The 54,668-nt window shown below is 65.9% G+C and carries 58 protein-coding genes, 1 tRNA gene and 1 other RNA gene (1 of these 60 running past the window's edge); 24 read left to right on the forward strand and 36 right to left on the reverse strand.

The features are described from left to right. Nucleotides 1-842 precede the first annotated feature (842 nt). The 13 genes from RXV88_RS02975 (at nt 843) to RXV88_RS03035 (ending at nt 12,581) form a co-directional block, all read left to right on the forward strand. The gene (locus RXV88_RS02975) at nt 843-1,622 is read left to right on the forward strand and encodes a 23S rRNA (adenine(2030)-N(6))-methyltransferase RlmJ (RefSeq protein WP_316290610.1); all 780 of its coding nucleotides are present in this window, start codon (nt 843-845) and stop codon (nt 1,620-1,622) included. A 41-nt stretch (nt 1,623-1,663) separates the two neighbouring features. Continuing rightward, nucleotides 1,664-2,335 carry a hypothetical protein gene (locus RXV88_RS02980; RefSeq protein ID WP_316290612.1) on the forward strand — a complete coding sequence of 224 codons (672 nt, stop codon included), beginning with the start codon at nt 1,664-1,666 and terminating at the stop codon, nt 2,333-2,335. Between the two features lie 77 nt (nt 2,336-2,412). Next, the gene (locus RXV88_RS02985; RefSeq protein WP_316290615.1) at nt 2,413-2,856 is read left to right on the forward strand and encodes a TerB family tellurite resistance protein; all 444 of its coding nucleotides are present in this window, start codon (nt 2,413-2,415) and stop codon (nt 2,854-2,856) included. A gap of 42 nt (nt 2,857-2,898) precedes the next feature. After that, entirely contained in the window at nt 2,899-3,339 is a 441-nt protein-coding gene (locus RXV88_RS02990) for a TerB family tellurite resistance protein (protein ID WP_316290617.1), read from the forward strand. Further along, entirely contained in the window at nt 3,336-4,088 is a 753-nt protein-coding gene (locus RXV88_RS02995; RefSeq protein WP_316290619.1) for a PhnD/SsuA/transferrin family substrate-binding protein, read from the forward strand. The genes RXV88_RS02990 and RXV88_RS02995 overlap by 4 nt, the downstream gene beginning before the upstream one ends. 109 nt (nt 4,089-4,197) lie before the next feature. Next, nucleotides 4,198-4,974 (forward strand): ABC transporter ATP-binding protein, encoded by a 777-nt coding sequence (locus tag RXV88_RS03000; RefSeq protein ID WP_316290620.1) that lies wholly within the window; start codon nt 4,198-4,200, stop codon nt 4,972-4,974. 41 nt (nt 4,975-5,015) lie between these two features. Further along, entirely contained in the window at nt 5,016-5,741 is a 726-nt protein-coding gene (locus tag RXV88_RS03005; RefSeq protein ID WP_316290621.1) for a transporter substrate-binding domain-containing protein, read from the forward strand. A 77-nt stretch (nt 5,742-5,818) separates the two neighbouring features. Further along, on the forward strand, nt 5,819-6,700 hold the full coding sequence (locus RXV88_RS03010) for an ABC transporter permease (RefSeq protein ID WP_316290832.1): 882 nt from the start codon (nt 5,819-5,821) through the stop codon (nt 6,698-6,700). A 138-nt stretch (nt 6,701-6,838) separates the two neighbouring features. Further along, complete coding sequence (locus RXV88_RS03015; protein WP_316290622.1) at nt 6,839-7,645, forward strand: ABC transporter permease subunit; 807 nt, start codon at nt 6,839-6,841, stop codon at nt 7,643-7,645. 100 nt (nt 7,646-7,745) lie between these two features. Then, on the forward strand, nt 7,746-9,092 hold the full coding sequence (locus RXV88_RS03020; protein WP_316290623.1) for a glutamine synthetase family protein: 1,347 nt from the start codon (nt 7,746-7,748) through the stop codon (nt 9,090-9,092). A gap of 61 nt (nt 9,093-9,153) precedes the next feature. Next, on the forward strand, nt 9,154-9,837 hold the full coding sequence (locus tag RXV88_RS03025; RefSeq protein ID WP_316290624.1) for a type 1 glutamine amidotransferase: 684 nt from the start codon (nt 9,154-9,156) through the stop codon (nt 9,835-9,837). Next, nucleotides 9,834-11,198, forward strand: coding sequence for a glutamine synthetase family protein (locus RXV88_RS03030; RefSeq protein ID WP_316290625.1), 1,365 nt, complete (start codon nt 9,834-9,836; stop codon nt 11,196-11,198). The genes RXV88_RS03025 and RXV88_RS03030 overlap by 4 nt, the downstream gene beginning before the upstream one ends. A gap of 78 nt (nt 11,199-11,276) precedes the next feature. After that, on the forward strand, nt 11,277-12,581 hold the full coding sequence (locus RXV88_RS03035; RefSeq protein ID WP_316290833.1) for an FAD-binding oxidoreductase: 1,305 nt from the start codon (nt 11,277-11,279) through the stop codon (nt 12,579-12,581). 5 nt (nt 12,582-12,586) lie between these two features. Here the strand turns inward: RXV88_RS03035 and phaR are convergent, their stop codons facing one another. The 4 genes from phaR to RXV88_RS03055 all read right to left on the reverse strand — a co-directional run bounded on the left by phaR (nt 12,587) and on the right by RXV88_RS03055 (nt 16,835). Further along, nucleotides 12,587-13,132 carry a polyhydroxyalkanoate synthesis repressor PhaR gene (gene phaR / locus RXV88_RS03040; protein ID WP_316290626.1) on the reverse strand — a complete coding sequence of 182 codons (546 nt, stop codon included), beginning with the start codon at nt 13,130-13,132 and terminating at the stop codon, nt 12,587-12,589. A gap of 168 nt (nt 13,133-13,300) precedes the next feature. Beyond that, nucleotides 13,301-14,245, reverse strand: a complete 945-nt coding sequence (locus tag RXV88_RS03045) for a ketopantoate reductase family protein (protein ID WP_316290627.1) — start codon at nt 14,243-14,245, stop codon at nt 13,301-13,303. Nucleotides 14,246-14,454: 209 nt separating this feature from the next. Then, a complete protein-coding gene (locus RXV88_RS03050; protein WP_316290834.1) occupies nt 14,455-14,901 on the reverse strand; it encodes a phasin family protein in 447 nt (148 codons plus the stop codon). 131 nt (nt 14,902-15,032) lie between these two features. Then, nucleotides 15,033-16,835, reverse strand: coding sequence for a class I poly(R)-hydroxyalkanoic acid synthase (locus RXV88_RS03055; RefSeq protein WP_316290628.1), 1,803 nt, complete (start codon nt 16,833-16,835; stop codon nt 15,033-15,035). 104 nt (nt 16,836-16,939) lie between these two features. On the opposite strand from RXV88_RS03055, the gene phaZ reads away from it, so the two are divergent. Further along, nucleotides 16,940-18,223: a polyhydroxyalkanoate depolymerase gene (gene phaZ / locus RXV88_RS03060; RefSeq protein ID WP_316290629.1), complete on the forward strand. Its 1,284-nt coding sequence runs from the start codon at nt 16,940-16,942 to the stop codon at nt 18,221-18,223. A 35-nt stretch (nt 18,224-18,258) separates the two neighbouring features. On the opposite strand, the gene RXV88_RS03065 is transcribed toward phaZ, so the two are convergent. The 3 genes from RXV88_RS03065 to RXV88_RS03075 form a co-directional block, all read right to left on the reverse strand. Further along, a complete protein-coding gene (locus RXV88_RS03065; protein ID WP_316290630.1) occupies nt 18,259-19,227 on the reverse strand; it encodes a Gfo/Idh/MocA family oxidoreductase in 969 nt (322 codons plus the stop codon). Between the two features lie 122 nt (nt 19,228-19,349). Next, nucleotides 19,350-20,246, reverse strand: coding sequence for an RNA polymerase sigma factor RpoH (rpoH, locus tag RXV88_RS03070; protein WP_316290631.1), 897 nt, complete (start codon nt 20,244-20,246; stop codon nt 19,350-19,352). 182 nt (nt 20,247-20,428) lie between these two features. Then, nucleotides 20,429-21,457 carry an RluA family pseudouridine synthase gene (locus RXV88_RS03075; RefSeq protein WP_316290632.1) on the reverse strand — a complete coding sequence of 343 codons (1,029 nt, stop codon included), beginning with the start codon at nt 21,455-21,457 and terminating at the stop codon, nt 20,429-20,431. Here RXV88_RS03075 and RXV88_RS03080 point away from each other — a divergent pair. After that, nucleotides 21,456-21,755 carry a DUF6476 family protein gene (locus tag RXV88_RS03080; RefSeq protein ID WP_316290633.1) on the forward strand — a complete coding sequence of 100 codons (300 nt, stop codon included), beginning with the start codon at nt 21,456-21,458 and terminating at the stop codon, nt 21,753-21,755. The genes RXV88_RS03075 and RXV88_RS03080 overlap by 2 nt on opposite strands. 32 nt (nt 21,756-21,787) lie before the next feature. Here RXV88_RS03080 and RXV88_RS03085 read toward each other — a convergent pair. Together RXV88_RS03085 and RXV88_RS03090 are read right to left on the reverse strand one after the other, a co-directional pair. Then, nucleotides 21,788-21,864 (reverse strand) — tRNA-His (locus tag RXV88_RS03085). A gap of 56 nt (nt 21,865-21,920) precedes the next feature. Continuing rightward, entirely contained in the window at nt 21,921-22,400 is a 480-nt protein-coding gene (locus tag RXV88_RS03090) for a GNAT family N-acetyltransferase (RefSeq protein WP_316290634.1), read from the reverse strand. A gap of 114 nt (nt 22,401-22,514) precedes the next feature. Between RXV88_RS03090 and RXV88_RS03095 the strand changes: the two genes are divergently transcribed. Then, nucleotides 22,515-22,709 (forward strand): DUF6324 family protein, encoded by a 195-nt coding sequence (locus RXV88_RS03095; protein WP_316290635.1) that lies wholly within the window; start codon nt 22,515-22,517, stop codon nt 22,707-22,709. A gap of 234 nt (nt 22,710-22,943) precedes the next feature. Here RXV88_RS03095 and RXV88_RS03100 read toward each other — a convergent pair whose 3' ends face one another. From RXV88_RS03100 to mgtE, 7 genes are all read right to left on the reverse strand, one after another. After that, nucleotides 22,944-23,384 (reverse strand): MmcB family DNA repair protein, encoded by a 441-nt coding sequence (locus tag RXV88_RS03100; protein ID WP_316290636.1) that lies wholly within the window; start codon nt 23,382-23,384, stop codon nt 22,944-22,946. 269 nt (nt 23,385-23,653) lie between these two features. After that, nucleotides 23,654-23,887, reverse strand: a complete 234-nt coding sequence (locus RXV88_RS03105; RefSeq protein WP_316290637.1) for a hypothetical protein — start codon at nt 23,885-23,887, stop codon at nt 23,654-23,656. Nucleotides 23,888-24,022: 135 nt separating this feature from the next. Continuing rightward, nucleotides 24,023-25,801 (reverse strand): SLC13 family permease, encoded by a 1,779-nt coding sequence (locus RXV88_RS03110; RefSeq protein ID WP_316290638.1) that lies wholly within the window; start codon nt 25,799-25,801, stop codon nt 24,023-24,025. A 13-nt stretch (nt 25,802-25,814) separates the two neighbouring features. Then, nucleotides 25,815-26,744: a DMT family transporter gene (locus RXV88_RS03115; protein ID WP_316290639.1), complete on the reverse strand. Its 930-nt coding sequence runs from the start codon at nt 26,742-26,744 to the stop codon at nt 25,815-25,817. Continuing rightward, nucleotides 26,741-27,553, reverse strand: a complete 813-nt coding sequence (locus RXV88_RS03120) for a TIGR00282 family metallophosphoesterase (RefSeq protein ID WP_316290640.1) — start codon at nt 27,551-27,553, stop codon at nt 26,741-26,743. The genes RXV88_RS03115 and RXV88_RS03120 overlap by 4 nt, the downstream gene beginning before the upstream one ends. Nucleotides 27,554-27,665: 112 nt before the next feature. Then, on the reverse strand, nt 27,666-28,223 hold the full coding sequence (locus tag RXV88_RS03125; RefSeq protein ID WP_316290641.1) for a 5-formyltetrahydrofolate cyclo-ligase: 558 nt from the start codon (nt 28,221-28,223) through the stop codon (nt 27,666-27,668). A gap of 49 nt (nt 28,224-28,272) precedes the next feature. Continuing rightward, on the reverse strand, nt 28,273-29,667 hold the full coding sequence (gene mgtE, locus RXV88_RS03130; RefSeq protein ID WP_316290642.1) for a magnesium transporter: 1,395 nt from the start codon (nt 29,665-29,667) through the stop codon (nt 28,273-28,275). 130 nt (nt 29,668-29,797) lie between these two features. On the opposite strand from mgtE, the gene guaD reads away from it, so the two are divergent. Beyond that, the gene (guaD, locus tag RXV88_RS03135; protein ID WP_316290643.1) at nt 29,798-31,096 is read left to right on the forward strand and encodes a guanine deaminase; all 1,299 of its coding nucleotides are present in this window, start codon (nt 29,798-29,800) and stop codon (nt 31,094-31,096) included. Here the strand turns inward: guaD and RXV88_RS03140 are convergent. Genes RXV88_RS03140 through RXV88_RS03155 form a run of 4 tightly spaced genes read right to left on the reverse strand, consistent with a single transcriptional unit; the run spans nt 31,093 to nt 34,175 of the window. Next, complete coding sequence (locus tag RXV88_RS03140) at nt 31,093-31,554, reverse strand: CAP domain-containing protein (protein WP_316290644.1); 462 nt, start codon at nt 31,552-31,554, stop codon at nt 31,093-31,095. The genes guaD and RXV88_RS03140 overlap by 4 nt on opposite strands. Before the next feature lie 33 nt (nt 31,555-31,587). Beyond that, complete coding sequence (locus RXV88_RS03145) at nt 31,588-32,931, reverse strand: 8-oxoguanine deaminase (protein ID WP_316290645.1); 1,344 nt, start codon at nt 32,929-32,931, stop codon at nt 31,588-31,590. Nucleotides 32,932-32,961: 30 nt separating this feature from the next. Beyond that, on the reverse strand, nt 32,962-33,753 hold the full coding sequence (gene hisN / locus RXV88_RS03150; protein WP_316290646.1) for a histidinol-phosphatase: 792 nt from the start codon (nt 33,751-33,753) through the stop codon (nt 32,962-32,964). Between the two features lie 53 nt (nt 33,754-33,806). Continuing rightward, entirely contained in the window at nt 33,807-34,175 is a 369-nt protein-coding gene (locus RXV88_RS03155; protein WP_316290647.1) for a helix-turn-helix transcriptional regulator, read from the reverse strand. 292 nt (nt 34,176-34,467) lie between these two features. Here RXV88_RS03155 and RXV88_RS03160 point away from each other — a divergent pair, with 292 nt between their 5' ends. Then, nucleotides 34,468-35,430 (forward strand): NADPH:quinone oxidoreductase family protein, encoded by a 963-nt coding sequence (locus RXV88_RS03160; RefSeq protein WP_316290648.1) that lies wholly within the window; start codon nt 34,468-34,470, stop codon nt 35,428-35,430. Between the two features lie 3 nt (nt 35,431-35,433). On the opposite strand, the gene RXV88_RS03165 is transcribed toward RXV88_RS03160, so the two are convergent. Beyond that, a complete protein-coding gene (locus RXV88_RS03165; protein ID WP_316290649.1) occupies nt 35,434-36,312 on the reverse strand; it encodes a LysR family transcriptional regulator in 879 nt (292 codons plus the stop codon). 125 nt (nt 36,313-36,437) lie between these two features. On the opposite strand from RXV88_RS03165, the gene RXV88_RS03170 reads away from it, so the two are divergent. The 3 genes from RXV88_RS03170 (at nt 36,438) to RXV88_RS03180 (ending at nt 38,027) form a co-directional block, all read left to right on the forward strand. Beyond that, a complete protein-coding gene (locus RXV88_RS03170) occupies nt 36,438-36,644 on the forward strand; it encodes a DUF1127 domain-containing protein (protein ID WP_316290650.1) in 207 nt (68 codons plus the stop codon). 116 nt (nt 36,645-36,760) lie between these two features. After that, the gene (locus tag RXV88_RS03175) at nt 36,761-37,504 is read left to right on the forward strand and encodes a Bax inhibitor-1/YccA family protein (RefSeq protein WP_316290651.1); all 744 of its coding nucleotides are present in this window, start codon (nt 36,761-36,763) and stop codon (nt 37,502-37,504) included. A 67-nt stretch (nt 37,505-37,571) separates the two neighbouring features. After that, on the forward strand, nt 37,572-38,027 hold the full coding sequence (locus tag RXV88_RS03180; protein WP_316290652.1) for a cupin domain-containing protein: 456 nt from the start codon (nt 37,572-37,574) through the stop codon (nt 38,025-38,027). 4 nt (nt 38,028-38,031) lie between these two features. On the opposite strand, the gene RXV88_RS03185 is transcribed toward RXV88_RS03180, so the two are convergent. The 15 genes from RXV88_RS03185 to RXV88_RS03255 form a co-directional block, all read right to left on the reverse strand. Next, on the reverse strand, nt 38,032-38,424 hold the full coding sequence (locus RXV88_RS03185; protein WP_316290653.1) for a GNAT family N-acetyltransferase: 393 nt from the start codon (nt 38,422-38,424) through the stop codon (nt 38,032-38,034). Nucleotides 38,425-38,634: 210 nt separating this feature from the next. After that, nucleotides 38,635-38,802: a 50S ribosomal protein L33 gene (gene rpmG / locus RXV88_RS03190; protein WP_005630270.1), complete on the reverse strand. Its 168-nt coding sequence runs from the start codon at nt 38,800-38,802 to the stop codon at nt 38,635-38,637. Between the two features lie 101 nt (nt 38,803-38,903). Beyond that, nucleotides 38,904-39,310, reverse strand: an RNA gene (gene rnpB / locus RXV88_RS03195) — RNase P RNA component class A. A gap of 117 nt (nt 39,311-39,427) precedes the next feature. After that, nucleotides 39,428-40,138 carry an alpha/beta fold hydrolase gene (locus RXV88_RS03200; RefSeq protein WP_316290654.1) on the reverse strand — a complete coding sequence of 237 codons (711 nt, stop codon included), beginning with the start codon at nt 40,136-40,138 and terminating at the stop codon, nt 39,428-39,430. Nucleotides 40,139-40,144: 6 nt separating this feature from the next. Then, the gene (locus tag RXV88_RS03205) at nt 40,145-41,278 is read right to left on the reverse strand and encodes a cobalamin-independent methionine synthase II family protein (protein ID WP_316290655.1); all 1,134 of its coding nucleotides are present in this window, start codon (nt 41,276-41,278) and stop codon (nt 40,145-40,147) included. Between the two features lie 92 nt (nt 41,279-41,370). Then, on the reverse strand, nt 41,371-42,015 hold the full coding sequence (locus RXV88_RS03210; protein ID WP_316290656.1) for a class I SAM-dependent methyltransferase: 645 nt from the start codon (nt 42,013-42,015) through the stop codon (nt 41,371-41,373). Further along, a complete protein-coding gene (locus tag RXV88_RS03215; protein WP_316290657.1) occupies nt 42,003-42,968 on the reverse strand; it encodes a cupin domain-containing protein in 966 nt (321 codons plus the stop codon). The genes RXV88_RS03210 and RXV88_RS03215 overlap by 13 nt, the downstream gene beginning before the upstream one ends. A 105-nt stretch (nt 42,969-43,073) precedes the next feature. Further along, the gene (locus tag RXV88_RS03220) at nt 43,074-44,036 is read right to left on the reverse strand and encodes an ester cyclase (RefSeq protein ID WP_316290658.1); all 963 of its coding nucleotides are present in this window, start codon (nt 44,034-44,036) and stop codon (nt 43,074-43,076) included. Continuing rightward, a complete protein-coding gene (locus RXV88_RS03225; RefSeq protein ID WP_316290659.1) occupies nt 44,033-45,031 on the reverse strand; it encodes a LacI family DNA-binding transcriptional regulator in 999 nt (332 codons plus the stop codon). The genes RXV88_RS03220 and RXV88_RS03225 overlap by 4 nt, the downstream gene beginning before the upstream one ends. A gap of 28 nt (nt 45,032-45,059) precedes the next feature. After that, on the reverse strand, nt 45,060-45,818 hold the full coding sequence (locus RXV88_RS03230) for an SDR family NAD(P)-dependent oxidoreductase (protein WP_316290660.1): 759 nt from the start codon (nt 45,816-45,818) through the stop codon (nt 45,060-45,062). A 132-nt stretch (nt 45,819-45,950) separates the two neighbouring features. Then, nucleotides 45,951-46,376, reverse strand: coding sequence for a VOC family protein (locus RXV88_RS03235; protein ID WP_316290661.1), 426 nt, complete (start codon nt 46,374-46,376; stop codon nt 45,951-45,953). 12 nt (nt 46,377-46,388) lie between these two features. Next, nucleotides 46,389-47,384 carry an ester cyclase gene (locus RXV88_RS03240; protein WP_316290662.1) on the reverse strand — a complete coding sequence of 332 codons (996 nt, stop codon included), beginning with the start codon at nt 47,382-47,384 and terminating at the stop codon, nt 46,389-46,391. Nucleotides 47,385-47,463: 79 nt separating this feature from the next. Further along, nucleotides 47,464-48,789, reverse strand: coding sequence for a histidinol dehydrogenase (gene hisD, locus RXV88_RS03245; protein ID WP_316290663.1), 1,326 nt, complete (start codon nt 48,787-48,789; stop codon nt 47,464-47,466). A 279-nt stretch (nt 48,790-49,068) separates the two neighbouring features. Next, nucleotides 49,069-49,809 (reverse strand): alpha/beta hydrolase, encoded by a 741-nt coding sequence (locus tag RXV88_RS03250; RefSeq protein WP_316290664.1) that lies wholly within the window; start codon nt 49,807-49,809, stop codon nt 49,069-49,071. A gap of 78 nt (nt 49,810-49,887) precedes the next feature. Continuing rightward, nucleotides 49,888-51,132 carry an MFS transporter gene (locus tag RXV88_RS03255; RefSeq protein ID WP_410468790.1) on the reverse strand — a complete coding sequence of 415 codons (1,245 nt, stop codon included), beginning with the start codon at nt 51,130-51,132 and terminating at the stop codon, nt 49,888-49,890. A gap of 140 nt (nt 51,133-51,272) precedes the next feature. On the opposite strand from RXV88_RS03255, the gene thrS reads away from it, so the two are divergent. The 3 genes from thrS to RXV88_RS03270 all read left to right on the forward strand — a co-directional run. After that, entirely contained in the window at nt 51,273-53,219 is a 1,947-nt protein-coding gene (gene thrS / locus RXV88_RS03260) for a threonine--tRNA ligase (RefSeq protein WP_316290665.1), read from the forward strand. Nucleotides 53,220-53,586: 367 nt separating this feature from the next. Next, on the forward strand, nt 53,587-53,889 hold the full coding sequence (locus RXV88_RS03265; RefSeq protein ID WP_316290666.1) for a DUF2282 domain-containing protein: 303 nt from the start codon (nt 53,587-53,589) through the stop codon (nt 53,887-53,889). A 70-nt stretch (nt 53,890-53,959) separates the two neighbouring features. Then, a protein-coding gene (locus RXV88_RS03270) for a DUF692 domain-containing protein (RefSeq protein WP_316290667.1) crosses the window boundary here: on the forward strand, nt 53,960-54,668 show its 5' portion. The gene runs 140 nt beyond the window's last position; only the first 709 of its 849 coding nucleotides appear in the window; its start codon is at nt 53,960-53,962; the stop codon falls past the right edge of the window.

Genomic DNA, 54,668 nt, shown 5'->3' on the forward strand with positions numbered 1-54,668 from the left:
TCAATGCCCTCGGCACCGCCGAGATCATCCGCGTGGCATGATCTCAGCGGGGAAAGGGGCAATCACGCCTCAAGCCCTAGTTCTGCAACAACGCCCATGGAAAGCATAATCGCAAAGACCGTTGTTAGACTTTTCATTTTGCGCCCTCGTAAATTCCACCAATAATTAACAATATTGTGAACGTCGGAACTAATACAAGCGCTAACGCACGAAGTTTCGCGCAAAATGCATCGAATACATACGGATCATTTCATTCCAAATCGTCTAAAATTCTAAAACAACAAAAATTGTTTGGAGTGGCCGCGAAGGCGACTTAAACCTGTTTCAGCTCGAGGCCGCGCATTGACGGGCCGCGGTGCGGCGATACAACGCCTCTTCTAAAGCCCTTTATCCCAGCCAAATCCGCATAACTTCCGAACGGCGCACCTGGCCCCACCAAATCGCCGTGCCGGGGGGCGGCCCGGCGATGCGCGGCGGCGTCGCGAGCGACGCCTTGATTCCGCGCAGGGCACCCGGTCGATTGGAGTAAGTGCTCTTTGCAACCGACAACGGACATTATCGGGCCGCGGTGCGGCGATCTGACGGTCGGTCTAAATCCCTTTATCCCCGCCACATCCGCAAGACCTCCGAACGGCGCAAGTGGCCCCACCAAATCGCCGTGCCGGGGGGCGGCCCGGCGATGCGCGGCGGCGTCGCGAGCGACGCCTTGATCCCGCGCAGGGCACCCGGTCGATTGGGACGCGTGCTCTGGCTACGATCGGCATGCGGCCTGCGGCCTTGAATCCGAACGGGGCACGCAAACGGCCCTTGCGCGAAGCCATAGGTCGCCGTACCCCCACCCCATGCTGTCCTACCAACACGCCTATCACGCCGGGAACCTTGCGGACGTTCACAAGCACGCTCTTTTGGCGTGGATGCTGGATTACCTCACGCAGAAGCCCAAGCCGCTGACCTATATCGAGACCCATGCCGGGCGGGGGCTTTACGATCTGGGCGGGGCCGAGGCGGTCAAGACCGGAGAGGCGGCGGCGGGGATTGCGCGGCTGCGCGGCGCCTTCGCCCCGGATCACCCCTATGCCCGCGCGCTGAGCGCCATCGCCATAGCGCATGGCGCGCAGGCCTATCCCGGCTCGCCGCTGATCGCGGCGACGCTCTTGCGCGACATCGACAGCCTGCACCTGGCCGAGCTGCACCCGGCCGAGCACGCCGCACTGAGCGCAGTGCCCTGGCCGCGCAAGGTGCAGATCCACCGGCAGGACGGGTTCGAGATGGCCCAGGCGCTCTGCCCGCCGACGCCGCGAAGGGGGCTGATGCTGATCGACCCCTCCTACGAGGTAAAGGACGACTACGCGCGCCTGCCCAAGACGCTGCAGCAGATCCATCGCAAGTGGAACGTCGGGATCCTGTGCCTCTGGTATCCAATCCTGACCTCCGGCGCGCATCAAGACATGCTGGCGCGCCTGACGGCCGCCTTCCCCGGTGCGCTGCGCCACGAGGTCGGCTTCCCCCCGGTGCGCGAGGGACACCGGATGACCGGCAGCGGCCTGTTCGTGGTGAACCCGCCCTACGGGCTGGATCACGAATCGGAGACCCTGGGCAAAGTCTTTAAAACGCTCGACTAATTTGTCTAAGCCAATCGGGCCCTGCGCAGTACACTCGGCCCATGCGTGTGCTTTTCGCCTTTCTTCTGATGACCCAGCAGGCCCTGGCCTGCGACGCCCCGGTCTGCGAGGTGCCGCAGGACAGCCTGCGGTTCACCCGTGACATCACCTTCGACGCCCTGCCCTCGGGCTTGGGCGTGGGGCGCGAGCTGGACGGGATCGTCGACGAGAGCGGCGCGCGGTTCGGGCGGTATTTCAGCGGGCAGGTGCTTGAGACGGTCGGCACCTTCGACCGCGCCAACGGCACGCCGACGCAGCCGCTGGCGCTGATGGCGGGCGGCAAGGGGCACAACCTGGGCGCGATGCGGCTTTACGGCACCAACATTCTGCACGGGCACGGGCCCCGTGGCTTTCCGAACCCCGACGCGGTGGGCGAGGGCACCATCGCCGTGCTCTTCGACCGCGACCAGCCTGCGCTGGCCTTCGACATCGTGGGCGGCGAGCGGGGCAGCGCCGTGGTCACGTTTCTGAACCGCGCGGGCGGCGTCCTGCACCGGCTGGCCCTGTCCGAGCTGAGCGAGGCCACCTACACCTTTGAGCGGCGCGGCAGGATCCCCGACATCGCCGGCCTGCTGATCGAAAACGACGACCCCGAAGGGATCGGCATCGACAACCTGCGGTTCGAGTTCGACGAACTGATGGGCGCCTTGCCGCAGCCGCGCGGCGCCGGGTGACCGTTCAACGGTGAAATTCCCCCTATCGCCTGCCGCCGGAGCCTCTATTCTGTGTCCATCGGAACAGGGGTCACCAGATGTTCGAACGCCTCAAGTCATTCTTTCACCGCAAGGCCCCGCCAGCGACCCCGCTGCCCGAGCCCGACGCGCGGCTGGCGCTGGGGACGATCCTGGTGCGGGTGGCCCTGGTCGACGACAGCTATCTCTTTGAAGAGGTGAAACAAATCGACCGTATCCTGGCCGCGGCCTACGATCTGACACCGCTCGAGGCGGCGAAGATGCGCGCCACCTGCGAACGGCTGGCCTTCGAGCTGCCGAAGCAGGCCGATCTGGCCGCCAAGGTCCGCGAAGGCGTGTCCTACGAACACCGGCTGGAAAAGGCCGATGCGCTCTGGCGGGTGGCGCTGGCGGACGGGATCGCGGATGCGCGCGAAACCGAGCTGGTCGAGCTGATCGAAACCCAGCTGGGCATCACCCCCGAGGATCAGGAGACCGCGCGCCGGGCGGCGATGGGGCAATAGGCCCGCATTGCCGGGCTGCCGAAAACAATTATATGCAGACGCATGTTCGGAGAATTCATCAAACGGCTCACGCAGCCCGATCCCGCCCCCCTGCCCGATGACGACGCGCGTCTGGCCATGACCGCGCTGCTGGTGCGCGTGGCGCGCACCGACGGCCATTACGACCCCGAAGAGGCCGCGCGCATCGACCGTATCGCCGCCGCCCGCTATGGGCTGAGCGACACCGAGGCGCAGGCGCTGCGCCGGGACGCCGAGGCGCTTGAGGCCGAGGCCCCCGATACCGTCCGCTTTACCCGCGCGATCAAGGACGCGGTCGCCTACGAGGACCGCATCGGCGTGATCGAGGCGCTCTGGCAGGTGGTGCTGGCCGACGACGTGCGCGAGGCCGAGGAAGACGCGCTGCTGCGGCTGGTGTCCAACCTGCTGGGGATCAACGATCGTGACAGCGCCCTGGCCCGCCAGCGGGTCGCGGCGCGGGGATGATCGCCAGCCTGCCGATGTACTGGCGGGCCGAGACCGCCGACGCCTGGCAAGCCCTCTGGACCCGCGCCTCTGCGGAGCGCGCGGGCTGGCCGCAAAAGCTTTTGCCACCCGAGGCTCTGGGCGACCTTGCGGGTCACTGGACATCGCCGGATTTGCTGGTGTCGCAGACCTGCGGCCTGCCCTTCCGCAGCGCCCTGCGCGGGCGGGTGCGCTATGTGGCGACGCCGGATTTCGCGCTGCCGGGCAGCCCGCCGGGATATTACCGGTCGGTTGCGGTGATGCGGCGCGGCGACCGGCGCGGCTGGGACGAACTGCGGCTGGCCTATAATGGCGGCGACAGCCAGTCGGGCTGGGCCGCCGCCGTCGAGGCCTTCGCGGCGCGCAACCTGCCCCTGCCCCGGTCGAGACTGCACAGCGGCGCGCACGCGGCCTCGGCCCGGGCGGTGGCCGAGAACCGCGCGGATCTCGCCTTTATCGACGCGGTGACCTGGCGCCTGATCGAGCGTTTCGATTCGGTCGCGGCCCGCCTGGAGGTGGTTCACGAAACCGCTCCGACCCCGGGTCTGCCGCTGATCACCGGCCAGCCCGGCCAGGCGCCGGCCCTGCGCGAGGCGCTCGGCGACGCGATTCGCAGCCTGCCGGACGCGTCGCGGGCGGCGCTTGGCGGCCTGTCGGGGCTCTGCGTCCTGCCCGAGGCGCGCTATCTGGAGATGCCTTTGCCCCCGCCCGTCACCGCCGAAACGGCCTAACCTTTGGTCAATATCGCAACTTCAGGTCGATTTCCGCCCTTTTGCACGTTGCATTGACCACGGTATTCGCCCCATTCTGCCGCCCAGCCGCATCGAAAAAGAGTTGCCAGTGACTTCCGACACTCCGGTCATCGCCATCCGCAATCTGCACAAGTGCTACGGCGCGCTCGAAGTGCTCAAGGGCGTCGACATCACCGCCCGCCGCGGCGACGTGGTGTCGCTGATCGGCTCGTCCGGTTCGGGAAAGTCCACGCTGCTGCGCTGCGCCAACCTGCTCGAGGACAGCCAGCAGGGCGATATCCTGTTCAAGGGCGAGCCCGTGGCCTGGCGCGGCGAAGGCATGACCCGCCGTCCGGGCGACGCCAAGCAGGTGCTGCGCATTCGCACCAATCTGTCGATGGTGTTTCAGCAGTTCAACCTCTGGTCGCACCTGACGATCCTGCAAAACGTCATGGAGGCCCCGGTCACCGTGCTGGGCCGCGATCAGGCCGAGGTAGAGCAGGCCGCGCGCGGCTATCTCGACAAGGTGGGCATCGGTGACAAATGCGATGTCTACCCCGCGCAGCTTTCGGGCGGGCAGCAACAGCGCGCCGCGATCGCCCGCGCGCTCTGCATGGAGCCCGAGGCGCTGCTTTTCGACGAACCCACCAGCGCGCTCGATCCCGAGCTGGAGCAGGAAGTGATAAAGGTTATCAAGGACCTGGCGATCGAGGGCCGGACAATGCTGATCGTCACCCACGACATGAAGCTGGCCGCCGATGTCAGCGATCACGTCGTGTTCCTGCACAAGGGGCTGATCGAAGAGGAGGGGCCACCCAAGACGCTCTTCGGCGCACCGAAATCCGAACGGTTGCAGGGGTTCCTGCGGTCGACCGTTCACGTCTAAGGCGGGCCCGGCCCGTCGCAACTTCAGGGAGAACCACAAAAATGAAGAAAATCCTTCTCGCCACGGCGGCGTTCGCCGTCTCCGCCTCGATGGCGATGGCGGCAAGCCACGCCGTCATCCGCATGGGCACCGAGGGCGCCTACCCTCCGTGGAACTTCCTCAACGACGCGGGCGAAGTGGACGGGTTCGAGCGCGAGCTGGGCGACGAGCTGTGCGCGCGCGCCGAGCTGAACTGCGAATGGGTGACCAACGACTGGGATTCGATCATTCCGAACCTCGTCAGCGGCAACTACGATGTGATCATCGCGGGCATGTCGATCACCGACGAGCGCGACGAGGTCATCGACTTCACCCAGGCTTACACGCCGCCCGATCCCTCGGCCTACGTCGGCGCCGCCGAAGGCATTGACGTCGAGAACGGCGTGATCGCCGCGCAGACCGGCACGCTGCAGGCCGGCTATATCGCCGCAAGCGGCAGCGCCACGCTGATGGAATTCGCCACGCCCGAGGAAACCATCTCGGCCGTGCGCAACGGCGAGGCGGACGCGGTGCTGGCCGACAAGTCGTTCCTCAGCGCGATCGTCGACGAAGACCCGGGCCTGATGTTCGTCGGCCCCGACGTGCCGCTGGGCGGCGGCGTGGGCATGGGCATCCGCGAAAGCGACGCCGAACTGCGCGCCAAGTTCGACGCGGCGATCGAGTCGATGAAGGCCGACGGCAGCCTGAACGCGCTGATCACCAAGTGGGAAGTGTCGTCCAACTTCTGATTCTGTGCGGGGGCCGGTCCACCGGCCCCCGTTCACAATGACCAACGTCCCCGCCGACACCCGCCCGGAGCCGCGCAATTTTCAGCTTTTGCTCAGATCCCGACACGCTCGCCACATTTCAGTGGATGCTGTGTTACCTGACGACCGGCAAGCACATGGCGCTTTACTGGTCGGTGGGCACGGTGCTGCTGCTGCTGGCCATCACCGCGCCGCTGGCGCTGGCCTTTGGTTTCGGCGGGGCGGCCTTGGCGCGCGGGCGCATCGCGCCGCTGCGCTGGATCGGCAAGGCCTACATCGCCATCGTGCGCGGCGTGCCGGATATCGCGTTTTTCCTGTTCTTCGTGATCGCGCTGGACCAGGCTTTCGAATGGATGCGCCACAAGGTGAAATGCCCCGACTGGGATCAGCCGATCCGGCAGGGCAACGATTTCGTGGTCTGCGACGCCGCCAAGCTGCCGCTGGGCAACGCGCCGCAATGGGTGCATGAAACCTACGGCTTTTCGCTGGCGGTGCTGACCTTTGCCATCGTCTTTGGCGCCTTCGCCGCCAACGTGCTGTTCGGCGCCATGCGCGCGGTGCCGCGCGCGCAGCTGGAAACCGCCGAGGCCTATGGCATGACCCCGCGCCAGACCTTCTGGCGCATTCTCGTGCCGCAGATGTGGGTCTTTGCGCTGCCCGGGCTTTCGAACCTCTGGATGGTGCTGATCAAGGCCACGCCGCTGCTGTTTCTGCTGGGGGTCGAGGACATCGTCTATTGGGCGCGCGAGCTGGGCGGCACCAAGACCGCGCGCTTCACAGATTACCCGCATGGCGACTGGCGGATGTGGTACTTTCTGGCGCTTTTGGTGTTCTACCTGCTGTTCACCAAGGTCTCGGAGGTGGTGCTGGACCGGATCATGGCGCGCCTGACCCATGGTCAGGCCACCGTGGCGGGCGAAGCGCAGAGGAAAGCGGCATGATTGCGGGTTCGGATCGCGGATTGGTGCGCGGACCAGAGTGGGGACTGGGGCTCCGCCGTCGCCATTGTCGCTCGGACCAATGGCGCGCCAATGGCGACCCCCGGAGTATTTTTGCCAAGAAGAAGATAGGGACCTGATTTGAGCTGTTGGGAGACTCTTGCGGATTACGGACTGCGCTCGCTGGGGATCGGCGAGCGGCTGTTGCCGCGCGAGGATTTCACGCTTTGCCAGCAGGTGGTCCTGATCGGCTCGGGCATGATCTGGAACGTTTATTTCGGCGTGCTGGCGCTGATGACGGGCTTTTTCCTGGCCACGGCGGTGGCGCTTGGCAAGGCGTCGTCGCATCGCGGGCTGCGCAAGCTCAGCGAATGGTTCATCTTCATCTTCCGCGGCTCGCCGCTCTTTATCCAGTTCTTCTTTGCCTATTTCCTGTTCCTGTCGCTCAAGTCGGTGTCGCCGGTCTTTGACGTTTTCACCTCGGCCTGGCTGGGGGCGCTGGTGGTGCTGTTCCTGAACACCGCCGCCTATTCCGGCGAGATTTTCTACGGCGCGCTTCTGTCGGTGCCCAAGGGCGATATCGAGGCGGCGGACGCTTATGGGCTGACCGGCTGGCCGCGGTTCCGGCGGATCGTCTGGCCGACGATGCTGCGGCTGGCCTGGCCGGCCTATACCAACGAGGCGATCTTTCTCTTTCACGCCACGACGCTGGTCTATTTCAGCGGGTTCCCCGCCCTGCAGCAGCGAGGCGACGCGCTCTATTACGCGAATTACTTCGCCGACAAGACCTTTAACCCCTTCGTGCCCTACCCCATCCTCGCGGGTTTTTTCATCCTGCTGACGCTGGTGATCCTGGCGCTTTTCGGGTTGGTCAACAGACGGCTTAACCGGCATCTGCCGCAAGAGGCGCGGGCGCGTCTGCGCTTTCGTCCCAACCTTCTGCGCTGATAGGGCTGGGCCGCGCGCGGGCGGCCCACCTTTCCGCTTGCAAGCCCCCCGTCCGGCCCGCTATCCATAATTTGATCAAATTATCCGGCCGAGGCCCCCGATGAATTCCGCCACCAAGAACTGGCTGCGCAAGAACCCGCAGGTGCGCACGATCCGCGTCGCCGCCGCCGACCTCAACGGTCAGCCGCGCGGCAAGAGGGTGCCCGCGCGCTTTGCCGACAAGGTGGTCGAGGACGGCACCCGTTTTCCGCTGTCGGTGATGAACCTCGACATCTGGGGCGAGGATATCGACGACAGCCCGCTGGTCTTCGACAGCGGCGACCGCGACGGCGTGCTGCGGCCCACCGACCGGGGATTCGTGCCGATGCCCTGGCTCGAGGCGCCGACGGCGCTGCTGCCGATCTGGATGTTCCGCGACGATGGCCGCCCCTATGACGGCGACCCGCGCCATGCGCTGCGCCAGGTTGTCGCGCGCTACAGGAACGCCGGTCTGACCCCGGTGGTCGCGGTCGAGCTGGAGTTCTTTCTGATCGACGACAGCGGCAAGAACCTTCAGGTGCCGATCAGCCCGCGCAGCCACAAGCGGCGCAAGGCCGCCGAGGTCATGTCGATCCGGGCGCTGGATGCCTTCGACACGTTCTTCACCGATCTCTACGACGCCTGCGAGGCGATGGACATCCCCGCCGACACCGCCATTTCCGAGGCCGGGCTGGGCCAGTTCGAGATCAACCTGATGCATCAGGACGACGCCCTGCGCGCGGCTGACGATGCCTGGCTGTTCAAGATGCTGGTCAAGGGGCTGGCGCGGCGGCATGGCTTTGCCGCCTCGTTCATGGCCAAGCCCTATCAGGATTATCCGGGATCGGGGCTGCACACGCATTTTTCCGTGCTGGATTCCGAGGGCCGCAACATCTTCGACGATGGCGGGCCGCGCGGGACGGATGCGCTGCGCCACGCGGTCGGCGGCTGTATCGAGGCGATGTACGACAGCGCGCTGATCTTCGCCCCGCATCTCAATTCCTACGACCGGCTGGTGCCCGAAAGCCACGCGCCCACCGGCATCTGCTGGGCCTACGAGAACCGCACGGCGGCGATCCGGGTGCCCAGCGGCAACCCAGCCGCGCGTCGGATCGAGCACCGCGTCGCAGGCGGCGACGTGAACCCCTATCTGATGCTGGCAGCCATTCTGGGCGCGGCGCTGAACGGGATCGAGGACAAGGCCGAGCCGCCCGAACCGATCACCGGCAACGCCTATGCGCTGGACCTGCCGCGCATTCCGGCGTCGTGGAGCACGGCCATCGATGCCTTTGAGCAGAGCGCCATCGTGGCGCGCCTCTTCCCCGACGAGCTGATCCGCAACCTGGTGCTGACCAAACGGCAAGAGGTCTTCTACATGGCCGAGCTGGAGCCCCCCGAGCAGGTGGAAATCTATCTCGACACGGTGTGACACCCTTGTCCGCCCCGCCCTGTCCTCATACCTACACCCCATATCAACCATCTGGTGAACCATGAAAATCGGGATCCTGCAGACCGGCCATGTGGCGGAGACGCTTGTCCCCATAAACGGCGACTACCCCGAGATCTTCGCGCGGTTCCTTTCGGGGCGCGGTCTGAGTTTTGACAATTACGCGGTGTGCGACGGGGTCTTCCCCGCTGGCCCCGACGCGGCCGAAGGCTGGCTGATCACCGGCTCGAAATTCGGCGCCTACGAGGATCACGACTGGATCCCGCCGCTGGAGGCCCTGATCCGCGACATCCATGCTGCGCGGCTGCCGATGATCGGAGTGTGCTTTGGGCATCAGATCATCGCGCAGGCGCTTGGCGGACGGGTCGAGAAATTCAAGGGCGGCTGGTCGGTTGGCGCGGTCAGCTATCCGATTAACGGCGGGCAGGTGACGCTCAATGCCTGGCATCAGGACCAGGTGGTCGAGCTGCCCACGGGCGCGGAGGTTGTGTCCTCGACCGATTTCTGCGCCAATGCGGCCTTGCTTTACGACGACCGGATCTTCACCATTCAGCCACATCCGGAGATCGACCGGACCTATATCGAAGGCTTGCTGGAGGTGCGCGCCCCCGGCGTCGTGCCCGAAGAGCAGCGGCAAGCGGCGCTGCGCGCGCTGGACACGCCCACAGACAGCGAAAAGCTGGCCGCGATGTTCGCGCGGTTCTTTACCGAAAGGCGCATCGCATGAGCGACGACTGGATGAGCAACCTGCCGGCCCCGGCGCTGGCGTTTCTGGAAAACCGGCGGCTCGACGAGGTGGAATGCATCATCTCGGACCTGCCGGGCATCGCGCGCGGCAAGGCGGTGCCTGCGTCGAAATTCGCGCGGCAGCAGTATTTCTACCTGCCCGATTCGATCTTCTTTCAGACCATCACCGGCGATTGGGGCGAGGCCGCGGACGAAGACGAAGGATTCATAGAGCGCGACATGCAGCTGAAGCCGGACATGAGCACGGCGACGGCCGCGCCCTGGACCGGCGACTGGACGCTGCAGGTGATCCACGACGCCTACGACCGCAAGGGCCGGCCCGTGCCTTACGCGCCGCGCAACGTGCTGAAACGGGTATGCGAGCTTTACCACGCGCAAGGCTGGAAGCCGGTCGTGGCGCCGGAGATGGAGTTCTTTCTGGTCGCACGCAACATCGACCCGGCCAAGGATATCGAGCCGATGATGGGCCGCTCGGGCCGGCCCGCCGCCGCGCGGCAGGCCTATTCGATGACCGCCGTGGACGAATTCGGCCCCGTGATCGACGACATCTACGATTTCGCCGAAGCCCAGGGCTTCGAGATCGATGGCATCACACAGGAAGGCGGCGCAGGGCAGCTGGAGATCAACCTGCGCCACGGCGACCCGGTGAAACTGGCCGACGAGGTGTTCTATTTCAAGCGGCTGATCCGCGAGGCGGCGCTGCGGCACGATTGCTTTGCCACCTTCATGGCCAAGCCCATTGCCGACGAGCCCGGCAGCGCGATGCATATCCACCATTCGGTGCTGGATCTTGAGACCGGGCGCAACATCTTCTCGGGGCCGCAGGGCGGCGAGACGGATGCGTTCTTTCACTTCATCGGCGGGCTGCAGACGCATCTTCCCTCGGTGATCGCCATGCTGGCGCCCTACGTCAACAGCTACCGGCGCTACGTCAAGGATCACGCAGCCCCCATCAATCTGGAGTGGGGCCGCGACAACCGCACCACGGGCATCCGCATCCCGCTGTCCGGCCCCGAAAGCCGAAGGGTCGAGAACCGGCTGGCGGGGATGGATTGCAACCCCTATCTGGGGATCGCGGCGTCGCTGGCCTGCGGCTATCTGGGGCTGATGGAGGAACGCCGCCCGTCCAGGCAGTTCCGCGGCGATGCCTATGAGGGCGAAGGCGATATCCCGCGGGTGCTGGGCCAGGCGCTCGATCTTTTCGACGCGGCGGCGCCGTTGCACGAGCTGCTGGGGCCGGACTTCGCCCGGGTCTATTCGATCGTGAAACGCACCGAATACGAAGAATTCCTGTCGGTGATCTCGCCCTGGGAGCGGGAGCATCTTTTGTTGAACGTCTGAGCCTTCTGGCGGGCGCCGGGGGGCCAGCCCCCCGGACCCCCCGGGATATTTATGGATCAATGAAACATGGGGGCCTCATTGGACCTTTTGTTTTCCAATGACCGGCGGGGGGAGTATCCCGACAGCTGGTATGCGGCGACTGCCGAGCCGCTGGCCCCTTTTCCGCCGCTCGGCGGAGAGACGCGGGCGGATGTGTGCATCGTCGGAGGCGGCTACACCGGGCTGTCGGCGGCGCTGCATCTGGCGGAGGCGGGCGTGGACGTTGTGCTGCTCGAGGCGCATCGGGTGGGCTTTGGCGCATCGGGGCGCAACGGCGGGCAGCTGGGGTCGGGCCAGCGGGTCGACCAGATGGCGCTGGAGAGGATGGCCGGGCCGGAGGCGGCGCGGCGGCTTTGGCAGATGGGCGACGACGCCAAGGCGCTGGTGCGCGGGCTGATCGAGCGGCACGGTATCGCGTGTGAGCTGAAGGATGGCGTGGCCTGGGCCGGGTCGAGCCAGGCCGAGGTCCGGGAGCTGCACGACTACGCGGATCACCTGCGCGAGCGGTACGGCTATGAGGCGATCGAGGTTCTGGACCGCGAGGCCTTTCACGCGCTCTGCCCATCGCCGGATTACCGGGGCGGGATCCTGGACATGGGGGCGGCGCATCTGCATCCGCTGCGCCTGGCGCTGGGGCTGGCGCGGGCGGCTGCGGCGGCCGGGGCGCGTATTCACGAGCGGGCGCATGTGCATCACATCGAAGAGGGCCGCGAGATCGTCATACGCACCGATGCGGGGCGGGTGCGCGCGGACCATCTGATCCTGGCCTGCAACGGCTATCTGGGCGGGCTGAACCGCCGGGTGGCGGCGCGCGTCATGCCGATCAACAATTTCATCGTCGCCACCGAGCCGCTGGGCACGCGCGCGGCAGAGGTGCTGACCCGCGACGTCGCGGTGGCGGATTCGCGGTTCGTGGTGAATTACTTTCGCCTCAGCCATGACAAGCGCCTGCTGTTCGGCGGCGGCGAGAGCTATGGCTACCGCTTTCCGCGCGACATCCGCGCGGTCGTGTCGAAACCCCTGCTGACGGTCTTTCCGGCGCTGCGTGATGTGGCGCTGGACTATGCCTGGGGCGGCACGCTGGCGATTACGATGAAGCGGATGCCCTACCTCACCCGGCCCGCGGCCAACATCCTGAGCGCCTCGGGCTATTCCGGTCACGGCGTGGGCAATGCGGTGCAGGCGGGCAAGCTGATGGCCGAGGCGATCCGCGGCCGGTCGGAGGGGTTCGACACGATGGCGGCGATCCCGGCCACGCCCTTCCCCGGAGGTGCGGCGCTGCGCACGCCTCTGCTGGCGCTGGCGATGAGCTGGTACGCGATGCGCGACCGGATCGGCGTCTAGCCGGGTTATTTGCCCATCTTGTTCAGCTTGGTCTGAAGTTCGGCCAGCTGTTTCTTGATCGCATCGAGATCCTCGCCCTCGCCGCCCTCGGCGTCGGGGGCGGAGGTCTTGCCCGGCATCGCGGCGGTCATCGCCTTGAGAAAGGCCTCTTGCTGGGCCTGCATCGCCTCGAACCCGGGGATCTTGGCCATCGGGTTGATCTGGTTCATGTTCTCGACCCATTTCGACTGGCCGTCGCGGAACATCTCGAAACTGGCGGCGAGGAACTGCGGCACCACGCTGGTGGCCTGGGTGGTATAGCTGCGCACCAGATCTGTAAGCACGTTGATCGGCAGCACCGATTCGCCGCGGCTTTCGTGATCGGCGACGATCTGCAGCAGATACTGGCGGGTCAGGTCGTCGCCGGATTTCAGATCGACGATCTTGACCTCGCGCCCGTCGCGGATGAACCCCGAGATATCCTCCAGCGTGACGTAATCGCTGGTTTCGGTGTTGTAGAGCCGGCGGCTGGCGTAGCGCTTGATCAGCAGGGGTTTCTCGGTCTCAGCCACGGGTTCCCTCCCAAGAATGCAGCGGTGCAGCAAAGCTTATGCTGTCGCTGCAAAAAAGAAAAGCCTGAGGGTGCGGCACGGGACAATGTGGCCCGACGCACGGTTCACCAAATTCTGAGGCATCACTGGGGCGCGCGGCGCTATGGGGGCCATGGCCGTGGGACTGGACTAGATCGCAATCGAGGAAGCCGTTCCAGGACACCCGTTCTTGAAGGGTTGGAGTGCTGCGCGGAACACCTCGTGGATCGGGGTCGGAACCCCGTGCTCGCGCCCCAGACGCACCACGTCCCCGCTCAGGTAGTCGACCTCGAGCCGCTTACCGGCGTTCAGGTCGTCGAGCATTGAGGCATGCATCGTGTCGGGCAGGTTGTCGAGGTTCTTCCAGGCGATCTCGACCATCCCCTCCGGAAGGTCCGGCACTACGGCACGGCCGACCCGTTCGGTTTCGTGCATCGCGGCAAGGAACAGCGCCTGGCTGTCCGGATTGCTACGCAGCGGACCGATGTCGAGCCGCGTCAGCGTCGTCAGGCCGGCGAGCGCGGCCTGCGAGATGAACTTCTGCCAAAGGTCGTGAAGAATGTTCTCAGGGACCACAGCCGTCGCCCCCGCCTCGCGCAGCGCATCGCGGAACCGTACGATCCTGGATGTCACCCGGCCGTCCGTTTCGCCGAACGAAAGACCGTCCCACATGGCCGAGTGGTTGATGACACCGGGCTCTGGCACATCGGCCGGGATGCGCGCCACACCCGGAACGACGCGCCCGGCCCCAATAACAGCGCCCAGTCGTTGATGGGCGCTGACCCCGTTCTGGCAGGTGATCACCATCGTTTCCGCCCCAAGCATCGGCGCAATCGCCCGCGCCCCGCTTTCGACGTCGTAGTTCTTGACCATGAACAGGATCACATCGACCGGCCCGACCGTGGCCGGATCGTCGGTCGCTGCCATCTCGGGCAGGTGCAGGTCGCCACGCGGGCTTCGTATCTTCAATCCCCGCTCGCGGATCGCCGCAAGATGTGGCCCGCGAGCGATCAAAGCCACATCGTTACCCGCAGCGGCCAGACGCCCGCCGAAGTAACCTCCGAGAGCACCTGCCCCCATCACCGCGATCCTCATGCTTTTCTCCAGCCCGCCATTCTGTCGCGAACTTAACATGGGTCATGATGGTTGCCGACTCTTCGCGATGCCGGGAACCGTAGTGGCCTTGTCCGCAGAACTGACCTGCGCAAAAGAAAAAGGCGGGTTCCGAAGAACCCGCCTAGCGGTTGCGCCAGTTTGGGAGGAGAGCGCGCAAATCCGTATCGGTTGGCCAGAAGCCAGCCGCCTTACTTGGCGGTTGCGGCTTTCTTGGCGGCCGTGGTCACGTCGGCGGTTGCCTTCTTGACGGCTGCGGTCGCGTCTTCGGACATGTCCTTGCCGGCTGCCATCATCAGTTCGACGGTGTCCATCTGAACCTTCTTGGCGATTTCGGCGAAGGCGGCCATGTTTTCGGCTGCCACTTCGGCCTGAGCCGATGCGAAGTCGGTCATCGCCTTGGCGTAGTCGGCCGGGTCTGCCTTTGCTTTCGACATGTCGGCGATCTTGGCGAGCGTGTCTTTGGTCCACTTGGCCGAGATCTCGGTCGACTTTTCAGCCGCTTCGAGAGCAACGTGGCTCAGCTTTTCGTTCAGCGTTGCAGTGGTCTTGAACGCGTCGTCCATGGCTTTGGTGTCCACGGGGAATGCGCCCATCATGTCTTTCATGACTGCGGTGAAATCTTGGGTCTTTGCCATTTCAAGTTCCTTTCGGGTGCTTCGCGGGAGCGTCCCGCGTTGTGTTGTTCTGACGACAATATGCACGCTGCAGCGCAGCATTTCAAGGGAAAATGCTGCGCCGCGGCAAAAATGTCCGAAAGGGACTTAACTCACTGATTTTGCTTGGCCGCCTTGACCCGCACATAGGTGCCGGGGGCCGGTGCGAGGGGGGGATGGGCCGAATCTCCGGGCTCGCGGGCGTCGACTTTCTTGCCGGAACGCTTTTTGATCCAGGCTTCCCAGGTGGGCCACCACGAGCCTTCGGTATAGCTGGCCCCGGCCTGCCAGTCGTCGGGGGCGAGCGACAGATCGTCGTTCAGGTAGTGGCCGTATTTCTTCTTGCTGGGCGGGTTCACAATGCCGGCGATGTGGCCGGATTCCGACAGCACGAAGGTCTTGTTCTTGGACCCCATCATCTGAACGCCGCGATAACAATCCTTCCAGGCCGCGATGTGGTCGGTCTCGGCGGCGATCGACATCAGCGGCACGTCCACATCCGACAGCTTGAGCGTCTCGCCAAAGAACTCGATCCCCTCTTCGGCGAACCTGTTGGACTGGCAGAGGTCGCGCAGATACTGAATGGCCATCCTGGCAGGCAGGTTCGCCCCGTCCCCGTTCCAGTATAGCAGATCGAACGCGGGCGGCGTTTCGCCCATCATGTAGCTCTTGATGGCAGGCCCGTAGATCAGGTCGTTGGACCGCAGGAACGAAAACGTCCGCGCCATCAGGAAGCTGGGCAGCATGTGCTTTTCGTTCACCTCTTCCTCGATCCCGTCGATGAAATCGTCCTGAAGGAAGGGAGTGAATTCGCCCTGATCGCTGAAATCGGTCAGAGTGGTAAAGAAGGTGGCGGATTTGATCGACTTGTCGCCGCGCGCCTTCAGCAGCGCCAGCGTCAGCGACAGCGTCGTGCCCGCGATGCAATAGCCGATGGCGTTGACCTTATCGACCTTGCAGATCGACTTCACCTCGTCGAGCGCGGTCAGGTAGCCCTCTTCGATATATTCCTCGAGCCCGACGTCGCGATACGCCTCGTCCGGGTTGATCCAACTGACCACGAAGAGCGTGTAGCCCTGATCCAGCACCCAGCGGATGAAGCTGTTTTCCGGTTTCAGATCGAGGATGTAGAACTTGTTGATCCACGGCGGGAACAGGATGATCGGTGTCTCGTGCACCTTTTCGGTCGTGGGGTGATACTGGATCAGCTCCATCATCCGGTTGCGATAGACGACCTCGCCCGGCGCGGTGGCGATGTTCTCGCCGATCTCGAAGGCCTTGTCGTCGGCCAGCCGCACGACCAGCTCGCCGTTGTTGGCCTCCAGATCGGCGACGAGGTTCTCCATCCCCTTGACCAGGCTCTCGCCGTCGGTCTCGACGGCCTTCATCAGCGCGTCGGGGTTGGTGGCCAGAAAGTTCGTCGGCGCGAACATGTCGACGACCTGATGGGCAAAGTACCGCAGGCGGCGCTTTTCCTTCTCGTCCAGGTCCTCGATCTTGTTGACCGCTTCCTTGATCGCCTCGGAGCTGATCAGATACTGCTGCTTGACGAAGTTGAAATACGGATGCTCGTCCCACAGCGGGTTCTGAAAGCGCCGGTCCTTGGGGCCGGTATCCTCGGGCGGCTGCAGCTTGCCCTTGGCAAGCGCCTGCTGCGCCTCGACGAAATGCGTGACGGACTTGCCCCAGTACTCGATCTGATGCTCGAGAATTTTGGCAGGATTCTGCATCATCTCGGCCCAGTAGGCCTGCGCGGCCTTCGCATAAAGCGTGTGGTCGGGGCCGTGCAGCGCCGGGTTGGTCGTCTTTTTCTGCGTCAAGGCCTGCACCAGACGCTGCGACAGCTCTTCGACGCGTGCCAGATTTGCCTCCAGCCGGGCCTGGTTTTCAGTTTCGGCGACGTCGTTTGTTGTCATCTCTCTCGTTCCACCCTATTCTCGCTGCTGTGCAGAATAACGTCGCTCCGGTCGGGGGGCAAAGCGACGAATTGGCCCGGTTTGCCCGGGGAAAGGAGTACGCTATGCGTTATATGGCGACATACGACCTGATGGAAACGATGCGGAACACCAACCAATGGCTGGGGGCGACCGCGCGTACGATGGCCTCTTACCCGGCCTGGTCGATGATTCCCAACCCGGCCTTCCAGTGGATGGCGGCCTGGGGCGAGGTCACGGAACGCACGTTCAAACGCATGGTGGTCAAGCCCGACTGGGGCATCCGCACCTTCACCTGCGAAGACGGCAAGGACCATCTGGTCGATATCCAGACCGTTGTCGAAAAGCCTTTCGGCGATCTTATCCATTTCAACGTCTCCGGCCGTGAAGAGCAGCCACGCAAGATCCTGCTGGTCGCACCGATGTCGGGGCATTACGCGACGCTGCTGCGTTCGACAGTAAAGTCGCTGCTGGTGAATTGCGAGGTCTACGTTACCGACTGGCACAATGCGCGCGATATTCCGGTCAGCGCAGGCAAGTTCGATATCGAGGATTACACGCTCTACCTGATGGATTTCATGCGCCATCTGGGGCCCGACACCAACGTGGTCGCGGTGTGTCAGCCCGCGCCGCTGACGCTGGCCGCGACGGCCTATCTGGCCGAGCTCGACCCGGATGCGCAGCCGCGCACCCTGACGCTGATCGGTGGCCCGATCGACCCCGACGCCACGCCGACCGACGTGACCGACTTTGGCCGGCGCGTGACCATGGGCCAGCTCGAGGAAACGATGATTCAACGGGTCGGATTCAAGTATCCGGGCGTGGGGCGGATGGTCTATCCGGGGATGCTGCAGCTGGCCTCGTTCGTGTCGATGAACGCCGAACGCCATTCCAAGGCCTTCAACGACCAGATCGTCAGCGTCAGCCGGGGCGAGGCGTCGGACCACGACGCGCACAACCGGTTCTATGACGAATATCTGGCGGTCATGGACATGCCGGCCGAATTCTACCTTTCGACGGTCGACCGCATCTTCAAGCGGCGCGAGATCGCCAAGAACGAATTCGTCGTCGCCGGGCACAAGGTCGACATGGGCAAGATCACCCGCGTCGCCGTGAAATCGGTCGAAGGGGCCGACGACGACATCTCGGCCCCCGGGCAATGCGTCGCGGCGCTGGGTCTCTGCACCGGTCTGCCAGACGAGATGAAGGCGAGCCACGTTGAACCCGGCGCCGGGCATTACGGCATCTTCGCCGGCAAGAGCTGGCGCAACAACATCCGCCCGCTGGTGCTCGATTTCATCGACGCCAATGCGCCCGGCCCCAAGCCCGCGGCGGCCAAGCCGAAACCGGCCAACACCAACGCGGCCTGACTTGTGACGCGCGCCCGACCGGGCGCGCGCCGCGATCAACCGGCGGCGTCGAGCACCATGTCGATCATGACCTGCGTGCCGCGCACGAACTCCAGCGGACAGGGATACTCGGCCCCCCCGCGCACCGAGGCGTTGAAGGCCTCGACCTGCCGCACATAGTGGTTGTCGCGCGGAAAGCGCCAGATGCGGATGCCGTCCTGCGCGTGGCGCAGAACGATCTCGGCCTGATCGTAGACCTGCGCGTTGAACGGCGTGGTCAAGCGCAGCACACCCTCGGTACCGTGAAAGGTCACCTCCTGGAACGGGGCCATGCGCATCGACACCATGCCGGTATAGTGAAATGACGGGAATCGCGCGGTCACATGCGCGCGGGTGTCGACGCCATTTTCCCAGTCGATGTCGTGGCTGAGGATCGTCTTCGGCTCTTCTCCGGTCACGAAACGCGCGCCGCCAAAGATATAGACCCCGATGTCGCGCAGGCCCCCGCCGCCGGTACCGGCCTGGTTGCGGATGTTGTCGGGGTCCTGGTTCATATAGCTGAAATCCGCATCGACGCGCACCAACCGGCCGATCGCCCCGCCCTGCACCAGCTCGCGCGCCTGCTGCCATTGCGGGTGATGCACGATCATGTAGGCCTCGGCCAACAGAACACCGGTCCGGTCGCGGGTGAGGATCAGTTCGTCGATTTCCGCGGCGCGCATCGCGATCGGCTTTTCGCAGAGCACATGCTTGCCCGCCTCGGCGGCTTTGGTGGCCCATTCCACATGCAAATGGTTGGGCAGCGGGATGTAGACCGCGTCGATCCCGGGATCGGCCAGCATCGCCTCATAACTGTCATGCACCCGGCAATCGGGCGCAAAATCCTGGAACCCGGCGGCCTTTTCCGTGCTTGAGGTCGCCAGCGCCGCCAGCCGCCCGCCCCGCGCCGCATGAATGGCCGGCCCCATATGTTCGCGCGCGAATTTGGCCGCGCCCAGAATGCCCCAGTTCACCGGTTGTGTCATGACGTCGCCTCTCCTGCCTTTTGGCCCTGCGGGCGACCCTAGGCCAGCCGTCCCCGGGACACAAAAGGAAACGGGGCCCGCCGCCGGGCCCCGTTCGTGGGATGTGCCAGTGCGCCGAGGGATCAGGCGCCGTTCAGCATCCCCTGTTCCTTGGCCAGCTCGCGCATCCGCTTTTGCAGCTTTTCAAAGGCGCGCACCTCGATCTGGCGGATGCGTTCGCGGCTGACGTCGTACTGGCCAGACAGTTCCTCGAGCGTTACCGCCTGTTCGGCCAGACGGCGCTGGGTCAGGATGTCCTTTTCGCGGTCGTTGAGCACGTCCATCGCCTGGGTCAGCAGCGCGCGGCGCGCCTCCAGCTCGTCGCGTTCGGCATAATCGCCGGCCTGGTCGGCATCTTCGTCCTCCAGCCAGTCCTGCCATTGCATCGTGCCCTCGCCTTCGGACCCGACGGTGGCGTTCAGCGACGCGTCCCCGCCCGACAGGCGGCGATTCATGCTGATGACTTCCTTTTCGGTCACACCCAGATCGGTGGCGATCTTCTCGACATGCTCGGGGCGCAGATCGCCCTCTTCCAGCGCGCCGATACGCGACTTGGCCTTGCGCAGGTTGAAGAACAGCTTCTTCTGCGCCGAGGTGGTGCCCAGCTTCACCAGCGACCACGACCGCAGGATATATTCCTGGATCGAGGCGCGGATCCACCACATCGCATAGGTCGCGAGGCGAAAGCCCTTTTCGGGATCGAAGCGCTTGACCGCCTGCATCAGGCCGACGTTGGCCTCGGAAATCACCTCGGCCTGCGGCAGGCCGTAGCCGCGATAGCCCATGGCGATCTTGGCCGCGAGCCGCAGATGCGAGGTCACCATCTTGTGCGCCGCCTCGGTGTCCTGCTCTTCGACCCAGCGCTTGGCCAGCATGTATTCTTCTTCCGGCTCCAGCAGCGGGAACTTGCGGATTTCCTGCAAATAACGGCTCAGTCCCGCCTCGGGAGACGGTGCCGGAAGATTTGCGTAGTTGCTCATGTCCCAATCCCTTCGGTGTCAGGGCCCTTCGATGTTACAGGGCTTAACATTCAGATAGTGACGCCCCGCGGAGCTTTCAAGCATTGCGGTGTCTAACCGTTACAGAAAAGTTAACGCAAACAGCGGCGGATTTCAGGCCTGTGTCAGCGCGCTCACGCGCATGTGCTGTGTATGTCAGCGCCTTACCCGCGCAACGCCGCCAGAAGCTGGGCCATATCCTCAGGCAAGGGGGCGGTGAAATGCATCGGCGCGCCGGTGACGGGATGGTCGAACCCCAGTTCGGCGGCGTGAAGCGCCTGCCGGTCGAAGGCCGCGAGCCGCTCCATCGCCTCGGCGCTCAGCGCCTTGGCCGCCGGTTTGCGCCGCCCGCCATAGACCGGATCGCCGACCAGCCCGTGCCCGGCATGGGCCATGTGCACCCGGATCTGATGCGTGCGCCCGGTCTCCAGCCGGCATTCCATCAGCGCCAGCGTCGGCGGCGAACCGAAGGTCTCGACCAGCCGCGCGCGGGTGATCGCGTGCCGCCCCTGCCCGTCGAAATAAACCGCCTGCCGCTGGCGGTCGGTCTTGTGCCGCGCCAGGCCCGAAGTGATGCAGATCACATTGCCGGGCTCGATGCTGACCCCGCGCACGCCGCGCAGGCGCGGATCGGCCGGGTCGGGCACGCCATGGACCAGCGCCAGATACGACCGGATGACGCTGTGCCGCTCGAACTGCGCCGCGAGCCCGTGATGTGCGCGGTCAGACTTGGCCACCACCAAAAGCCCGCTGGTGTCCTTGTCGATCCGGTGCACGATGCCGGGCCGCTTGGCCCCGCCGACCCCCGACAGCGCCCCGCCGAAATGGTGCAGCAGCGCGTTGACCAGCGTCCCCGAAGGCGTGCCGGGCGCCGGATGCACCACCATGCCGGCGGGCTTGTCGACGACCACCAGATCGGCATCCTCGTAGAGGATGTCGAGCGCGATATCCTCGGGCCCGATGTGGCTTTCGGCGGCGTCCTCGACGGTGATCTCGATCTCGTCCCCCTCGGCCACGCTGACCTTGGGGTTGTCCAGCACCTCGCCGCCACGGCGAACCGCGCCTTCTGCGATCAGCCGGGCAAGCCGGGTGCGCGACAGCGCCGCCGCCTCTGGCACATCGCGGGCCAAGGCTTTATCAAGACGCGATGGCGGATGAGCGCCGATCACGACGCGCCAGAGGGTCGAGGACATGGATGAAAACTCCGAAGGCCCTGAGCCGGCCAATCTGCGATTCCTGCGGTTGCTGGTGACGGTCCTGACCGCCACGATGATTGCGGGGGTTCTAGGCATCCTCGCGCTGATTGTCATCCGCTATCAGACAACCCGCACACCCCTGCCGCCTGTGATCACCCTGCCCGACGGCACCGAGGCGCTGGCCTATACCCAGGCGGCGGAATGGTACGCGGTGGTCACGGCGGATGATCGGATCCTGATCTTCGACCGCGCCACCGGACGTCTGCGCCAGACTCTGCAAATCGATTTGGAATAGACGCGCGCGGCGGAATTCGACATTCGGGAAGATGGTACCGCCTCCCCGGCTCGAACGGGGGACCTCTAGATCCACAATCTAGCGCTCTAACCTACTGAGCTAAGGCGGCACGCCCGGGCGGGATAGCGCCGCCGCGTCTCGATTGCAAGCCCTTTGGCGCAAAGCTCAGAGCTCGGTTTCCCAGGCCTGTTCCACAAGGTCGACCCCGAAACTGCGCACCGGTTTGGACGACACGCAGCGCCAGCCCGACGCGGCATAGAGCGCGCAGGCCGCCTTGTGGCTTTCATGGGTCCAAAGCGCCATGCGCCTGTATCCCCGCGCTTTCGCCCAGCTCATGCACTCCGACAAAAGCCGCTTGCCCAGCCCCTTGCCGCGCGCCTCGGGCACCAGGAAGAAGAGCCGCAGCTTCGCGGTTTCGGCGTCCTGCCGCACGCAGAAGATGCTGCCAAGCCGCGCGCCGTTTTCCCAGGCGATCCAGCCCCGCTCACAGGCGGGATCGCGGTTTTCCTCGAAATCCGCCAGAATCTCGGCCACCAACACGCCAAAGCTCTGGTCGAACCCTTCGGCTTGCGCATAGGCGCTGCCGTGCTGATCGGCCAACCAGGCGGCGTCCCCGGGGCCCAGGTCTTTCAATTCAACGCTCATAACGCGATTCAAGCACCGAACGCGGGCGCCCGCAAGCGGCCCCACGCTTGCAAAAGCCGCATCCGGCGGCTAGGCCACGGTCATCCCGACGCATCCCAGGTTTGCGAGGACCCAATGGGCATCAACACCGAAAGCGACATCGAAGCCAATCTTCAGATCGGCCCCACGGACCAGGGCATGGTGCGCCTCTTCATCGCCGCGGGCGAGATCGAGGTGCCGATGGATTTCTCGCCCGAGGAGGCCGAGGAAATCGCGGAAGAGATCCGCGCCGCCGCCGACGCCGCCCGCAAAGTCAAACCGCGCCGCTGAGGCGAGGTGGCCGCGTCATTCCGATCAGACGAATTGGCCTGCCCCTCCCAAAATGTCCCTCGCCGTGGACACGCGAGCATAGCCTTTGACGAGGGTCGCGGAACAAGGCCGAAGGCCGCCGCGACCCGCGCCTGCCCGTCCCCACGGGCTGGCGCGGGTCGGGCTTGTGCCAAGTGTTGGGCGGGTGTCTTCGCCGTAGCGCAGCGCAAGGACCCCGAGCTCGAAATCCGCACCTCAAACAGTTGCGAAATCCGGATCGCGCAGCCCGTGTAGACGCCTTGCCGCATGCGCCGCGAACCGCCGGATCAGCGCGTTGCGGCGCGCACCGGCCAGTTTGTCTTCCGGGGCCATGCGCAGGATTTCCGCGTCATAGGCATCGGCGATGATCAGCCCCGTGCCCTCGGGCAGCAGGTCGGTCGGAAACTCCTGATCCACCGCCCAGAAATACCTGTCGCACCAGTCGAGATAGCCTTGCCACTTGGCATCCCCCATGAAATCCGCGCGGCTGGATTTGCATTCCACGACCCAGATTTCACCCTTTTGCCCCAGCGCCATGACGTCCACGCGCTTGCCACGTTCGGGCACGAATTCCTCGATCACCGAAAAGCCGAGGCTGGCCAGATGGCGGCACACGCCGCGGGCCAGAAGCTGGCCGGGTTGGAGGTTGTCTCGCATGGCCGCAATTATGAACGAAAAGTGAACAAAAACAAGACTGCCGGAAAGTCGGAAATCGCTGCAAACGCCCCTTGCCGAAGCCCCTGCACCGTATTACCTCTGGCTCAGGCGGGTTCTGCCCTTCTCGTGACATGGTTGCATTCCGGTGGCCTTAAGCAATTCCGAGGGAGCTGGCTCTGTCCGGGCCCTGGTCCGGTTACCTGGCGCCCACCTGTATATACAGGTCCTCGGGAATGAGATAACCCCACGGTTGGTGTGGTTCCCGCCGCTTATTCGCTGTCGTCCTCGGCCATGCCGAGGATGGTTATGGCGAATTGAACAGCGCCGAAGAGGGCGCCGTGAAACACCCACAGCATCGCCGCCGCCACCCAGCCTAAGGGGCTGGTTTGCACCAGATGGCCCAGATGCGCCACGTCGAGATAGAGCAAGCCCGCGACGAAAAACGCCGCGATGCCGAAGCCCGACAGGCATTGGCGAATGTAGAGGCGAACCAGCTGAGGCATGGCGAAAGACCTTTGCGCGATGTTCGGAAACGTAGCCCCCTGCCGATCCGCTTCAACCCGGTGTCCGTCCTGCGCGCCGCGCGCGGAATTTTACAAAAATTCCGGACCGTTTTCCGTCACGGAAAACGGCGCCCCTCACAATGGCCAGAACACCGGGATCAGAACGGAAGCGAGCAGCCCGACGCTGAGATTCAGCGGCACGCCCACTTTCAGGAAGTCGGAAAACCGGTATCCCCCCGGGCCGTAGACCAGAGTGTTCGTCTGATAGCCGATGGGCGTTGCAAAGCTGCAGGACGCCGCGACCATCACCGCCACCACCAGCGGCCGCGGATCGAGCCCCAGCGCCTGCGCCAATCCGATCGCGATGGGCGTCACCACCACGGCCACGGCGTTGTTGCTGACCGTCTCGGTCAGCACGCTGGTCAGCAGGTAGACCGCCCAGATCAGCAGCGGCGCCGGCAGCACCGCCATGTAGGGCGCGATGGCCTCGACGATCAGCGCCACCGCGCCCGACGCCTCCAGCGCCGCGCCGATGGCGAGCATGGCAAAGATCAGCGCCAGAAGCTGGCCTTCGACAAAGGAAAACGCCTCGTCCGAATCGATGCAGCCCGTCAGCAGCACCACCGCGACCGCGATCACCGCCAGCGCCAGGATCGGCGCGACCCCCAGCGCCGCCAGCACCACGATCCCCGCCAGCGCCGCCAGCGCCACCGGGGCGTGACTGCGGCGGAAGGCCCGCGCGGTGGGATGGGCCACGTCCACGAGCTCCATATCCGCCGCAAGGCGCTGGATGTCGTCCGGCGCGCCCTCCAGCAGCAGCGTGTCGCCCACGCGCACCACCAGGTCATCGAGCTGCCGCCCGATGTTCTGGTTACGCCGGTGCACCGCCAGCGGATAGACGCCGTAGCGCCGCCGCAGCCGCAGCGCGCCCAGGCTGCGGCCGACCATCTTGCAACCCGGCGAAATCAGCACCTCGACCGTACTGGTTTCCTTGGCCGACACCTGATCCACCCGCTTGAGTTCCTTGTTGCGCTGCAGGCTCAGCAATTCGGTGATCTGGCTGCGCAGCACCACACGGTCGCCCACCTCCAGCGTGACGCCCTTGAGATTGCGCCGCAGCGATTCGTCGCCGCGGATCACGTCGATCAGCCGCACGCCGTCGCGCTTGAAGAGCTGCACGCCCAGCACCTCGCGCCCGATCAGGTTGGATTCCGGCGGGATGATCGCCTCGGTGAAGAACTTCATCCGCGACCGGTCCGACAGCATCCCCGCCATGCTGGTGCGCTCGGGCAGCAGCATCGGCCCCGCCACGACCAGATAGAGCATCCCCCAGACCACCAGGATCGCCGCCAGCGGCGTGACCTCGAAGATGGTGAAGGGCTCCAGCCCCTGCGCCCGCGACACGCCGTCGACCAGCAGGTTCGTCGAGGTGCCGATCAGCGTCGTGGTGCCGCCGAGGATGGCCGCATAGCTGAGCGGTATCAGCAGCCGCGACGGGGCCACGCCGAGGGTCTTTGCGATCTGCACGAAGATCGGCAGCATAACCACGACAACGGGCGTGTTGTTCATGAAGGCCGAGGCCACGATCACCACCACCATGATCACCGCCATCGCGGTCTTGGGGCTGCGCCCGACCGCGGCCTGGGCGTAGCTGGTGAAGGCGTCGAGCGCGCCTGTGCGCACCAATGCCCCCATCACGACGAACATCGCCGCGATGGTCCAGGGCGCCGGATTCGACAGAACATTCAGCGCCGCCTCATAGGGAAGCACGCCGGTCAGCAAGAGCACGGCCACGCCGCCGATGGCCACCACTTCGGTCGGGTAGACCTCCCGCACGAACAGCGCGAACATCAGCGCGACGACCGTCAGTGCGATGGCCGCCTGCGCGGTCTGGCTCAACTCGAAAACGCCCATTGTGTCGCTGCTTTCAGTTGTTTCCGGCGGTATTCTGACCTGTCGCCGCCACGGGTACAAGCAGACCGCGCGGGCGCGGCTGCACCAGGGTCAGCCCGGCCAGCATCACCGCCATGGCCGCCCAGATCCAGCCGCTGTAGGCCTCGTTCAGGAACAGCATCGCCCAGCACACGCCGAAGAGCGTGACCAGATAGCTGACCTGCACCGCAAAGACCGCGCCCGCCGCCCCTACCAGCGCCACGTAGCCGGAATAGGCGCCGGCATGCAGCAGCGCGCTGGCCACGACGGCGCGATCGGGCGCCCCCCAGGGACCGCGCGGGTCGATGAACTGGCCGCTGCCCAGCGCCAGCGGCAGCACGATCAGCGTGCCCAGCGCGCTGGCCCCCGCCAGCACCTGCACCGGGTCGAGCCCGCAAGTCCCCCAGCGCGAGACGTAATTGCCCTCGACCGCGTAGAAGGCCGAGGCGATCAGCGCCACCGGGATCCAGCGCGCCTGCGCGGGGTCGGGCAGGCTCGTGTCCGGCAGGATCAGCAGGGCCACGCCGACGAGCCCCAGGGTGATCCCCACAAACCGCCGCCACCGCAGCCGCTCCAGCCCCAGCACCAGCGCGACCGGAAAGGCGAGCATGGGCACCGTGCTCAACAGGATCGACAGCACCCCCGCGGGCAGATGGATCGCCGCCGTGTAAGAGGCGATGCCGGGCAGCACCGACCCGATCAGCGCGATCACGAGGTAGAGGGACAGCGTGTCGCGCCGCAGCGGCAGCCCCTTGCCGCGCAAGAACGTCAGCGCCCCCAGCACCGCCGCGCCGATCAGCATCTGCCAGAAGAGGATACCGAAATGACGGTAGCCTTCGCTGACCGCGATCTTGGCCAGAGGCTGGGTGGCCCCCCAGGCCGCACCGATCGCCGCAAGCGCCGCGAAGGGCAGCGCAGCCTTCATGGCCCGGCCTGCTCCAGCCGACCGCCCTGCCGCACCATGTGGATCGCCGTCGCGCGCCCGGTGCGGTCGTCTGTGTCGACGATCACACCCGACAGCGTCGCCTCGCCCATGGCGGGCTGGAACCGGCTCTTGCTCATCCCGGTGATGAAACGGCGCATGGGTTCGGCTTTCTCCATGCCGATGACAGAGTTGTAATCGCCGCACATACCGGCATCGCTGAGATAGCCGGTGCCCGCGGGCAGAACCTGCGCATCGGCGGTGGGCACATGGGTGTGCGTGCCGACCACCAGGCTGGCTTTGCCGTCGCAGAAATGGCCCATGGCCATCTTCTCGCTGGTGGCCTCGCAATGCATGTCCACCACGATGGCCTGCGCCTGACCGCCCAGCGGATGGGTGCGCAGCACCGTGTCGATGGCCGAGAACGGATCGTCGAAGGGGCGCTTCATGAAGACCTGGCCCAGCGCCTGCGTGACCAGCACCCTGCGCCCGCGACCGTCCTTGAAGAGCCCCGCCCCCCGGCCCGGCGCCTGCTTGGCGAAGTTGAGCGGGCGCAGGATGCGCGGCTCGGTGTCGATGAATTGCAGCATGTCGCGCTGGTCGAAGGCGTGATCGCCCAGCGTGATCACATCCGCGCCCGCCTCGAGCAGCAGCCGCGCGTGGGCGGCGCCGAGCCCCGCCCCGTTCGATGCGTTCTCGCCGTTGACGATGGTGAAATCCACCCGCCAGTCGGACTTGAGCCGCGGCAGGGTGCCGGTGATCGCCTGCCGTCCGGCACGGCCCATGACATCGCCAAGAAAGAGTATCCTCATGGGTCGAGGGGTAGTGCCCTTCGGTCCGAAAGCAAAGAGGGATTTTGACCGGGAATGGGGGCGCTGCCCCCGGCCTGCGGCCTCCCCCGGAGTATTTTTGCCAAGAAGAAGATCAGGGGGTCAGGATAGCCTGCTCGGTCACGATCAGGTCCAGCGGCTGGTCGGTGGGTTCCAGCGGCAGGGATGCGGCCTCTTGCGCGGCATAGGCAAAGCCGATGGCCAGCGTGGCGCGGCGCGCCCGCAGCCGTGCCAGCGTGCGATCGTAGAACCCGCCGCCATAGCCAAGACGGCCCCCCGTACGGGTGAAAGCCACCAGCGGCACGATGAGGATCTCGGGCTCGAAGATATCGTCTACGGCGGGGATCCGCGCGCCGAAGGGGCCATCGGTCATCGCGCAGCCCGGGGTCCAGCGCGAGAAGTCCAGCGGCAGGCCCGCGCCGCGGATCACCGGCACGCCGACCGGGCCGTGGGCGGCGGCCTCTTCCATCGCGGCAAGCGGGCTGATTTCGGTTCGGATGGGCATGTAGCCTGCCAGGGGCACACCGCGGTAGCCCGCCAGAACCTCCGAGAGATACCCCGCCACGTTGCCCGCATCCGCCGCATGCGCCACCTTGCGCCGGGCAAAGGCGGCCTTGCGCGCGGTGGCCTTCTCCGCCTCGAGCGCGGTCACCTCCGCGCCCCCGCGAGGACAGGCCGCAAGGGCTGGACGAGCGGCCCCGTCACAAAAGCACCACGACGGCCAGCCCGAGGAAGGCGAAGAACCCGACCACATCCGTCACCGTCGTCACGAAAGCGCCCGAGGCCAGCGCCGGGTCGACGCCGATCTTTTCCAGCACCACCGGAATGCCGATCCCGGCCAGCCCCGCCACCACGAGGTTGATCACCATGGCCGCGGCGATCACCCCGCCCAGCGCGGGCGAGCCGAACCACGCCAGCCCGACGATCCCCATGATCACCGCAAAAGCCAGCCCATTCACCAGCCCCACAGCGATCTCGCGGCGGATCACGCGCCAGACGTTCGAGCCCGTCAGGTCCTTGGTCGCCAGCGCCCGCACCGCCACGGTCAGCGCCTGGGTGCCCGCGTTGCCGCCCATCGACGCCACGATGGGCATCAGCACCGCCAGCGCCACGATCTGCGCCAGCGCGTCCTCGAACTGCGCGATCACCAGCGACGCCAGCACCGCCGTGACCAGGTTCACCGCCAGCCAGGGAAAGCGCTGCCGCGTGGTCTCGACCACCGAATCCGACAGCCGGCTTTCCTCGCCCACACCGGCGAGACGCAGGATGTCTTCCTCGTGCTCTTCGTCCAGCACGGCCATGGCGTCGTCGATGGTGATCACGCCCACCAGACGCTCGTTCTCGTCCACCACCGGGGCCGAGATCAGGTGATACTGGTTGAAGGCATAGGCCACGTCGCCTTCGTCGCGGGTCACCGGGATGACATGGAACATTTCTTCGACCAGCGATTTCAGCAGCACCTCGCGGCGCGAGGCCATGAGCTTGCCCAAGGTGACATTGCCCACGGGCCGCAGACGCGGGTCGACCAGAACGATGTGGTAGAACTGTTCGGGCAGATCCTCGGAATTGCGCAGATAGTCGATGGCCTCGCCCACGTTCCAATGTTCGGGCGCCATCACCACCTCGCGCTGCATCAGGCGGCCGGCGGAGTATTCCGGATAGGTCAGCGACTGTTCGACCGCGACCCTGTCGCTGTCTTCCAGAACCTCGAGGATCGCCTCGCGCCGCTCGTCCTCCAGATCCTCCAGCAGGTCGACCACGTCGTCGCTGTCGAGCTCGCGCACCGCGTCGGCGAGGACCTGCGGGCTGAGGATGCCCATCACCTCTTCGCGGATCGTCTCGTCGAGTTCCGACAGGATGTCGCCGTCGAATTCCTTGCCGTAAAGCTTGATCAGGCGCAGCCGGTCGAAGGCGTTGATCTGTTCCAGAAGGTCGGCGATGTCGGCCGCGTGCAGCGGCTCCATCAGCTCTATCAGCTGGTCGCGGTCCTCGATATCGACGGCATAGAGGATGGCGGCGACGGCCTTGCGGTCGAGCGCATAGGCGTCGTCTTCGACCGTCTCTTCGGGTGCCAGCGTTTCGGTGTCTTGGCTCATGCGCCGTCCCTTTGCCCCGTCCTCGCCTCGTTGCCGCGACCTTAGTGGATCGCCGTCCGGGACAACAGGGGGCCGAGGCGATTTACCTTGCGCGGCGGGCCGCCTAGATTGAACGAAAAAGGCCGCTTCCATGACCGACACGACCCTGCATATCGGGCAGACCCTGAGCTTTGACGCCTCGCCCTTCGACGCGGGACCCGCGGTTGCGCGGCATTCGGCGCGCGGCGCTATTCTGGTCGAGGATGGCCGCATCGCCGCGCGGGGCGAGGCCGACGATCTGCGCGCCCGCAACCCGGGGGCGCGCATCGAGGATCACGGCGCGGCGCTCTTGCTGCCGGGCTTCGTCGACGCCCATGCGCATTATCCGCAGACCGCCATTATCGCGTCCTGGGGCAAGCGGCTGATCGACTGGCTGAACAGCTACACCTTCCCCGAAGAGGCGCGCTTTGGCGATCCGGACTATGCCACAGCACAGGCCCGGCTCTACCTCGATCTGATCGTTCAGAATGGCACCACAAGCGTCTGTTCCTATTGCACGATTCACCCCGAAAGCGTGGATGCGCTGTTTACGGCGGCGCAGGCGCGGGGCATGCGGATCTGGGCCGGCAAGACCTGCATGGACCGCAACGCGCCCGACGATCTGCGCGACACCGCGCAATCGGCCTATGACGACAGCGCGGCGCTGCTGGCGCGCTGGCACGGGCGGGACCGGCTGTCTTATGTCATCACGCCGCGGTTTTCGCCCACCTCGACGCCCGATCAACTGGCCGCGCTGGGAAGCCTCTGGGCCGAGCGACCCGATTGCCTGATGCAGACGCATCTGAGCGAGCAGACCGACGAGATCGCCTGGGTCCGATCGCTTTATCCCGAGGCGCGCGATTATCTGGACACCTATGAAAGCCACGGCCTGCTGGGCGCGAACGGCCTTTACGGCCACGCCATCCACCTCGAGCCGCGCGAACGCGCGCGGCTGGCCGAGGTCGGCGCGGCGCTGGTGCACTGCCCGACCTCGAACACCTTCATCGGCTCGGGGCTGTTCGACATGGACGGGCTGATGCGCGAAGGTCAGCGGATCGCGCTGGCCACCGACACCGGCGGCGGGTCGTCCTTTTCGATGCTGCGCACGATGGCCTGCGCCTATGACATCGCGCAGCTGCGCGGGCGCGCACTGCATCCGGCCGAACTCTTGTGGTTGGCGACCGAAGGCTCGGCCCGCGCGCTGAACGCCGCCGACCGGATCGGCACGCTGGCACCGGGGTCCGAGGCGGATTTCATCGCGCTCGACCTGGCCTCGACACCGGCGATCGCCCAGCGGGCGGCGCGGGCGGGTGACATATGGGAGGCGCTTTTCCCCACCATCATGATGGGCGACGACCGCGCGATCAGCGGCGTCTGGATCGCCGGGGCGCGCTGCAAGGGCGCGGCCTAGCCCCGACAGCCAGAGCGGCCCATCACCATCACCCACACGTTCCCTTCGGCCCGGGCCATGCCGTATTCCCTGATGTCGTCGTGCAACATGTTCGTGCGGTGGCTGTCCCGGGCGTACCAGTCGCGCATGACCTCATCGCGGCTTTTCTGGCCCTTGGCGATGTTTTCCGAGATCCGGCAGTAATCGTAGCCCCGCGCCCGCGCGCGCTGACCCACGGTGCTGCCGTTCGACCCGACATGCGAAAAGAAACCGTTTCTGGACATGTCGTTGGCGTGGCGCGCCGCAATGGCGTCAAGCCGCGCCGATTGCGTCAGCGGTCGCAGCCCCGCCGCGCGGCGATAGGAATTGATGCTGCTGTTCTGCGTCGAGGCGATGGCGGCGCTTTGCTGCGACGACACATGCGCCACAGGGCCGCCACAGCCCGCAAGCAACACAAGAATAAGACCGAGACGTAACATGGCTGCTCCACCGATTTTGCCGGTTTTGGGCGACTATACGAGGTCGCTCAACCGCTGGGCTAGCCGATTTTGCCTAAGAATCGCTTTCTCGAGGTCGATGGTGCAAATCCGCCCATCGCGGACGATTTCCCGCCCATCGACGAAAAGATGCGCGACTTTTCGCGGACCGGCCAGCACCAGCGCGGCCGGATCCCAGCTGCCCGCGCTCTCAATGCCGCCGATATCCCAGAGCGCCAGATCCGCCCGCTGCCCCACCGCGATCCGGCCGCAATCGTCGCGGCCCAGCACCTCGGCCCCGCCGCGCGTCGCGATCCAGAGCGCCTCGCGCGCGCTCATGGCATCCGCACCGTTGACGACGCGCTGCAACAGCATGGTCTGGCGCGCCTCGCCAATGAGCGATCCGGCATCGTTGCTGGCCGACCCGTCGACGCCCAGCCCCACCGGAACGCCTGCATCGCGCATCCGCCGCACCGGGGCGATGCCGCTGCCCAGACGGCAGTTGGAACAGGGGCAATGCGCGACGCCGGTTTTTGTTCGGGCGAACAAATCGATCTCTTGCCCGTCGAGCTTGACGCAATGCGCGTGCCAGACATCGGCCCCGGTCCACCCCAGTTCCTCGGCGTACTGGCCAGGCCGGCAGCCGAACTGCGCCTGGGAATAGGCGATATCCTCGTCATTCTCGGCCAGATGGGTGTGCAGCATCACCCCCTTGTCGCGCGCCAGAAGGGCCGCGTCGCGCATCAGCTCACGGCTGACGGAAAACGGCGAACAGGGCGCGACGCCCACCCGGCACATCGACCCCGGGGCGGCATCGTGGAAGGTGTCTATGACGCGGATGCAATCCTCGAGGATGGCCGCCTCGTCCTCGACCAGCGCATCGGGCGGCAGACCGCCCTGCGATTCGCCGATGCTCATCGCGCCGCGCGTCGGATGGAACCGCAGGCCCAGTTCGGCGGCGGCGTGGATCGTATCCTCGAGCCGCGCACCGCCCGGATAGAGGTAGAGGTGATCGGAGCTGAGCGTACAGCCCGACAGCGCCAGCTCGGCCAGGCCGATCTGGGCCGAGGTGAACATCTCGTTCGGGCCGAACCGCGCCCAGATCGGGTAGAGCGTCTTGAGCCAGCCGAAGAGCAGCGCGTCCTGCCCGCCCGGCACCGCGCGGGTGAGCGTCTGGTAGAGGTGGTGATGCGTGTTCACCAGCCCCGGGGTCACGACGCAGCGGCCCGCCTCGACGATGGTCGCGCCGCCGGGTTCCAGCCCCTCGCCGATCTCGGCGATCGCCCCGTCGCGGATGCGGATATCCGCGCCGGTCAGCTCTTGCCGCGCGTCGTCCATGGTCAGAACGGTATGGGCGTTGCGGATCAGTGTTTCCGGCATGTCGGTTCCCCTGCCCGTTTCCTCCGCGCCTCAGCCCCGCAAGAGCGCCAGCGCCTGCGCGTGGACCGTGGTATTGGCCGCCGCGATGACTTGCCCGCCCTCGTGGGCCGGGCCGCCCTGCCAGTCGGTGACGATGCCGCCCGCCGCCTCGATCAGCGCGATGGGGGCGTGGATGTCGTAGGCGTTGAGCCCCGCCTCGATCACCAGGTCGATCTGCCCTGCCGCCAGCAGGGCATAGGCGTAGCAATCCATCCCGTAGCGGGTCAGCTGCACCTTTTGCGCGACGCGCTCGAACCCGGCGCGCTCTTCCGGGGTTCCGACCTCGGGGAAGGTGGTGAAAAGCAGCGCCTGTGACAGATCGCCAGTCTTGCGAGTTGCGAGGGGGCCGGTGCCATGCGGGCCGGCAAAGTCCGCCTGCCCGAAGCCCCCGGTGAACCGCTCGCCGATATAGGGCTGATCGACGATGCCCAGCAGCGGGCCGCTTTCGTCAGAGAGCGCGATCAGAACGCCCCAGGTCGGCGTGCCGCTCAGAAACCCGCGGGTGCCGTCGATCGGGTCGATCACCCAGGTCAGGCCCGAGGTTCCCTCGGTCGTGCCGAATTCCTCGCCCAGCACGGCGTCCATGGGCCGGTGTTGCGCCAGAAGATCACGAATGGCGCGTTCGGCGGCGCGATCCGCCTCGGTCACGGGATCAAAGCCGTCGCGGTCCTTGTTGTCGGCAGTCAGCGCATGGGTGCGAAAATGCGGCAAGATCGCTGCACGCGCGGCATCTGCCAGCGCATGCGCGATCTTGAGAAGGTCAGTTTTTTCCAGTCCGTCCAAGGTCGGTGCTTTCGTTCCTGCGCACCGATGGCTAGCTCAGCCGCGCGCGCGGCTCAAGCCACGTCGGACAGAACGCGGGCCAGTTCGAACAGACGCCGGCGCTGGTTTTCCGGGATCGCGTAGTAGGACCGCACCAGATCGAGCGCTTCCTTGTCGCCCAGCAGGTCCGCCGGAACGCCTTCCTTCGACGAATCCGTCTGCTCTGCGTCAAGCCCTTCGAAGAAGAAGTTGACAGGCACCTCGAGCGCATCGGCGATGTCCCAAAGCCGGGACGCGCTGACCCGGTTCGCACCGGTTTCGTACTTCTGGATCTGCTGGAACTTGATCCCGACACGCTCCGCCAATTGCTGCTGGGTCATGCCGACAAGCCAGCGGCGGTGACGAATTCGTTTACCAACATGAACATCAACCGGATGGGCCATTTTCGTATCCTTCTTGACCGTGCGACTGCTTACAACAGCGACTCAGGCGAAATATCGCCACACAACTTCCGTGCGTTAGCAGATTTCCGCTTAACTGATGCTTAACGCTATATCGAATTGCAAGTTTTAAGCAAGAAATTTGCGCTCTGTTTACAATTGTTGGTAAATCAGTGGCGAAGTCGACGCATCGCCGCGCGGCCGCACGGGCGGCCGCGTCACATGAGGTTTGCCTTGCAGCGCATTGGTAAACGTGGGATTCCTTGGCTGTCAACGCCCCTGAAAGGACATGCCGATGCGCGCGCTTCATGTCACGTCACACAGTCAGCCGCCCGAGCTGCTTGATGTTAGCTTACCTAACGTCAACACCGGACAGATTCGCGTGAGGATTGAGGCGTGCGGACTGAATTTCGCCGATCTGCTGATGATGAACGGCACCTATCAGGACACGCCCGACCTGCCCTTCACCCTGGGCATGGAGGTGGCCGGGCGCGTCGATGCGGTGGCCGGGGACGTGACCGGCTGGGCCGAGGGCGACCGCGTGGCGGTCTTCGGCGGTCAGGGCGGGCTGGCGGAATACGGTGTGTTCGACGCCAACCGCGCCGTGCACCTGCCCGAAGACATGAGCGCGACCGACGCCGCCGCCTTCCAGATCGCCTATGGCACCAGCCATGTCGCACTGTCGCATCGCGCCCGCCTGCAGCCGGGCGAGACGCTGCTGGTGCTCGGGGCCGCGGGCGGGGTCGGCCTGACCGCGGTCGAGATCGGCAAGGTCATGGGGGCGCGTGTCGTGGCCTGCGCCCGCGGCGCTGAAAAGCTTGAGGCGGCGAAGGCCGCCGGCGCGGACGTGCTGATCGACGCGGCCACGCAGGACATCCGCGCCGAGATGAAGGCGCTTGGCGGGGCGGATGTGGTCTATGACCCGGTGGGGGGCGAGCAATTCACCGCCGCCTTCCGCAGCTGCCGCCCCGAGGCGCGCATTCTCAGCATCGGCTTCGCCAGCGGCGAGGTGCCGCAGATCAAGGCCAACCATCTGTTGGTCAAGAATATTTCGGTGCTGGGGCTCTATTGGGGCGGCTACCTGGCTTTCCGCCCCGAGGTCGTCACCGACTCGCTTGCGACGCTGATGGAGTGGTATTCCGCCGGCCGGATCAAACCGCATGTCAGCCATGTGCTGCCGCTCGACCGGGCGGCCGAGGGGCTGGAGCTGTTGCGCAGCCGCAAGTCGACCGGCAAGGTCGTCATCACCATCGGCTGAGGCTCATTCGGCGGCCAGATCGGTCTTGCCCGTGGCCAGAACGCCGAATTCCTGCCGCAGGAAACCGGCCAGAGCATCGGTGATCTGCGGCTGGCCGTTGCCGGCGTACATCACGACCTTCTGCGTCCCGAGGTCGGGCAATCCGGCAGAGGCGGGGATCTGTTCATAATAGGGCGTCTCGTGGCCCTCCAGCACGGCGGTGACCGCCATATCGGCGCTTACCGTCACCTCGATGGCGCGGTCGCTATCGGCGTTGACGGCCAGCTCCCACGCGATATCGCCCGCGTCCAGAGCGGCAATCGCTCCCGGGCTAAAGGCGCAATGACCGCTGAAAGCCACCCGTAGGGGACGCTGCTGGAACGCCTGCCCGCCGGACGCGCCGTACCAGCGCAGCGGCACGTCTAGCAGCACCTCGCCACCGCGGTCCGGCGCGGGCTCGGTGGTCAGGATGATATCCGCCCCACCGCGCGCGAACTGCGCCTTCAAATCTGAGGTATAAGAGCTGTGAAGCTGAAGTTTCACACGCGGGAAGGCGCGCTGCATCTGCTTCATGACACGCGGGATCGCCGGGTAGATGATGTCGTGCGGCGCGCCCAGGATGATCTCGCCCTCCCATTCCTGCGCGGTCAGCTTGGCGTAAATCTCGTCGTTGAGCGCCACCATCTTTTGCGCATACCCAAGCAGTTGCTGACCGGCAGGCGTCAACACCACCCCGCGCCCCGACCGTTCCAGCACCTTCTGGTCCAGCAATTCCTCTAGCCGCTTGAGCTGCATCGACACGGCCGATTGCGTCAGGTTTAGAAACCCCGCGGCCCGCGTCACGCCGCCGGATTCGGCAACCGCCACGAAGGACCGCAGCGTGGTGATGTCGAGATTGCGCATTGATCACACTCCGTGATACGTCCGTTAATGAACATTCGTTTCACTTATCATACGCCGTCAGGTTAATCCATCAACATAAAACATGGGAACCGCCCATTTCATCACAATATGTGAAGGATAAGATCATGAGCTTTGTTGAAATCACCCGCCACATGCCGCAACCCCTCGATCTGGCGCGGATGCTTCGGACATGGGCCGCGCTGGCCCGTCAACGCCGCGCGCTGGCCAAACTGGATGCGGATACCCTGCGCGACGTGGGAATTACCGCGGATGAGGCGACAATCGAGGCAAAAAGGCCCGTTTGGGATGCGCCGAGGAATTGGTACATCTAAAACAGACGATTTCGGTCGGAATGCCGCCGCTTCGCCTTGAAAATCGTGTTGGCTTTGCCAATATCTGAGACACAAACCGTCAACCGACGGGGAAAAGGTTCAAAACGGAGGCTTTAATGGCGGAATTCAACACCATCCGGGCGGCTGGCGTCTCTGGCGCACGCGCGGCCCAGATCGACGAGGGCCTGCGCGCCCACATGAACAAGGTCTATGGCACGATGTCGGTCGGCATGCTGCTGACCTTCGCCGTGGCATGGGCTGTGGGCACCAGCCCGCAACTGCTGGGCGTGTTCCGCGACCCGGCCACGCTGCAACCCAACATTCTGGGCTGGATCGTGATGTTCGCCCCGCTGATCATGGTGTTCGCCTTCAGCGCGGCAATCAACAAGCTGTCCGCCGCTGGCGCGCAGACGTTCTTCTACGCCTTCGCCTCGGTCATGGGTCTGTCGCTGTCGTGGATCTTCGTGGCCTTCACCGGCTTCTCGATCGCGCAGGTGTTCCTGGTGACCTCGATCGCCTTTGCTGGCCTGTCGCTCTGGGGCTACACCACCAAAAAGGACATCTCGGGCTGGGGCAGCTTCCTGATCATGGGCGTCATCGGCCTGATCGTGGCCTCGATCATCAACATCTTCCTGGGCTCGCCCGCGATCATGTTCGCGATCTCGATCCTGGGCGTGCTGATCTTCGCCGGCCTCACGGCCTATGACACGCAGTCGATCAAGAACGAATACCTGGAACATGCCGTGCATGGCGATCAGGAATGGCTGGGCAAGTCGGCCATCCTCGGCGCGCTGCGGCTCTACCTGGACTTCATCAACATGTTCATGTTCCTGCTGCAGCTGCTCGGCAACCGCGAGTAATCCTGCGTAACATCGTCAAACGGGGGCCGGTCCAAGCGACCGGCCCTTTTTCATTAAAGGGGCCGAAATGCCGATCATCACCGAAACGGATGTGAAACGCGAAGGCGGCTCGGGCGCCATCGGAACCTACGAAGCGCTGCTCTTTTCCGACAGTGGCGGGCTGACCCAGTTCGGGGCTTTCGTGGAAATCCTGCAGGCGGGCGCGCGCTCTTCGGTCAAGCATTGGCACCGGATCGAGGACGAGATGGTCTATATGCTGGCGGGCGAGGCGATCCTGCATGAGGGCGAGACGGAACACATCCTGCGCCCGGGCGATGCCGCGACGTTCCGTGCGGGCGACCCGGCGGGCCATTGCCTGGAAAACCGTTCCGTCGGCCCGGTACGCTACCTGGTGATCGGCACCCGCAGCGGCGGCGATACCGTCACCTATCCAGATGACAACCGCGTGCTCGACATGCGGCGCGACGGGATCACCAGACATTGGACCGACCTCGACGGCCATCCCGCCGATCCGCTGCCCTGAAGCCCTAAAGCTGCGCCACCATGAAAACGGCGCGGAACGGGATGCCCGGGCGGAGGGCGATCTCGATCTCGGCCTGCTGCACAAAGCCCATCGCCTGATAGAACGGCACGGCGGTCAGTGTGCTCTGGCACTGCATCTGCATCATCCCGCTGGCGCGCGCCTGAAACAGCACTTGCTGCAACAGCATCCGTCCCACACCCCGGCGCAGATAGTCAGGATCGGTGGCGACGTGGCGGATATGCCCGACGCCCCGCGCCCCGGGCCGCCCGCCCGGCGCCTGCATCGACCAGCCGCCCGCGCCTACGATAACGCCCTCCTGCGCGGCCACCAGAAACTGCCCCGACGCCAGCAGCGCCGGCTGCGCCCGCGCGATCAGGGGGACGGCGGTGACCAGCACCTACGGCGGATAATCGGCGGCCAAAAGCCGCGTGTAGCTGCGCTCGAACAGGCGGTCGAGTGCGGCGATATCGTCGCGCCCGGCCACGCGCAGGTGGATCGCTGCGGTCATGATGCCCTCCTTCGCGCAGAGCTTGCGCCGGTTCCCACCACAGCAAAAAGCCGCGCCGGGAGGTCCCGCGCGGCCTTTTGGAAATCCTGTCAGGCGATCTTACTTGATCTTGCCTTCCTTGTATTCGACATGCTTGCGCGCGACCGGATCGTATTTGCGTACGGTCATCTTCTCGGTCATCGTGCGCGCGTTCTTCTTGGTCACGTAAAAGTGGCCCGTGCCCGCGGTCGAGTTCAGGCGGATCTTGATGGTGGTCGGCTTCGCCATGGGGTGTCTCCTGCATCAGGGGTGCTGGCCCCCGAGAAATCCTTGAAGCGCCCTTTTACCCACGCCCGGCGGCGAGTCAACCGGCCGGACCCCAGAAAATCATGCGCGGAGGGCCTGTAAGCCGGATTCTGTTCCCCCCGCGCCGCAGCCCGGGGTTCGACGGCCATTCCTCTGGGCCGCGCGTCGCCACGCGGCTCAAGCTGCCAACCCGGACCCCTCGGGCTGAAGCGGCCCTGCGGCGATATCCCCGAGGGGATCAGCCCGCTCGGGGTCCCTATTTGGCATTGCTCCCGGTGGGGCTTGCCATGCGGGCGCTGTTGCCAGCCCCCCGGTGGGCTCTTACCCCACCATTTCACCCTGACCTGCCGCGGGCGGCTGGCGGTATCATTTCTGTGGCGCTTTCCGTCGGGTTGCCCCGCCCGGGCGTTACCCGGCACCGGCGCTTCGGCGAGTCCGGACTTTCCTCGAACCGGCCCAAGGGCCCGCCCGCGGCCGTCCGGCCCTCCGCGCAGACCCGCACCTAAGCACCCGGGCGCACCACGTCAACGACGATGCGCCACGCCCCCTGCTTCTTCTTGGCAAAAATACTCAAAATCCGCCCACCGCCGCCCGCACAACGCCCCAATCAGCGCAGAACCATCGGCTGCCGCATCCATTCGCGCAGCGCGTCGGTGGTGGCGTCCGGCTGTTCCAGCGTCGGCAGATGCCCCGCCCCCTCGATCACACGCAATTCCGCATGAGGGATCAGCTCGGCCATGAACTCGTGCCGCTTGACCGGACAAAGCGCATCGTGCGCGCCGCAGAGCACCAGCGCCGGCTGGCGCATCTTGCGCAGGGTGGCCTGCTGGTCCTTGCGCCGCTGCAGCGCGCGCGACTGGCGCACGAAGATCTCGGGCCCCAGCGCCTGGGCCATGTCCATCACCAGATCGAGCACTTCGTTGCGCCAGGGGCCGGGGGCCAGGTAGTTGGGCTTCATCTCGTCGCGCATCACCTCGGCCAGGCGCCCGGCGCGCACCTTCACGATCTGCGGATCGCGGGTGGCTGCGACCTGCGGGGTTTCGGCCAGCGGATTGGTGTCCATCAGCGCCAGGCGGCTGACCCGGTCCGGCGCGCGGCGCAAAAGCTCCATCGCCACGATTCCGCCCATCGACAGCCCCGCCAGCGCAAAGCGCTTGGGCAGCACGTCCAGCAGGCCCGAGGCGATCTCCTCGATCCGCTCACCCTGTGTGATCGGCCCGACCGTCACCGCGTAATCGCGCGAAAGCTCGGCGATCTGCGGGCCGAAAAGCCGGGCGTCGCACATCATGCCCGGCAGAAAGACGATGGGTTCGGTCATGTCCGCTCAGACCCTCGCCGAGGCCAGCCTTGCCCCTTCCGACAGCGCCGCCAGCTTGGCATAGGCGATCTCGGGGTCCACGGCGCCGAAGCCCGCAAAGGTGCCAAAGCCGCAATCGCTGCCCGCGATCACGCGGTCCGCGCCGACGATCCCGGTGAACCGCTCGATCCGCTGGGCCACCACCTCGGGGTGCTCGACAAAATTCGTCGTACTGTCGATCACGCCGGGCACCAGGATCTTGTCGTCCGGAATCTCGGCCCGGCGGTCACGGAACACGGTCCATTCATGGGCATGGCGGGGGTTCGACGTCTCAAAGAGCACCTGCGACGCATTGGCCCGCATCAGCGTGCCAAAGACCTTGTCCATGTCGATATCGCAGACATGCGGGCCCTCATAATTGCCCCAGCAGATGTGTACCCGGACCCGCGCGGGGTCGATGCCCGCCAGCGCGTGGTTCAACGCCTCGATGTGGCCCTCGGCGATCTTGACGAATTCGGCGTCGCTCAGATCGGCGAAAAGCATGTGGCGCGACAGCGCCAGATCCGGGCAATCCAGCTGCAGCATCAGCCCGGCGCCCACGATGGTGCGGTATTCGTCGCGCATCGCATCGGCCAGCGCCGCCAGATAGGCATCGCGGGTCTTGTAAAAGGCGTTCTGCAGAAAGAGCGAGATCACCCCCGGCGAGGCGGCGTTCATGAACCCCGCCTCGGCCCCATGCGCGGCCATCCCGGCCTTGAGATTGGCGATATCGGTTTCCAGCTCGCCCTGGCCCTTCGAGCGCACTTCGCCCACGCACATGGGCCGGGCGTATTTCGGCGTGCCGCCCTCGTTCCTGAGCCGCTCGAGGAACGAGGGAAACAGCTTCAGATCGGCGGGCGCGTTGCGCGGGCTGTCGCCGTCAAAGCCGGTGTAGCGGTCCTTGACGTAGGTTGCGTAGCTGATCTTCGAGGTTTCGCCGTCGCTCACCACGTCGATCCCCGCCTCGACCTGCCGGCGCACCGTTTCGGCCGCGGCCTCGGTCATCGCCGCGTCGAATTCGGCGGCGTCGTAGGGCGTGCCGTTTTCCCGTGCGAAGATGAAATCGACGACCTTCTGCGTGCGCGGCAGACTGCCGACGTGGGTTGTTCTGATCCTGGTCATGTTGCCCCCTGCCCTGACGGCTTTTCGCTTTCCCGCAACGGTATCAGACAGCACGCCGAAGGGAAGCGGGGACCCCCGGTGCGGTGCAAAGATTATCGCCGATCCGGTCTTTCGGCGTCCGCCGCCCCCTGCACTGCCGAACGGCGCGCCAAGAGCAGGCTATGCCCGTGGCTTTCGACGTCATTCGGCGCAAAGCGTTCGACGGCAATGTCGGCATCCGACAGGATCGCCCGGTACTCGGCGATGGAGAGCGAGGCGTGATACACCGCCTCCCCCTCGACCCGGCCGGTCGCCTCGCCCGCCTCTGGGCCGACAGTCAGCAAGAGCCGCCCGCCGGGGTTCAGATGCTCGGCGATGGCGGGCAAAGCGCGGCGCTGCTCGGCGGCTGTCAGGTGAAAGAAACTGCCCCATCCCACGATGGCGTCGAAATGCCGATCCAGCGCCAGCGCGCGCATGTCGGCCAGCACCGCGCGCGCCGCTGGCAGCCGCCGCGCAAAGAGCCGCAGCATGGCCGGCGCGAAATCCACGCCGGTCAGGTCGAACCCGCGAGAGGCGATATATTCCCCGATCGGCGCGCCGCCGCCACAGCCAAGGTCGAGCACGGCCCCGCCCGGCGGCACATCCGCCAGCACCCGGTCCAGCCAACCGCGTTCCCAAAGGTCGCGGTTGCGGCTCTGGTGGTAGCCTTCGGCATTGCGGTCATAAACGCCGCGGGTGGCCTCGCTCAGCCCTGCCACGTCGCGCCCGCGGGGTCGTCGGTGGCCACCACATGGAACAGCGCCGCCTCGCCGGTCATCGAGGGCACGACGGCATGGTCGAGGTTTTCTGGCACGCTCATCGTGTCGCCCGGGGCCAGAACCGTCTCGCCGCCCTCCCATGTCACGCGCCAATGCCCGCGCACGGGCATCAGGACCGACGGGCGGTCGTGCCGGTGCATCCGGTCCGTGGCCGAGGCACGGGTGATGAAATCGACCTCGAACCCGGGACGGTCGCGCAGCATCCCCGCTTCGCCGATCACCCTGGCGGGGGTGCGGTCGGCCAGCGCCACCATATCCCAGTAGCGCGCCACATAGTCCGGGATCACTTCGGCGGTCGTGGGTTCGGGGAGGGCTTTCAATTGCTCTTCGGTCAGAAGCGGCATGGGCGCGACGCCGTCGGGCAGGCTCTGGCCCTGATGGGTGTCGTAAAGCCTGCCGTTCTCTCCCAGAACCAGGCCGTGATCCTTGGCATCCTCGATCACCTGCGGGGCCCAGATCACGCCGCCGCCCGCATCGTCGCCGCCGAGGATCGCCATGATCATCCCGTAATCGGTGCCGATGCTCTCGAACCCGCGGAAGATGCCGGTGGGGATGTTGAAGATGTCGCCCTCTTCCAGAACCACCTCGCCCGCGGTGCCATGCCGGCCCCAGAAGAACCGCCAGCGGCCCGAGAGGACAAAGAACACCTCGGCGGTGCGGTGGCTATGCAAGGAATTGCGACATTTCGGCGGCTGCCCCGCCGCCCCGATGTTGAAGCCATGCGGGATGCCGATGTGCACATGCTGATCGGGGCTTTCGCTGACGCCGCCGCCGATGATGGTAAAGTTCTCTTTCCGGTCGCTGCCCGGCGTGTGGGCATCGATGAAGGCCGTGCGGCAGGGTTTCAGCTCGCCGTAGCGGACGATGCGGGGGGCCATTTCCTCGGGGGTCATGTCTTGTCTCTCTCCTGTCCCGGAGCCGATCCGGGACCTCTCGTTTTGTCGTGTCGGCGGCTGCGCGCGATGCGGCCCGCGTCAGCCGATGTGATGCGGCCCGCGTCAGCCGGTGTGTTGCAGGATCTGCATCCAGATCGCGGTCTCGTCGTAAAGCGTCCATTCCCGGCGCAGGCCGTTGGGCCCGAATTCCGCATGGGTGATTCCCATCACATGGACCCGCGCGCCGGTGGGCCGACCGAACGCGCCCCAGCCGTCGTGCCGCCCGGTGAGCGACCAGCGCACCGCCGCGCGGGGCGGCATCAGCGGCTCGGCCATGCCGATCTGGTGGTGCACCGCGAACTCGGCCGAGGGGAAGGCCGCCCGCAGCCCCAGCCAGAAGGCATCCGCCCCGCCGGTGCCATGCGCCGTCTGCCCGCCGGGATATTCCAGATGGCAGGCGCGGTCGTATTGCGCCGGGATCACCGAAAGTTCCGCCGCCATGATCCGGCGCAGCACATCCGCCAGCGCCTCGCCCCATTCGTTGCTGTTGCCGGTGCCGGTGTAGGGGCCGATGACGTCGACCTCGGGCCGGAACGGCTGGGTGTCGGGATCGAACGCCGCCACCCTCTCGCGCGCCCAGTCGACCACGTCGCCGCCCAGCTGGCGGATCACCGCGCCGTTGTCGCGGATCAGCCATTCGTCGCTGATCTGGTTGTTCTTGGCATAGCAGTCGGCAATCGCGCGGTAGCGCACCGGCCTGCCGGTGGCCGGGCCGAAGGCGCCCGATCCGGCATGGGTCGCCGTCGACAGAATCCGGTGCGAGCTGAGCATCCCGACCTCCGGATTGCCCGACCAGATCACGTCCTCGCCCAGCAGCACGCGGTCAGGAAACTCGACCAGCGTCGACATTGTCGCCGCGGTCGAGGCCGCCTCGCCAAAGGAAATCCCGCCGGGCATGCGCACGATGACCTGCGGGTGGTAATAGGCGCGCATCTTGTCGCCAAGCCCGCGCCCCTCCCAGATTTCCTGTGTGATACCAAGGATATAGTCCGGGAAATCCCGGAACTTGGGGTCGAACCCTTTCATGCCGTCTCCTGCCGTTTGCGGGCCGATCCGCGGATCATCAGCGGCCCGTCGATTTCCGTACGTGCGATGGACACATCCCCCGCCAGGGCCGAAAGCATGGCGGCCACCGTGGCCTCGACCATGCGTTCGACCGGCTGGCGCACCGTGGTCAGATCGTAGCCCGCCCAGGCCGCCATCGGCACATCGTCATAGCCCACGACCGACACGTCCGCCGGCACCTTGAGCTTCATGGCAAAGCGCAGGTGATCCATCACCGCAAAGGCCATGTGGTCGTTGCCCACAAAGAGCGCCTCTGCCCCGCGCTCCACCAGCACCTGCGCCGCGCGGGCCGCCTTGTCGCGGTCGTAATCGCCAGGCTCGATGCCGACCGGCGCGATGCCCGCCTCGGCCAGCGCGCGCGTGAAACCCTCGGTCCGGTCCTGCCCGGTGCTCGACCCCTGCCAGCCGGCCACATGGCCGATCCGGCGGTGCCCCGCGTTCACCAGAAACTCCGCCACCCGCCGCCCGCCGGCGCGGTTGGCGCTGGTGACCTGCGCGAACCCCTCCTGCCCTCGATTGAAGAGAACCACCGGAATCCCCGCTGCCCGGCAGCGCGCCGCCAAGGCGTCGCCCAGCCCGACGCTGGCGGCGACGATCCCGTCGACCTGGTGATCCAGCATCTGCTGGATCACGCTGTCCAGATCGCCGCCGATCTCGGGCGTGATAAAGACCAGCGTGTGATAGCCCTCGTCCTGCAACGCGCGGCTCAGACGTTCCAGGGCGTCGGGGTAGAACGGGTTGTCCAGATAGGCCACCACCAGCCCGATGATGCGGCTGCGCCCGGTGATCAGCGACCGCGCCAGAACGTTGGGCCGGTAACCCAGCTCCTGTGCCGCCGCGCGCACCTTGGCGATGGTGCTCTTGCTGGCCGAGGCGCCGGAAAAGACCCGGCTGACCGCCGACTGGCTGACGCCCGCCCGCGCCGCCACATCCAGCGATGTCACGCGTCCCGCCATGCCTGCCTCGATTGAGTCACGTCCCCGGTCATTCCGCCGTCCATCCCCCGTCCACGAGGATCGACGTGCCCGTCACCAGCGCCGAGGCGTCGGACGCGAGGAACACGCAGGCCCCCATGATGTCCTCAACCTCGCCCACGCGGCCCAGCTTGATCTTGCTTTCGATCCAGGCGCGCTTTTCCGGGTCCTCGAAGGTCGGCCGCGTGAGGTCCGTCAGGATGAAGGTCGGGCAGACGGTGTTGACCCGGATGCCGGACGGCCCCCATTCGATGGCCATCGCCTTGGTCATCCCCTCGACCGCATGTTTCGAGGCGCAATAGACGGCCCGGTCCGGCCCGCCCACATGACCCATCTGGCTCGAGATCTGGATAATGCTGCCGCCGCGTCCGACCATCCCGCGCGCCACCTCCTGCGCCAGAAAATAAGCGGCGCGCACGTTGATCCGCATCACCGCGTCGTAATCCTCTGGCCGGGTATCCAGCGCGGGGCTGTGCCGCGCCAGCCCCGCCGAATTGATCAGGATGTCGAACGGCGGCGCCTTGCCCAGGAAATCGCGCAAAGCCGCGTGATCCGTGATGTCGAGCGCCCTGCCCGCCGCCGCCCAGCCTTCCGCGCGCATGGCGGCGGCGGCAGTCTCGACCGCCTCGGCACCGCGGGCCACCACCGTAACCTCCGCACCGGCCTCGGCCATGGCCACGGCGCAGCCCAACCCGATCCCGCGCGACCCGCCCGCCACCAGCGCCCGCTTGCCGTCAAGGCGGAAGGAGGGGGTTCTGGGCAGGGTCATGACGGGGGCTCCGGTCAAAGAGAGTCGGGTATTGAATACGTGTGCAAACGCTACGCCGCCCGTGTCGATCTGTCCACCCCCGGCCTGAAATGACGCGCCCGTTTAGCGTCCACCTGCGCCCGGCATTCGGGCTCAGTATCCGCTCCAGCGAAACGCCCCATCCGGGCCGAGACTTGAAAACGGGTTCCAGGCCACTTCCCAGATATGCCCCTCGGGATCGGCGAAATAACCGATGTGCCCGCCCCAGAACACGTCATGCGCCGGTTGCAAGACCTGCGCACCCGCCGCCTCCGCCTGCGCCAGCAGCTCCGCAACCTCGGTCTTGTCGCGCACGTTGTAGGCATAGGTCGCCGCCCCGCGCCCCAGACCATCCTCCGGCAGGCCCATGTCCCGCGCCAGATCGGCCAGCGGATAAAGCCCCAGCGCCTGGCCGATCAGATCGAAGACGACGATCCCCTCCGGCGTTTCGACGCGCCGCCAGCCCAGTGCCTCGTAAAACGCGGCGAGCCGGGTGATATCCCGTGCGCCGAGCGTGATAAGGCTGATGCGTTGCTCCATTGTGCGCTCCGGTCAGGGTCGGATGGCGGCCAGCTCGCGCATCCGGGCCAGGACATCCACGCCGATCTGCGCGTACATGTCCAGCAGATCCACCAGCACCCAGTTCTCGCGGATCAACCCGCCCTCAAGCCGCCAGAAATCGAGGCTGCGCATTGTGACACGTTTGCCCATGGGCGGAATGCCCAGCCAGCCGTCGGCACTGATCGTCTGGATCATGTTGGGCCAGCCGGTGACCCCGACATAATCGCCCTCGGCCATGAAATGATAGGTGATATCGCCCACAAATTGCCCGCGATCGGGCATGCCCTTCAGAAACGGGATCTGGTGGTGACGGCGGAACCCCTCTATCCCGCGGCCGCTGCCGATGCCCGCGGGGCCATACCACATCATCTTTGGATGCCAGTAGCGCTCCATCTCCATCACCTCCGGCCCGCCCTCGGACGGATGCCGCTTGAGCGCGGTCAGCATATCGACGACATGCCGCCGCGCCGCCCCCGAGCGCGCGCCGTCATGCGGCCCCAGCCCGTCGCTGCTCTGCGGCCCCGGCACGTGCAGGAACCGCCCCAGCTGCGGCGCCATCGGCCAGACACCCGCCTGCATCATCATCTCGGGCAGATCCCAGAGCGCCTGCATTTCGACGCAAACGCCCTCCTCGATCCGGTAGAACTCGTGAAACCGCAGATGCGCGATCTGTCCGGTGGCAGGCATCCCCAGCCAGGGCCGCGCCCAGGTCCCGCAATAGTAACCGCCCGACCCGACCCAAAGCGCCCCCGCATCGTCGCGCCCGGCGATGTGGATGTATTCAACCCGCTCCAGATCCGGCAGCGCGCCGGCCAGCGGCGCCATCGCCGCCTCCCACCAGGCATCCGCCCCGCGCAGGTCGCCGAACGGATGACACATCCGGAAAAGCGCCCCCTCCGCCACCTTCGACAACGCGGCCCGGCCCGCCTCGGCCCCCTCGCGCATCGCGCCGAAAAACGGCGCCATCACCGCATGCCCGTCACGCATTCCCACCGCTCCTGCCTTCACTGATCCAAAAATATCCCGGGGAGCGCGAGGGGCTGGCCCCTCGCTCCCGCCCTGGACGCTACTCCGCCGGCTCCCGGTAAGGCGCGCCTTCGCCATAAGGCACGTTGATCCCGCCATAGCGCCGCACCCGGACGTTGCATTGCTCGGCGTGCCCCACAAACCCCTCCAGCATACAAAGACGCGAGCCGTATTCGCCCACCAGCGTCGCCGCCTCGTCGGTCAGGATCTTCTGGTAGGAATGGGTCTTGAGAAACTTGCCGACCCAGAGCCCGCCGGTATACCGCCCGGCCTTCTTCGTGGGCAGCGTATGGTTCGTGCCGATCACCTTGTCGCCATTGCTGACATTCGTCCGCGGCCCCAGGAACAGCGCCCCGTAACAGGTCATATGCTCCAGATACCAATCGTCCCGGTCGGTCATCACCTGCACATGCTCCGAGGCGATGTCGTTGGCCACCGCCAGCATCTCGTCATGCCCGTCGCACAGGATCACCTCGCCGTAATCCCGCCAACTGACCGAGGCGGTGTCGGCGGTGGGCAGGATCTTCAGCAGACGGTCGATCTCGCCCAGCGTCCCCTCGGCCAGCGCGCGGGAATTCGTCACCAGAACGGCGGGCGAATTGTAGCCATGCTCGGCCTGGCCCAGCAGGTCGGTGGCACACAGCTCGGCATCCACCGTGTCGTCTGCGATCACCATCGTCTCGGTCGGCCCGGCGAATAGGTCGATGCCCACCCGCCCGAAAAGCTGCCGCTTGGCCTCGGCCACAAAGGCGTTGCCGGGTCCCACCAGCATATGCACCGGATCGATCGTCTCGGTGCCGATCGCCATGGCGCCCACGGCCTGAATACCGCCCAGCACATAGATCTCATGCGCCCCGCCCAGATGCATCGCCGCGATCACCGCCGGGTTCGGCTTGCCCTGCCAGGGCGGCGTACAGGCGACGATGCGCGGCACCCCGGCCACACTGGCCGTGGCCACCGACATATGCGCCGAGGCCACCATCGGGAACTTGCCGCCGGGCACATAGCAGCCCACCGATTGCACGGGGATGTTCTTGTGACCCAGGATCACGCCAGGCAGCGTTTCGACCTCGATATCCAGCATCGAGTCGCGCTGCGCCTGGGCGAAATTGCGCACCTGCTCCTGCGCAAAGCGGATGTCCGCCAGCTCGCGGTCGCTGAGCTCGGCCATCAACGCGTCGATATCCCCCTGCGAGAGCCGGAAGTTCTCGGGCGTATAGCCGTCGAATTTCGCCGCCAGCTCGCGCACCGCCGCATCGCCGCGCGCCTCGATATCGGCCAGCGTCTGCTCGACGACCAGACGCGTCTTCGCATCGTCCTCGGCGCGCTCGGTCTCCGGCTTGCCGCGTTTCAGCCACTCGGCCATGACATCTCTCCCATCTTACGAGTCTCCGTCAGGATAGCCGATCCGCGCACGTTTGCAAACGTATGCAACGCCGCCCGCAGAATTGCCCGATAAGCGATAATTCAAGCGCCGACGCGGCCCACTGGCGACCCCGTGTCCGCTAACCGCGCGCCAGTCCCAACCCAAAGTCCCGCCGCCCTGCTTTCACTGATCCCCAAATATCCCGGGGAGCGCGAGGGGCTGGCCCCTCGCTCCCGCAATCGGCCGCACGCGACCCGCCCCGCCAGCAGCGTCCCGGCGTCAGCCCGCAACCTCGGCGATGGCCCTTTCGATCAACGCCAGGCATTCGGGCTCGGAAAAGCGATGGTCCGCACCCTTGACCAGCGTCAGCCGGACGTCCGGGCTGTCGATATGGTCCAGCAGCGCAAGCGCGGTGTCGCGCCGCACCGACCCATCCTCGGTCCCCTGCAAGAGCCGGACCGGGTAATCCATCCGCAGCGGCGTCCGCAGCACCAGGTTCTCACGGCCGTCCTCGATCAGCTTGCGCGTGACGATATAGGGATCGCCGTATTCCGACGGCAGCGCGACCTGCCCGTCACGCGCCAGCGCCGTGCGCTCGTCCGCGTCGAACCCGGCCCAGAATGCATCCTCGGTGAAATCGGGCGCCGCGGCGATGCCGACAAAGCCCACGACCCGGCGCAGCGGCCGGGTCAGCAGGCAGCCGATCCATCCGCCCATGGACGAGCCCACCAGCACCACCGGCCCCGAGGTCGCCGCCTCGATCACCGCTTGCGCATCCTCCGCCCATTCGCCGATACAGCCGTCCTCGAACACCCCGCCCGACCGGCCGTGGCCGGAATAGTCGAGCCTGAGATAGGCGCGTCCCTCCGCGCGGGCCCAGGCCTCCAGATGGACGGCCTTGGTGCCCTCCATGTCGGACTTGTAGCCCGACAGGAACACCACGCAAGGCCCCGCGCCCTCGGTATAGGCATAGGCCAGACGCCGCCCGCCGGGGCCATCGAGATAAGAGATGTCTGTCATCGCCGGCTCCTTCGCTTGCCGCCACCATAGCGTGTCGCCCGCGCGCGCCAAGCCGAAACCGGGCCGGTCACGGGCCGCTCAGCGCTCGACCTCGTTCAGCCCCAGCGCCAGCAGCCCGCCCAGAACGCTCAGCACCGCAAAGCCGCCCAGCGCGGCCAGTGGCCCGGCCATGGCCAGCGCCCCGCCCAAGACGCCCGTGACCAGCAGCAGCGCCCCGATGGCGGTGTTGGCGATGGCGGCATAGCTGGCGCGCGCGTCGCCGGGCGACATGTCCACCAGATAGACCGACCGGCCCTGCCGGACCCCGTGATAGGCGATCATCAGCGTGAACACGATGGCCGGGGTGACCAGCGGCAGCCGCGTCCAGCCCGCAAGGTCCGCCACGACCGCCGCCGCCATCGCAGCCCCTCCGGCCAACCCAGACAGCACCAGCACCCGGCGCGACGACCTGTCCGCCAGCCGCCCCCAGACATAAGAGCTCAGGAAAGACGCGGCGGCCGAGGCCAGCACCAGCGCGCCCAGCGCCTGCAACGCCGGTTGCCCGTCCCCCAGCAGCACCAGGTATGGCGGCGCCAGGGCCGTCACCGTCAGCGCCCCCCGCACCAGGATGAAATGCCGGAACTGCGGGTCGTTCCGCAAAGGCGAAAGGTCCAGCGCGCGCGGCTGCCGCGCCTCCGAAGGCTCCTCCTCCAGGGTCGAGAAAAGTGCTGCCGCCGCAAGCCACTGCAACGCCGCCAGCCCGACGGCGACGACAAGCGGGGTCTTGTCCTGCAAAAGCCCCGACATCAGCAGACCGGCAAAGACGATCACCGCCGACGACGAAACCGTGCCCGCCACGCCGGACACCGCGCCGCGGCGCGTCTTGGCCACGGTCTTGCCCAGCACGTCCTTGTAGCTGACCGACGCGCAGGCCCGCGACACCGCCAGCACCGCCAAGGCGGCACAAAGCGCGAGCCCCGCCGCCCAGCCCGTCATCGTCAGCGCGATCAGGCAGATGGCCGCCGCGGCGATCCCCTGCCCCAGCGACCCGATCACCCAGGCCCATTTGCGGTACGCCATCGACTGCACCCAGCCCGCCAGCAGCATCTGCGGCAAGAGCGCCCCCGCCTCGCGGATCGGCACCAGAAGCCCGGTCAGACCGGCCGGCGCGCCCAGCGCGCCCGACAGCCAGCTCAGCACCAGCTTGGGGTCGATCAGACCGTCGGCCACCTTGGTCATCGACAGGCTGACCATGTGGCGCAGCCCGTTGCGCGCCTCGCGGCCCGAGGCCTCGCCCGCGCTGTCGCCGGTCAGCTTGCCATAAAGCTCGTTTCCATCGGCCAAATCCGTCTCACCCCGCAGTCATCAACGCCTCCGAACGCCCCAGCTTGACACAAGGTTCCGGTCCCGCCAAAAGGCAAACCACACATATAACCCGCAACCGGGCGTTCCGTGGGCGCCGAACCGACGAGGAGCATGGGCAGATGACCCAGATTTCCCTGACTTTTCCCGATGGCAATGCGCGCGATTACGACAAGGGCGTGACCCCTGCCGACGTCGCCGCGTCGATCTCAAAGTCCCTGTCGAAAAAGGCCATCTCGGCCTCGGTCGACGGCGAGCATTGGGATCTGCAATGGCCGATCGAACATGACGCGCAAATTGCCATTCACACGCTGCAGGACGACGCCCATGCGCTCGAACTGATCCGGCACGACTTTGCCCATGTCATGGCCCGCGCCGTGCAGGCGATCTGGCCCGACACCAAGGTCACCATCGGCCCGGTGACGGATAACGGCTGGTTCTACGATTTCGACCGGGCCGAGCCCTTCACGCCCGAAGACCTCGGGCAGATCGAGGCGGAGATGAAAAAGATCATCGCCGCCCGCGACGAGGTGCGTACCGAGATCTGGGAGCGTGACCGCGCCCGGGCCTTCTATGAACAGAACGGCGAGCCCTACAAGGTCGAGCTGGTCGACCGCATCCCCGAGGATGCGCCGATCCGCATGTACTGGCACGGCGACTGGCAGGACCTCTGCAAGGGTCCGCATCTGCAAAACACCGGACAACTGCCCGCCGACGCCTTCAAGCTGATGGGCGTGTCCGGGGCCTATTGGTTCGGCGACGTGAACCGCCCGATGCTGCAACGCGTGCAGGGCGTGGCCTTCAAGAACCGCGACGATCTGAAGAAATACCTCAACTTCCTCGAGGAAGCGGCCAAGCGCGATCACCGCAAGCTGGGCCGCGAGATGGACCTTTTCCACATGCAGGAAGAGGCCCCCGGCCAGGTCTTCTGGCATCCCAACGGCTGGACCGTCTACACCACGCTGCAGGATTACATGCGCCGCCAGCAGCGCCGCGGCGGCTATGTCGAGGTGAACACGCCCCAGGTGGTGGACCGCAAGCTGTGGGAGGCCTCGGGCCACTGGGAGAAGTACCAAGAGCATATGTTCATCGTCGAGGTGGACGAGGAACACGCCCGTGAAAAGGCTGTCAACGCGCTCAAACCGATGAATTGCCCCTGCCACGTGCAAATTTTTAATCAAGGTTTAAAGTCTTACCGCGATCTTCCTCTCAGGATGGCCGAATTCGGATCGTGCAACAGATATGAACCATCCGGCGCTTTGCACGGTATAATGCGTGTCCGCGGCTTCACGCAGGACGATGGACACATCTTTTGCAGAGAGGACCAGATCGAAGATGAAACAAATCGCTTTATCGACTTCCTCAGCGGCATCTATCGCGACCTCGGGTTCGAAAGCTTCAAGGTCAAGTTCTCGGACCGCCCCGAAACCCGCTCTGGCAGCGACGAGGTTTGGGACAAGGCCGAAACCGCCCTCAAATCCGCGACGATTGCCGCAGGTTGCGAGTTCGAGCTGAACCCGGGCGAAGGGGCGTTCTACGGCCCCAAGCTGGAATTCGTGCTGACCGACGCGATCGGGCGCGACTGGCAATGCGGCACGCTGCAGGTGGATTTCGTGCTGCCCGAACGGCTGGACGCGACTTATGTGGGCGCGGACGGGGCGAAACACCGCCCCGTCATGCTGCACCGCGCCACGCTGGGCAGTTTCGAGCGCTTCATCGGCATCCTGATCGAAGAACACTCGGGCAAGCTGCCGTTTTGGATCGCGCCGCGTCAGGTGGTGGTGGCCACCATCGTATCCGAGGCCGACGATTACGCCCGCGAGGTGGTCGAGGCCCTGCGCGCCGCCGGCGTGCGGGCCGAGGCGGACCTGCGCAACGAAAAGATCAACTACAAGGTCCGCGAACATTCGGTTGGCAAGGTGCCGGTGATCCTGGCGCTCGGGCACCGCGAGGTCGAGGAACGCACGGTCACGCTGCGGCGGCTTGGCGAAAAGCAGACCAGCGTGCTGTCGCTCGACGACGTGGTTGCGTCGTTGGGCCAGGAAGCGACCCCGCCGGATCTCGTCTGAAACAGGGGCATATCTGAGAACCGACAACGGCGCGCCCACCCGGCGCGCCGTTTTTCATGGGCAACGGAATGTTACAACCGCTCCCGAGGCTGCAGGATTCTGTCCTCTGCACCGCGGAAAGTGTAACATTCCACCGCTGGAAGGCTGTGTTTGCCGCAACGCAGAACCACAGGATGTTTCGCAACCTCCTGATTTCAAATCGATTCAGGCGTTTGCACTGCTGACACGGATCGCACGAACGCTGACGCACGCGTGACACACGCGCCCGTGACTGGCCCGAAGCCGCTTCGCGGTGCAAGCTTTGATCACCGCAGGGTTGAACGGCCCTGTCGCAACGAAAAACCCAACGTCTGAAGAGGAAACCCCGATGTCCACCATGAAAACCGTTGCCATCGTCGGCGCCGTCGCCGCGTCGCTCGTCGCCCACACCTCCACCGCCACGGCGCAAGCCAAGGAAAAGTGCTATGGTGTCAGCATGGCCGGCAAGAACGATTGCGCCGCTGGCCCCGGCACCACCTGCGCCGGCACGTCGACCGTCGATTACCAGGGCAACGCCTGGACGCTGGTCGATTCCGGCACCTGCACCGAGATCGAGCTGCCGGCGATGGCCGACGGATCGCCCCGGATGGGCAGCCTCGAAGCGCTCGAGCGCGACCTGCCGCAAGGCTGAGGCCGCGCCAGACCCGAAAAACCGGAAAGGTGGGCCCCGGCCCGCCTTTCCAAACACATGAAGGCCCGCGATGTTCGACCAAACCAATGCCCTGCCCCCCGCCCCCGGCGTCGGTTACAAACCGCAGCATTTCAGCGACATCCTCGACGATGCCGCCCCGGTGCAATGGCTGGAGATCCACGCCGAGAACTACATGGGCGACGGCGGCCGCCCGCTGGCGCAGCTGCGCGCACTGTCGGAACGCTTTGCCATTTCCGTTCACGGCGTCGGCCTGTCGATCGGCGGCGAGGGCCGGCTTGACCGCGAGCATCTGGCCCGGCTGAAGCATCTCTGCGGCTGGCTCAACCCGGCGAGCTTTTCCGAACATCTGGCCTGGTCCACCCATGACAGCCATTTCCTGAACGACCTGCTGCCCCTGCCCTACACCGACGCCACTCTGCAACGCGTCGCCGATCATATCGACGAGGTGCAAGAGGTGCTGGGCCGCCGGATGCTGCTGGAGAACCCCTCGAGCTATCTGGCCTTTGCCGAATCGACCTGGTCCGAGACCGACTTTCTAAGGGAACTGGCGCGGCGCACCGGCTGCGGTCTGCTGCTGGACGTCAACAACGTCTTCGTGTCGGCCACCAATCTGGGCTATTCGCCGCAAGGCTATATCGACGCCTATCCCGCCGATCTTGTGGGGGAAATTCATCTCGGCGGCCATGACGAGGATCACGACGACCACGGCAGCCCACTGCTGATCGACAGCCACGGGCGCGAGGTGGCCGATCCAGTCT

The organism is Aestuariicoccus sp. MJ-SS9, assembly GCF_032586235.1.
Classification (GTDB): domain Bacteria; phylum Pseudomonadota; class Alphaproteobacteria; order Rhodobacterales; family Rhodobacteraceae; genus Aestuariicoccus.

What these genes read in the sequence shown, in the direction of transcription:
- RXV88_RS02975 (WP_316290610.1), top strand. Translation starts at nt 843, where the DNA reads ATGCTGTCCTACCAACACGCCTATCACGCCGGGAACCTTGCGGACGTT.
- RXV88_RS02980 (WP_316290612.1), top strand. Translation starts at nt 1,664, where the DNA reads ATGCGTGTGCTTTTCGCCTTTCTTCTGATGACCCAGCAGGCCCTGGCC.
- RXV88_RS02985 (WP_316290615.1), top strand. Translation starts at nt 2,413, where the DNA reads ATGTTCGAACGCCTCAAGTCATTCTTTCACCGCAAGGCCCCGCCAGCG.
- RXV88_RS02990 (WP_316290617.1), top strand. Translation starts at nt 2,899, where the DNA reads ATGTTCGGAGAATTCATCAAACGGCTCACGCAGCCCGATCCCGCCCCC.
- RXV88_RS02995 (WP_316290619.1), top strand. Translation starts at nt 3,336, where the DNA reads ATGATCGCCAGCCTGCCGATGTACTGGCGGGCCGAGACCGCCGACGCC.
- RXV88_RS03005 (WP_316290621.1), top strand. Translation starts at nt 5,016, where the DNA reads ATGAAGAAAATCCTTCTCGCCACGGCGGCGTTCGCCGTCTCCGCCTCG.
- RXV88_RS03020 (WP_316290623.1), top strand. Translation starts at nt 7,746, where the DNA reads ATGAATTCCGCCACCAAGAACTGGCTGCGCAAGAACCCGCAGGTGCGC.
- RXV88_RS03025 (WP_316290624.1), top strand. Translation starts at nt 9,154, where the DNA reads ATGAAAATCGGGATCCTGCAGACCGGCCATGTGGCGGAGACGCTTGTC.
- RXV88_RS03030 (WP_316290625.1), top strand. Translation starts at nt 9,834, where the DNA reads ATGAGCGACGACTGGATGAGCAACCTGCCGGCCCCGGCGCTGGCGTTT.
- RXV88_RS03045 (WP_316290627.1), bottom strand. Translation starts at nt 14,245, where the DNA reads ATGAGGATCGCGGTGATGGGGGCAGGTGCTCTCGGAGGTTACTTCGGC.
- RXV88_RS03050 (WP_316290834.1), bottom strand. Translation starts at nt 14,901, where the DNA reads ATGGCAAAGACCCAAGATTTCACCGCAGTCATGAAAGACATGATGGGC.
- RXV88_RS03055 (WP_316290628.1), bottom strand. Translation starts at nt 16,835, where the DNA reads ATGACAACAAACGACGTCGCCGAAACTGAAAACCAGGCCCGGCTGGAG.
- phaZ (WP_316290629.1), top strand. Translation starts at nt 16,940, where the DNA reads ATGCGTTATATGGCGACATACGACCTGATGGAAACGATGCGGAACACC.
- RXV88_RS03065 (WP_316290630.1), bottom strand. Translation starts at nt 19,227, where the DNA reads ATGACACAACCGGTGAACTGGGGCATTCTGGGCGCGGCCAAATTCGCG.
- rpoH (WP_316290631.1), bottom strand. Translation starts at nt 20,246, where the DNA reads ATGAGCAACTACGCAAATCTTCCGGCACCGTCTCCCGAGGCGGGACTG.
- RXV88_RS03080 (WP_316290633.1), top strand. Translation starts at nt 21,456, where the DNA reads ATGGATGAAAACTCCGAAGGCCCTGAGCCGGCCAATCTGCGATTCCTG.
- RXV88_RS03075 (WP_316290632.1), bottom strand. Translation starts at nt 21,457, where the DNA reads ATGTCCTCGACCCTCTGGCGCGTCGTGATCGGCGCTCATCCGCCATCG.
- RXV88_RS03090 (WP_316290634.1), bottom strand. Translation starts at nt 22,400, where the DNA reads ATGAGCGTTGAATTGAAAGACCTGGGCCCCGGGGACGCCGCCTGGTTG.
- RXV88_RS03095 (WP_316290635.1), top strand. Translation starts at nt 22,515, where the DNA reads ATGGGCATCAACACCGAAAGCGACATCGAAGCCAATCTTCAGATCGGC.
- RXV88_RS03100 (WP_316290636.1), bottom strand. Translation starts at nt 23,384, where the DNA reads ATGCGAGACAACCTCCAACCCGGCCAGCTTCTGGCCCGCGGCGTGTGC.
- RXV88_RS03105 (WP_316290637.1), bottom strand. Translation starts at nt 23,887, where the DNA reads ATGCCTCAGCTGGTTCGCCTCTACATTCGCCAATGCCTGTCGGGCTTC.
- RXV88_RS03110 (WP_316290638.1), bottom strand. Translation starts at nt 25,801, where the DNA reads ATGGGCGTTTTCGAGTTGAGCCAGACCGCGCAGGCGGCCATCGCACTG.
- RXV88_RS03115 (WP_316290639.1), bottom strand. Translation starts at nt 26,744, where the DNA reads ATGAAGGCTGCGCTGCCCTTCGCGGCGCTTGCGGCGATCGGTGCGGCC.
- RXV88_RS03120 (WP_316290640.1), bottom strand. Translation starts at nt 27,553, where the DNA reads ATGAGGATACTCTTTCTTGGCGATGTCATGGGCCGTGCCGGACGGCAG.
- mgtE (WP_316290642.1), bottom strand. Translation starts at nt 29,667, where the DNA reads ATGAGCCAAGACACCGAAACGCTGGCACCCGAAGAGACGGTCGAAGAC.
- guaD (WP_316290643.1), top strand. Translation starts at nt 29,798, where the DNA reads ATGACCGACACGACCCTGCATATCGGGCAGACCCTGAGCTTTGACGCC.
- RXV88_RS03140 (WP_316290644.1), bottom strand. Translation starts at nt 31,554, where the DNA reads ATGTTACGTCTCGGTCTTATTCTTGTGTTGCTTGCGGGCTGTGGCGGC.
- RXV88_RS03145 (WP_316290645.1), bottom strand. Translation starts at nt 32,931, where the DNA reads ATGCCGGAAACACTGATCCGCAACGCCCATACCGTTCTGACCATGGAC.
- RXV88_RS03155 (WP_316290647.1), bottom strand. Translation starts at nt 34,175, where the DNA reads ATGGCCCATCCGGTTGATGTTCATGTTGGTAAACGAATTCGTCACCGC.
- RXV88_RS03160 (WP_316290648.1), top strand. Translation starts at nt 34,468, where the DNA reads ATGCGCGCGCTTCATGTCACGTCACACAGTCAGCCGCCCGAGCTGCTT.
- RXV88_RS03165 (WP_316290649.1), bottom strand. Translation starts at nt 36,312, where the DNA reads ATGCGCAATCTCGACATCACCACGCTGCGGTCCTTCGTGGCGGTTGCC.
- RXV88_RS03170 (WP_316290650.1), top strand. Translation starts at nt 36,438, where the DNA reads ATGAGCTTTGTTGAAATCACCCGCCACATGCCGCAACCCCTCGATCTG.
- RXV88_RS03175 (WP_316290651.1), top strand. Translation starts at nt 36,761, where the DNA reads ATGGCGGAATTCAACACCATCCGGGCGGCTGGCGTCTCTGGCGCACGC.
- RXV88_RS03180 (WP_316290652.1), top strand. Translation starts at nt 37,572, where the DNA reads ATGCCGATCATCACCGAAACGGATGTGAAACGCGAAGGCGGCTCGGGC.
- rpmG (WP_005630270.1), bottom strand. Translation starts at nt 38,802, where the DNA reads ATGGCGAAGCCGACCACCATCAAGATCCGCCTGAACTCGACCGCGGGC.
- RXV88_RS03200 (WP_316290654.1), bottom strand. Translation starts at nt 40,138, where the DNA reads ATGACCGAACCCATCGTCTTTCTGCCGGGCATGATGTGCGACGCCCGG.
- RXV88_RS03205 (WP_316290655.1), bottom strand. Translation starts at nt 41,278, where the DNA reads ATGACCAGGATCAGAACAACCCACGTCGGCAGTCTGCCGCGCACGCAG.
- RXV88_RS03215 (WP_316290657.1), bottom strand. Translation starts at nt 42,968, where the DNA reads ATGACCCCCGAGGAAATGGCCCCCCGCATCGTCCGCTACGGCGAGCTG.
- RXV88_RS03220 (WP_316290658.1), bottom strand. Translation starts at nt 44,036, where the DNA reads ATGAAAGGGTTCGACCCCAAGTTCCGGGATTTCCCGGACTATATCCTT.
- RXV88_RS03225 (WP_316290659.1), bottom strand. Translation starts at nt 45,031, where the DNA reads ATGGCGGGACGCGTGACATCGCTGGATGTGGCGGCGCGGGCGGGCGTC.
- RXV88_RS03230 (WP_316290660.1), bottom strand. Translation starts at nt 45,818, where the DNA reads ATGACCCTGCCCAGAACCCCCTCCTTCCGCCTTGACGGCAAGCGGGCG.
- RXV88_RS03235 (WP_316290661.1), bottom strand. Translation starts at nt 46,376, where the DNA reads ATGGAGCAACGCATCAGCCTTATCACGCTCGGCGCACGGGATATCACC.
- RXV88_RS03240 (WP_316290662.1), bottom strand. Translation starts at nt 47,384, where the DNA reads ATGCGTGACGGGCATGCGGTGATGGCGCCGTTTTTCGGCGCGATGCGC.
- hisD (WP_316290663.1), bottom strand. Translation starts at nt 48,789, where the DNA reads ATGGCCGAGTGGCTGAAACGCGGCAAGCCGGAGACCGAGCGCGCCGAG.
- RXV88_RS03250 (WP_316290664.1), bottom strand. Translation starts at nt 49,809, where the DNA reads ATGACAGACATCTCTTATCTCGATGGCCCCGGCGGGCGGCGTCTGGCC.
- thrS (WP_316290665.1), top strand. Translation starts at nt 51,273, where the DNA reads ATGACCCAGATTTCCCTGACTTTTCCCGATGGCAATGCGCGCGATTAC.
- RXV88_RS03265 (WP_316290666.1), top strand. Translation starts at nt 53,587, where the DNA reads ATGTCCACCATGAAAACCGTTGCCATCGTCGGCGCCGTCGCCGCGTCG.